The organism is Mucilaginibacter sp. (genome assembly GCF_025362475.1).
In the GTDB taxonomy this organism is placed as follows: Bacteria; Bacteroidota; Bacteroidia; order Sphingobacteriales; family Sphingobacteriaceae; genus Mucilaginibacter.
Genome location: NZ_JANYGH010000031.1, coordinates 1 through 57,671 on the forward strand (window position 1 = coordinate 1; position 57,671 = coordinate 57,671).

52 protein-coding genes (1 of these 52 running past the window's edge) are annotated in these 57,671 nt (G+C 40.3%); 26 read left to right on the top strand and 26 right to left on the bottom strand.

Translation table 11 applies throughout. The features are described from left to right. From Q0R88_RS11380 to Q0R88_RS11410, 7 genes are all read left to right on the top strand, one after another. Nucleotides 1-893, top strand: an 893-nt coding sequence (locus tag Q0R88_RS11380; protein WP_295716162.1) for a galactokinase, incomplete at its 5' end; no start/stop codon positions are given. An 82-nt stretch (nucleotides 894-975) separates the two neighbouring features. After that, a complete protein-coding gene (locus Q0R88_RS11385; RefSeq protein ID WP_295716285.1) occupies nucleotides 976-1,509 on the top strand; it encodes an RNA methyltransferase in 534 nt (177 codons plus the stop codon). Between the two features lie 84 nt (nucleotides 1,510-1,593). Continuing rightward, nucleotides 1,594-2,268: a YdeI/OmpD-associated family protein gene (locus Q0R88_RS11390; protein ID WP_295716164.1), complete on the top strand. Its 675-nt coding sequence runs from the start codon at nucleotides 1,594-1,596 to the stop codon at nucleotides 2,266-2,268. A gap of 137 nt (nucleotides 2,269-2,405) precedes the next feature. Further along, the gene (locus Q0R88_RS11395; RefSeq protein WP_295716166.1) at nucleotides 2,406-2,750 is read left to right on the top strand and encodes a metalloregulator ArsR/SmtB family transcription factor; all 345 of its coding nucleotides are present in this window, start codon (nucleotides 2,406-2,408) and stop codon (nucleotides 2,748-2,750) included. Beyond that, nucleotides 2,747-3,169: an SRPBCC domain-containing protein gene (locus Q0R88_RS11400; RefSeq protein ID WP_295716168.1), complete on the top strand. Its 423-nt coding sequence runs from the start codon at nucleotides 2,747-2,749 to the stop codon at nucleotides 3,167-3,169. The genes Q0R88_RS11395 and Q0R88_RS11400 overlap by 4 nt, the downstream gene beginning before the upstream one ends. Nucleotides 3,170-3,353: 184 nt before the next feature. Beyond that, on the top strand, nucleotides 3,354-3,926 hold the full coding sequence (locus Q0R88_RS11405; protein WP_295716170.1) for a Crp/Fnr family transcriptional regulator: 573 nt from the start codon (nucleotides 3,354-3,356) through the stop codon (nucleotides 3,924-3,926). Nucleotides 3,927-4,007: 81 nt separating this feature from the next. Further along, nucleotides 4,008-4,445 (top strand): carboxymuconolactone decarboxylase family protein, encoded by a 438-nt coding sequence (locus Q0R88_RS11410; RefSeq protein ID WP_295716172.1) that lies wholly within the window; start codon nucleotides 4,008-4,010, stop codon nucleotides 4,443-4,445. A 252-nt stretch (nucleotides 4,446-4,697) separates the two neighbouring features. Here Q0R88_RS11410 and Q0R88_RS11415 read toward each other — a convergent pair whose 3' ends face one another. Beyond that, complete coding sequence (locus Q0R88_RS11415; RefSeq protein ID WP_295716174.1) at nucleotides 4,698-7,268, bottom strand: phosphoenolpyruvate carboxylase; 2,571 nt, start codon at nucleotides 7,266-7,268, stop codon at nucleotides 4,698-4,700. Between the two features lie 297 nt (nucleotides 7,269-7,565). Between Q0R88_RS11415 and Q0R88_RS11420 the strand changes: the two genes are divergently transcribed. From Q0R88_RS11420 to Q0R88_RS11445, 6 genes are all read left to right on the top strand, one after another. Continuing rightward, nucleotides 7,566-9,710 (top strand): FUSC family membrane protein, encoded by a 2,145-nt coding sequence (locus Q0R88_RS11420; protein ID WP_295716176.1) that lies wholly within the window; start codon nucleotides 7,566-7,568, stop codon nucleotides 9,708-9,710. Nucleotides 9,711-9,800: 90 nt separating this feature from the next. After that, entirely contained in the window at nucleotides 9,801-10,751 is a 951-nt protein-coding gene (locus Q0R88_RS11425) for an aldo/keto reductase (protein ID WP_295716178.1), read from the top strand. Between the two features lie 258 nt (nucleotides 10,752-11,009). Continuing rightward, complete coding sequence (locus tag Q0R88_RS11430) at nucleotides 11,010-12,773, top strand: ATP-binding protein (RefSeq protein WP_295716180.1); 1,764 nt, start codon at nucleotides 11,010-11,012, stop codon at nucleotides 12,771-12,773. A gap of 89 nt (nucleotides 12,774-12,862) precedes the next feature. After that, nucleotides 12,863-13,738, top strand: coding sequence for a helix-turn-helix transcriptional regulator (locus Q0R88_RS11435; RefSeq protein ID WP_295716183.1), 876 nt, complete (start codon nucleotides 12,863-12,865; stop codon nucleotides 13,736-13,738). A 14-nt stretch (nucleotides 13,739-13,752) separates the two neighbouring features. Further along, on the top strand, nucleotides 13,753-14,160 hold the full coding sequence (locus tag Q0R88_RS11440) for a DUF983 domain-containing protein (protein ID WP_295716185.1): 408 nt from the start codon (nucleotides 13,753-13,755) through the stop codon (nucleotides 14,158-14,160). A gap of 81 nt (nucleotides 14,161-14,241) precedes the next feature. Then, a complete protein-coding gene (locus tag Q0R88_RS11445; RefSeq protein ID WP_295716187.1) occupies nucleotides 14,242-14,391 on the top strand; it encodes a hypothetical protein in 150 nt (49 codons plus the stop codon). A gap of 107 nt (nucleotides 14,392-14,498) precedes the next feature. On the opposite strand, the gene Q0R88_RS11450 is transcribed toward Q0R88_RS11445, so the two are convergent. Beyond that, the gene (locus Q0R88_RS11450) at nucleotides 14,499-14,834 is read right to left on the bottom strand and encodes a hypothetical protein (RefSeq protein WP_295716189.1); all 336 of its coding nucleotides are present in this window, start codon (nucleotides 14,832-14,834) and stop codon (nucleotides 14,499-14,501) included. A gap of 292 nt (nucleotides 14,835-15,126) precedes the next feature. Then, nucleotides 15,127-16,965, bottom strand: a complete 1,839-nt coding sequence (locus Q0R88_RS11455) for an ABC transporter ATP-binding protein (RefSeq protein ID WP_295716191.1) — start codon at nucleotides 16,963-16,965, stop codon at nucleotides 15,127-15,129. Nucleotides 16,966-17,053: 88 nt separating this feature from the next. Between Q0R88_RS11455 and Q0R88_RS11460 the strand changes: the two genes are divergently transcribed. Further along, a complete protein-coding gene (locus Q0R88_RS11460) occupies nucleotides 17,054-17,848 on the top strand; it encodes an HAD family hydrolase (protein ID WP_295716192.1) in 795 nt (264 codons plus the stop codon). Here Q0R88_RS11460 and accC read toward each other — a convergent pair whose 3' ends face one another. The 8 genes from accC to Q0R88_RS11500 all read right to left on the bottom strand — a co-directional run bounded on the left by accC (nucleotide 17,849) and on the right by Q0R88_RS11500 (nucleotide 26,588). Then, nucleotides 17,849-19,330 (bottom strand): acetyl-CoA carboxylase biotin carboxylase subunit, encoded by a 1,482-nt coding sequence (gene accC, locus Q0R88_RS11465; RefSeq protein WP_295716194.1) that lies wholly within the window; start codon nucleotides 19,328-19,330, stop codon nucleotides 17,849-17,851. It abuts the gene before it with no gap. Nucleotides 19,331-19,426: 96 nt separating this feature from the next. Beyond that, nucleotides 19,427-19,648, bottom strand: coding sequence for a hypothetical protein (locus Q0R88_RS11470; protein ID WP_295716197.1), 222 nt, complete (start codon nucleotides 19,646-19,648; stop codon nucleotides 19,427-19,429). 192 nt (nucleotides 19,649-19,840) lie between these two features. After that, the gene (locus Q0R88_RS11475; RefSeq protein ID WP_295716200.1) at nucleotides 19,841-20,323 is read right to left on the bottom strand and encodes a c-type cytochrome; all 483 of its coding nucleotides are present in this window, start codon (nucleotides 20,321-20,323) and stop codon (nucleotides 19,841-19,843) included. Between the two features lie 166 nt (nucleotides 20,324-20,489). Then, entirely contained in the window at nucleotides 20,490-21,323 is an 834-nt protein-coding gene (locus tag Q0R88_RS11480) for an SDR family oxidoreductase (RefSeq protein WP_295716202.1), read from the bottom strand. A 111-nt stretch (nucleotides 21,324-21,434) separates the two neighbouring features. Beyond that, nucleotides 21,435-22,430: a Hint domain-containing protein gene (locus Q0R88_RS11485; RefSeq protein WP_295716204.1), complete on the bottom strand. Its 996-nt coding sequence runs from the start codon at nucleotides 22,428-22,430 to the stop codon at nucleotides 21,435-21,437. A gap of 234 nt (nucleotides 22,431-22,664) precedes the next feature. After that, a complete protein-coding gene (locus tag Q0R88_RS11490) occupies nucleotides 22,665-23,834 on the bottom strand; it encodes a histidinol-phosphate transaminase (RefSeq protein ID WP_295716206.1) in 1,170 nt (389 codons plus the stop codon). Nucleotides 23,835-24,032: 198 nt separating this feature from the next. Continuing rightward, nucleotides 24,033-25,616 (bottom strand): FAD-dependent oxidoreductase, encoded by a 1,584-nt coding sequence (locus Q0R88_RS11495; protein ID WP_295716208.1) that lies wholly within the window; start codon nucleotides 25,614-25,616, stop codon nucleotides 24,033-24,035. Nucleotides 25,617-25,916: 300 nt separating this feature from the next. Further along, nucleotides 25,917-26,588, bottom strand: a complete 672-nt coding sequence (locus tag Q0R88_RS11500; RefSeq protein WP_295716210.1) for a hypothetical protein — start codon at nucleotides 26,586-26,588, stop codon at nucleotides 25,917-25,919. Between the two features lie 76 nt (nucleotides 26,589-26,664). Between Q0R88_RS11500 and Q0R88_RS11505 the strand changes: the two genes are divergently transcribed. Beyond that, nucleotides 26,665-27,675: a GntG family PLP-dependent aldolase gene (locus Q0R88_RS11505; RefSeq protein WP_295716286.1), complete on the top strand. Its 1,011-nt coding sequence runs from the start codon at nucleotides 26,665-26,667 to the stop codon at nucleotides 27,673-27,675. Nucleotides 27,676-27,792: 117 nt separating this feature from the next. On the opposite strand, the gene Q0R88_RS11510 is transcribed toward Q0R88_RS11505, so the two are convergent. From Q0R88_RS11510 to Q0R88_RS11520, 3 genes are all read right to left on the bottom strand, one after another. Further along, complete coding sequence (locus tag Q0R88_RS11510) at nucleotides 27,793-28,815, bottom strand: aldo/keto reductase (RefSeq protein ID WP_295716211.1); 1,023 nt, start codon at nucleotides 28,813-28,815, stop codon at nucleotides 27,793-27,795. Between the two features lie 38 nt (nucleotides 28,816-28,853). Further along, nucleotides 28,854-30,041, bottom strand: a complete 1,188-nt coding sequence (locus tag Q0R88_RS11515; RefSeq protein WP_295716213.1) for a hypothetical protein — start codon at nucleotides 30,039-30,041, stop codon at nucleotides 28,854-28,856. Between the two features lie 114 nt (nucleotides 30,042-30,155). After that, nucleotides 30,156-31,238, bottom strand: a complete 1,083-nt coding sequence (locus Q0R88_RS11520; protein ID WP_295716215.1) for an acyltransferase — start codon at nucleotides 31,236-31,238, stop codon at nucleotides 30,156-30,158. 283 nt (nucleotides 31,239-31,521) lie between these two features. Between Q0R88_RS11520 and Q0R88_RS11525 the strand changes: the two genes are divergently transcribed. Both Q0R88_RS11525 and Q0R88_RS11530 read left to right on the top strand, forming a co-directional pair. Then, nucleotides 31,522-32,001, top strand: a complete 480-nt coding sequence (locus Q0R88_RS11525; RefSeq protein WP_295716217.1) for an Lrp/AsnC family transcriptional regulator — start codon at nucleotides 31,522-31,524, stop codon at nucleotides 31,999-32,001. Between the two features lie 8 nt (nucleotides 32,002-32,009). After that, on the top strand, nucleotides 32,010-32,972 hold the full coding sequence (locus Q0R88_RS11530) for an EamA family transporter (protein WP_295716219.1): 963 nt from the start codon (nucleotides 32,010-32,012) through the stop codon (nucleotides 32,970-32,972). A gap of 110 nt (nucleotides 32,973-33,082) precedes the next feature. On the opposite strand, the gene Q0R88_RS11535 is transcribed toward Q0R88_RS11530, so the two are convergent. Continuing rightward, complete coding sequence (locus tag Q0R88_RS11535) at nucleotides 33,083-34,090, bottom strand: ABC transporter ATP-binding protein (RefSeq protein WP_295716221.1); 1,008 nt, start codon at nucleotides 34,088-34,090, stop codon at nucleotides 33,083-33,085. Between the two features lie 179 nt (nucleotides 34,091-34,269). Here Q0R88_RS11535 and Q0R88_RS11540 point away from each other — a divergent pair, with 179 nt between their 5' ends. Further along, complete coding sequence (locus Q0R88_RS11540) at nucleotides 34,270-34,479, top strand: hypothetical protein (RefSeq protein ID WP_295716223.1); 210 nt, start codon at nucleotides 34,270-34,272, stop codon at nucleotides 34,477-34,479. 4 nt (nucleotides 34,480-34,483) lie between these two features. Here Q0R88_RS11540 and Q0R88_RS11545 read toward each other — a convergent pair whose 3' ends face one another. The 3 genes from Q0R88_RS11545 to Q0R88_RS11555 all read right to left on the bottom strand — a co-directional run bounded on the left by Q0R88_RS11545 (nucleotide 34,484) and on the right by Q0R88_RS11555 (nucleotide 40,119). Continuing rightward, nucleotides 34,484-35,407: a ChbG/HpnK family deacetylase gene (locus Q0R88_RS11545; protein ID WP_295716225.1), complete on the bottom strand. Its 924-nt coding sequence runs from the start codon at nucleotides 35,405-35,407 to the stop codon at nucleotides 34,484-34,486. Between the two features lie 169 nt (nucleotides 35,408-35,576). Then, nucleotides 35,577-39,239: a CheR family methyltransferase gene (locus tag Q0R88_RS11550; RefSeq protein WP_295716227.1), complete on the bottom strand. Its 3,663-nt coding sequence runs from the start codon at nucleotides 39,237-39,239 to the stop codon at nucleotides 35,577-35,579. Between the two features lie 322 nt (nucleotides 39,240-39,561). Beyond that, a complete protein-coding gene (locus Q0R88_RS11555) occupies nucleotides 39,562-40,119 on the bottom strand; it encodes a sugar O-acetyltransferase (RefSeq protein WP_295716229.1) in 558 nt (185 codons plus the stop codon). 182 nt (nucleotides 40,120-40,301) lie between these two features. On the opposite strand from Q0R88_RS11555, the gene Q0R88_RS11560 reads away from it, so the two are divergent. Continuing rightward, a complete protein-coding gene (locus Q0R88_RS11560; protein ID WP_295716231.1) occupies nucleotides 40,302-40,679 on the top strand; it encodes a DUF2809 domain-containing protein in 378 nt (125 codons plus the stop codon). Between the two features lie 19 nt (nucleotides 40,680-40,698). After that, nucleotides 40,699-41,466: an oxygenase MpaB family protein gene (locus Q0R88_RS11565; RefSeq protein WP_295716233.1), complete on the top strand. Its 768-nt coding sequence runs from the start codon at nucleotides 40,699-40,701 to the stop codon at nucleotides 41,464-41,466. Between the two features lie 53 nt (nucleotides 41,467-41,519). On the opposite strand, the gene Q0R88_RS11570 is transcribed toward Q0R88_RS11565, so the two are convergent. Then, the gene (locus tag Q0R88_RS11570) at nucleotides 41,520-42,455 is read right to left on the bottom strand and encodes a cation diffusion facilitator family transporter (RefSeq protein ID WP_295716235.1); all 936 of its coding nucleotides are present in this window, start codon (nucleotides 42,453-42,455) and stop codon (nucleotides 41,520-41,522) included. A 222-nt stretch (nucleotides 42,456-42,677) separates the two neighbouring features. On the opposite strand from Q0R88_RS11570, the gene Q0R88_RS11575 reads away from it, so the two are divergent. Further along, nucleotides 42,678-43,052 (top strand): hypothetical protein, encoded by a 375-nt coding sequence (locus tag Q0R88_RS11575; RefSeq protein ID WP_295716237.1) that lies wholly within the window; start codon nucleotides 42,678-42,680, stop codon nucleotides 43,050-43,052. A 106-nt stretch (nucleotides 43,053-43,158) separates the two neighbouring features. Here the strand turns inward: Q0R88_RS11575 and Q0R88_RS11580 are convergent, their stop codons facing one another. Then, nucleotides 43,159-43,731, bottom strand: coding sequence for a DUF6252 family protein (locus Q0R88_RS11580; protein ID WP_295716239.1), 573 nt, complete (start codon nucleotides 43,729-43,731; stop codon nucleotides 43,159-43,161). A 192-nt stretch (nucleotides 43,732-43,923) separates the two neighbouring features. On the opposite strand from Q0R88_RS11580, the gene Q0R88_RS11585 reads away from it, so the two are divergent. Both Q0R88_RS11585 and Q0R88_RS11590 read left to right on the top strand, forming a co-directional pair. After that, on the top strand, nucleotides 43,924-44,205 hold the full coding sequence (locus tag Q0R88_RS11585) for a pyrimidine/purine nucleoside phosphorylase (RefSeq protein ID WP_366087156.1): 282 nt from the start codon (nucleotides 43,924-43,926) through the stop codon (nucleotides 44,203-44,205). A gap of 111 nt (nucleotides 44,206-44,316) precedes the next feature. Further along, complete coding sequence (locus tag Q0R88_RS11590) at nucleotides 44,317-44,646, top strand: heavy metal-binding domain-containing protein (protein ID WP_147052092.1); 330 nt, start codon at nucleotides 44,317-44,319, stop codon at nucleotides 44,644-44,646. Nucleotides 44,647-45,001: 355 nt separating this feature from the next. On the opposite strand, the gene Q0R88_RS11595 is transcribed toward Q0R88_RS11590, so the two are convergent. The 5 genes from Q0R88_RS11595 to Q0R88_RS11615 form a co-directional block, all read right to left on the bottom strand. Continuing rightward, entirely contained in the window at nucleotides 45,002-45,496 is a 495-nt protein-coding gene (locus Q0R88_RS11595) for a hypothetical protein (RefSeq protein WP_295716246.1), read from the bottom strand. Nucleotides 45,497-45,652: 156 nt separating this feature from the next. Then, nucleotides 45,653-45,841, bottom strand: coding sequence for a hypothetical protein (locus tag Q0R88_RS11600; RefSeq protein ID WP_295716248.1), 189 nt, complete (start codon nucleotides 45,839-45,841; stop codon nucleotides 45,653-45,655). Nucleotides 45,842-46,210: 369 nt separating this feature from the next. Then, the gene (locus tag Q0R88_RS11605; protein ID WP_295716250.1) at nucleotides 46,211-46,819 is read right to left on the bottom strand and encodes a DUF2807 domain-containing protein; all 609 of its coding nucleotides are present in this window, start codon (nucleotides 46,817-46,819) and stop codon (nucleotides 46,211-46,213) included. A gap of 312 nt (nucleotides 46,820-47,131) precedes the next feature. Beyond that, nucleotides 47,132-49,024 (bottom strand): ATP-dependent DNA helicase RecQ, encoded by a 1,893-nt coding sequence (locus tag Q0R88_RS11610; protein ID WP_295716252.1) that lies wholly within the window; start codon nucleotides 49,022-49,024, stop codon nucleotides 47,132-47,134. A gap of 79 nt (nucleotides 49,025-49,103) precedes the next feature. Next, the gene (locus Q0R88_RS11615) at nucleotides 49,104-50,240 is read right to left on the bottom strand and encodes an alpha/beta hydrolase-fold protein (RefSeq protein ID WP_295716254.1); all 1,137 of its coding nucleotides are present in this window, start codon (nucleotides 50,238-50,240) and stop codon (nucleotides 49,104-49,106) included. A 346-nt stretch (nucleotides 50,241-50,586) separates the two neighbouring features. Here Q0R88_RS11615 and Q0R88_RS11620 point away from each other — a divergent pair, with 346 nt between their 5' ends. From Q0R88_RS11620 to Q0R88_RS11630, 3 genes are all read left to right on the top strand, one after another. Then, nucleotides 50,587-53,592, top strand: coding sequence for a TonB-dependent receptor (locus Q0R88_RS11620; protein ID WP_295716256.1), 3,006 nt, complete (start codon nucleotides 50,587-50,589; stop codon nucleotides 53,590-53,592). 27 nt (nucleotides 53,593-53,619) lie between these two features. Continuing rightward, nucleotides 53,620-55,212 (top strand): RagB/SusD family nutrient uptake outer membrane protein, encoded by a 1,593-nt coding sequence (locus Q0R88_RS11625; protein ID WP_295716257.1) that lies wholly within the window; start codon nucleotides 53,620-53,622, stop codon nucleotides 55,210-55,212. A gap of 67 nt (nucleotides 55,213-55,279) precedes the next feature. After that, complete coding sequence (locus tag Q0R88_RS11630; protein WP_295716258.1) at nucleotides 55,280-56,404, top strand: SusE domain-containing protein; 1,125 nt, start codon at nucleotides 55,280-55,282, stop codon at nucleotides 56,402-56,404. 142 nt (nucleotides 56,405-56,546) lie between these two features. Here the strand turns inward: Q0R88_RS11630 and Q0R88_RS11635 are convergent, their stop codons facing one another. Further along, nucleotides 56,547-57,671: the 3' portion of a citrate synthase gene (locus tag Q0R88_RS11635; RefSeq protein ID WP_295716260.1), read on the bottom strand. It continues 162 nt past the right edge of the window; 1,125 of the gene's 1,287 nt are visible here — the last part of the coding sequence; its start codon lies off the right edge, out of view — the gene reads right to left on this strand; it ends in the stop codon at nucleotides 56,547-56,549.

A 57,671-nucleotide genomic window follows, 5' to 3' on the forward strand; every position in this document is an offset into this window, starting at 1 on the left:
CCTTAGGTGTTATCCATTATTTTGTAAAGGGTGGCAAGCAATTACAAGGTTTGGACATTATGTATTATGGTGATATCCCAATTGGGTCGGGTTTATCTTCTTCGGCATCTATCGAAGTTGTAACCGCTTATGCTTTTAACGAGTTGTTTAAAGGCGGTTTCAGTAAGCTGGAATTGGTGTTGATGGCTAAAAAGGTTGAGAACGAATTTATAGGTTTGAACAGCGGCATTATGGATCAGTTTGCTGTTGCCTTTGGCGAAGAGAACAAGGCCCTGATGTTGGATTGTGATACTTTGGATTATGAGGCCGTTGACAGTAACCTTGGCGACTACCTGCTGGCTATTATCAATACCAATAAACCCCGCAAACTGGCCGAATCAAAATACAATGAACGTGTGGAAGAATGCCAGACGGCTTTAACTGCCCTTCAGCAAGAACTAAACATCAATCACCTGTGCGATATTGATGCCGAAACGCTTCAAAAATACCAACACCTGATAACTGACACAGTTGTACTTAAGCGTGCCAAACACGTTATTGAAGAAAACGACCGTGTAAAACTTGCTGCCAAAGCTTTAGCTAATAATGATTTAGCCAAGTTTGGCAAACTCATGTATGCATCTCACGATTCCCTGCGAGATTTGTACGAAGTAAGCGGTATTGAACTTGATACAGTGGCAGAGTACAGTAAAACAAACCCTGATGTTGCCGGTGCCCGTATGACAGGTGCAGGTTTTGGCGGTTGTGCAATAGCCCTTGTTAAAGGCGATGCCTTTGAAGATTACAGCAAAGGTGTAACAGATTACTACACCAGTAAAATAGGCTATGCACCGTCTGTATACAGCTCTTTAATTGGCAACGGCGTAGGTTTACTAAACGAGGTGGCTATTTAAGCTATTTATCAATACTTTTGCGCCTCGAAGTTTATTAGTTTATTGATAAAGCTAATGAACCAGTAAAAAATAAACTATGGAGATTCGCAAATTAAAGTTAGATGAGCTGAACCGGGCTTCTGTTGAGGAATTTAAGGAACAGGATAAGCTACCGGTTACCGTTGTGTTGGATAATGTGCGCAGCATGCACAATATAGGCTCTATCTTTCGTACCTCTGATGGTTTTGCGGTTGAGCAGGTTTACCTTTGTGGCATCACTGCTCAACCTCCTCATCGTGAAATTGAGAAAACAGCGCTTGGAGCCACCCAATCTGTAAACTGGACCTATTTCGAAACGCCATTACAAGCCGTTGAGCAATTACGGCTTGACGGATACCAGATCATTGCTGTTGAGCAAGCTAAAAACAGTATCATGCTCAATGAATTTAATCCTGATGCTACTAAAAAATATGCACTTGTATTTGGCAACGAAGTAAACGGCGTGAGCGATGAAGTGATGCAAAATATTGATGCGTGTATCGAGATTCCTCAATTTGGTACTAAACACTCATTCAATATTGTGGTTTCGGCTGGCATTGTACTTTGGGATTTCTTTGCGAAGCTGGCTATAAAATAGTCGGGAGTGATTTACTTGCAATGTGTACCCACTTCTCATCTGCCGGGAAGTTAATTTATTTTGTAAATTAGCTACTCCAATGTAATGACCAATAACCCAATGAACGCCCTCGCAAAAAAATTGCAAATAAAACCTGATTCCCGGTGGCTGTTTCAAAATGCACCTGCAAATTACCCGGATAGTTTATCACCTTTACCAGACGGTGCCCAGGTTGTTTTTAATACTGCCGGCGAATTTAACGGGATACAATTATTTGTTAACAGCAGTGCCGAACTGGCATCAGAACTGAAGGTGGTGTTTCCGTTATTAAATAATAATACCATTTTCTGGATCATCTATCCCAAAAAAAGCTCTGGCATAAAAACAGATCTCGAAATGATGGGCAGTTGGGATGAACCAACTAAATATGGATGGGGTCCGGTTGCTGCTGCAGCAATTGATGAAACATGGACGGCTTTGCGTTTCAGGCCTGAGGGACAATCAAAAATTTCTGAAGGGCGAAATGAAAGCATCCGGAATAATGAATACAGTGAGTTTATTGATGTCGATAAAAAAGCAGTAACCCTCCCCGCTAATGTTAAGAGTGCACTTGAGCAACAGCCTGCCGCCCTGTCTTGGTTTCAGCAACTCTCCTATAGCAATAAGAAAGAATATCTACTGTGGATATTAACCGCCAAACAGGAAAAAACGCGTGAAGAACGCTTAGCTAAGATGGTGACCATGTTACTGAATAACAAGAAAAACCCTTCGGATAAATAAGTACCATAACTTTATTCTGACGCAAATAACCCAGGGGCCATTGAAATGACCTGAGGTTATTTTTCATTTCACTATTGCGTAACCAAAAGGTTTCATATAAATTTGTAACCATAAGGTTTCATATAGCCATTATTACCATGCACCGAGACGTTTTTAAAGCCATTGCCGACCCCACCCGAAGGGAAATCATCAACCTGATAGCGCACCAAAGCATGAACCTTAATGCGGTGGCCGATAATTTTGAGATGAGCCGCCCAGCTGTATCCAAGCACATCAAGATTCTTACAGAGTGTGGTTTATTGGTTATTAAGCAGCAGGGCCGCGAACGATTTTGCAAAGCCGATTTAAAACAACTTAAAGAAATAACCGATTGGGCCGAACAGTATAGCCGGTTCTGGACACAAAAACTTGATGCCCTGGATATATTCCTCACCAAAGAACAAAACACTGATAGTATAAATCCTAAAAATGAAAAATTATGAGCACACAACCTTTTGAAATTGAACGCACTTACAACGCACCTGTGAGCAAAGTTTGGGAAGCCATTACCGACAGGGATAAAATGCAGGAATGGTATTTTAACATTGCCGAATTTAAACCGGAAGTTGGCTTCGAGTTTGAGTTCACAGCAGGTGACGATCATGTTAAATATCGCCACCTGTGCAGAGTAACCCAAGTTGTTGAAGGCAGCAAAATTGCCTATACCTGGCGCTATGATGGTCGCGAAGGCGATTCGGAAGTTACATGGGAGTTGTTCCCCGAAGGTGAAGGCACCCGCCTTAAACTCACCCATACAGGCCTGGAAACCTTCCCTCAAACAGATGCCTTCAAAAAAGAAAATTTTGTTGCCGGCTGGACACATATAACAGGCATATCATTGAAGGATTACCTCGAAAAATAATTTGTCAGGATCATAGGAAAGACTTACGAAGTTTTGAAAACTTCGTAAGTCTGGTATTCTGCAACTTTCATCCATAGATATTAAGTAATCTCCGGCTTACAATGTAGCTTTGCGATACAACCTGTGCAGCTTGAGTATAAAACATTCTTGAAAAAAACTCCAACTGCTTTTAAGCACCATCTATATGCACTCCAAACTTACTGATCATATTAAAAAATTCATCGAACTTACCGAAGCCGATGAGCAATTGATCAATTCGGCTGTGGTAGTGAAAACCGTTAAGAAAAAAGCTTTTCTGCTACAACCGGATCATATTTGTAAGGAGCTTTATTTTGTAAGTAATGGCTGTTTACGCCTCTATTTTATCAACAAAAAATTAAACGAGCAGATAACCCAATTTGCGATCGAAAACTGGTGGCTTACTGACTATGTAAGTTTGGATAGCGGTAGCCCATCTTTTTATTATATCCAGGCCATTGAAAATACCGAGGTTATCAGCATAACAAAAAGCAAACTCGAAGAGCTTTTTATAGCAGTCCCTAAATTGGAACGTTATTTCAGAATAGTACAGCAACGGGCATTTGCCGCAGCCCAAACCCGTATTAAATATATTTACAGTATGAGCGATGAAGAAAGATACTGGCATTTTAATAGTTTGTTCCCGGCTTTTATGCAGCGGATACCTCAATACATGCTGGCATCATATCTTGGTTTTACTCCACAATTTATGAGCAAAATAAGGGCGAAAAAAGGTTAGCGCACTTCTGTTTTATTAATCTTGATTCATTTTTTGACGCCTGTTTTGATACTACCTTTGATGTATCAAAACAACATAAAAATGAAAACAAGAGTAAATATCGGTAAAACCGACCCGGAAGCCTACAAAATATTATTAAACCTTGATCAATATATCGCCAAAAGCACTGTAAGTAAAACTCACCGCGAATTGATCAAAATCCGGGCATCTCAAATAAATGGCTGTGCTTTTTGTATAGATATGCATACCAAAGACGCCCGTAAAGCCGGTGAAACCGAACAACGTATTTATGCGCTTAATGCCTGGAGAGAAACACCACTTTTTACCGAAGAAGAGAGAGCAATACTGGCCTTAACAGAAGAGGTTACATTGATACAAAACCATGTTGCTGACGCTACCTATGAAGCCGTAGCCAAAGTTTTACCTGAAGCCTATATTGCACAAGTGATACTGGCCATCATAGCAATTAACGCATGGAACAGGCTTGCTATTTCCACAGGGATGCAACCGGCGTTGTAAATAAATTATCGTCAGTTTTTTTGCAAAAAAACTTTGTCATCCTGAACGTAGTGAAAGATCTATTATTCATCATGCTTCTTCGCCCTGTAAATCTGCAAATAGATCGTTCACTACGTTCAGGATGACAAACCTTTTAAAACATCATTATTGCGGCAGAGTGTTGAATATCCCCCCGCAATATCCTTTTTTTGTTTTTTTTCTACTCGCTTTTTTAAGCCCTCTCCTTTGGAGAGGGCTGGGCGAGGTTTCTGCTTACGCCAAATTTCTACCGGCGTTCACAATACCATAAACCGTACGAATTACCAGCTTATCATAAATATCTACTAACTCACTATCTTTACTGTTGTTTAGGCATTGCAGGGCATAATGCTGAATAATAACCAATGGCAGTACTATCTTTTCGCGAATGGCGATAGAACGGCGCTCAACAGGGTATTCTTCCATTAAAACAGTAGAGCCTGTTAGTTCTAACAGCATTTCACGGGTTAGTTCAAACTCATCTTTCAGCATTTTCCAAAAATCCCCAAATGTTTCATCTTTTTCAAGATAGGCGGTAACCCTGAAATCTGATTTTGACATAGACATCATGCAATTATCCAGCATGGTTTTAAAGAAACCAGATGTTTGATATAGTTCCTGAATTTCGTGCCAGTTACCCCCATCCTTCATCTTTTTAAGCGCTGTACCTACACCGTAAAAACCAGGAATGCTTTGCTTAAGCTGGCTCCATGAGGTTACAAAGCTAATGGCACGCAAATCTTCCAGCTTCAATGGCGCGCCGGCGTTACGTTTGGTTGGGCGGCTACTGATATTAATCCTTGACAATAGTTTAAGCGGACTAAATTTTTCCAGGTACTCTACAAACAAAGGATGAGCACGCAACGCCATAAATAGCTTATAACTTTCATCAGCCATTTCCGATATCAGCGATTTGTGCCTGCTATCCAATAAATCATTACGATTAGGATGCAAGGCCGATATAACTCCCGCATTAACCAATTGCTCCATGTTAAACCTAGCGGTTTCAATTGATCCATATTGCGAACTTACTGTTTGTCCCTGTATGGTGAGCTGAATATGATCATTAGCTATTTCATTACCCATTGAAGCGTAAAAGCGATGTGTTTTACCTCCGCCGCGTGCCGGTGGGCCTCCCCTGCCATCAAAAAACGCAAGGCTTACGCCATACTTACGGGCTATGGTTGTTAGCTCAACTTTAGCTTTATAAATGCTCCAGTTAGCCATCAGGTAACCTCCATCCTTGGTGCTGTCAGAAAAACCGAGCATGATAGTTTGCCTGTTTCCACGCATTTTTAAATGCTGGGCATAATATGGATGAGTATATAGCTGCTCCATGATCTCGCCTGCACGTGTCAGGTCATTCACAGTCTCAAACAGCGGCATAAAGTCAACAGTAAGACTATCTTTTTCCCATCCGCTCCATAAAAATAAATCTATAAGTTGTAAAATATCTGATGCCTGCTGACAATTACTGATGATAAAACGCTGGCAGGCTTTTTCGCCATTGCTCTGCTGAATTTGTTTCATCAGCCTTATCGTATCCAGCGTGTCACGGGTCATGTCATCAGCATCGGCCGGGCATTTGTAATCAACCTCGTTAAAAGTAAGCTTGCTCAGTTTTTCGCCTTCATCAAATTTATTATAACTTTTAACAACGCCTGTTTCTGCCTGTTCAGTCACAAAATCAAAAACGCTGCGCAATACACGGCTATCTTGTCTTATATCCAAAGTGGCAAAATAACAACCGAATAAACGTACCTTTTGCATCAAATCTTCTACCACATCAACAAACAAGCTATCGTGATCTGTAATGATGGTTTGTTTAATGGATTGAAGCAAGCTCAATAACTCCGCCTGCAAATTTTTAGGATCATTTTGCTCGTTGGCATTTTTGTAAATCAGCTTTTCAAGCTTAGCCATAGGTTTTTCAACACCACGGAAAGTAATACGGCGTTTAAGCGTTCTAAAATCACGGTAATAGCACCTAAACAGGCGCTGCCTTAAATAGCTGGCAACAGCTTTGGTAGTTTCGGTAGTTACATTAGGATTTCCGTCCCTGTCGCCACCTGGCCAAAAGCCCATTTCAAGCAGCTGATTGCTGGCATCAATATCAAACTCGTCTTCGAGTTTTGATTGTATACCCGATACGGCATGGTAAAATATATTTTCCAGAAACCACGATAAGCTGATGGCTTCATCAACAGGCGTAGGTGATGTTTTGTTAAAAAATGGTGTTTTGCCCAATTGCTGTAACAACACATCAATAGTATTAATATCGTTAACCTTTACAGCCTCTATAAGGTCGGTCATGATACCCAGCACCGTGCCAGGGTAAAACTGGGTTGGATGCGCGGTAAGCACCAGTCTTAACGAAAAGTCTTTTAACTTTTCGCTGATGTTTTTGCGGGTTTCATCACTTATGGCGGCTTGTTGCAGCAGGCTTTGCAAAGTTCCGGTATCATCAAACTTACCTATTTTATTAAAAGAAGAATCTTCAATAGCATCAAACAACACAACCTGGCGCTCAATGTATTGTATAAAACGAAACATCCTGTTTATCTGCTCGCGGTGATCAATATCCGGAACGTACTTCTTAAAAAAGGTTTCAATAATATCCGTAGGTGATGCGTTCATTACAGCCCCCTTTTCGCAATGTGAGCTAAAAAAAGGCAACAAAATTCCTGTATCCTTTACCTGGTAAAAAGGAAGCGTTTGGAATAAACTGTTATACAACTCAAAACGGGTTACAACTTCATGATTAAAAGTTGTTTCTCTTTGACTGAGTTTTAAAGTTAACGACATAGTACAAATAAGTTGAAGGTTAAAATTGATGGGCAATGGGCAGTGCACAATACCGGGGGTGAATTTAAATATCTAAAATTAAATTTCAGCAAAAAGTGAGTAATTTATAACAGTTATTCGTTATTAATGCCATATTTATTAAAATACGCCCAAAAGATTTAATTTTTGTAAATTTGAAAACCTTTTTTGGCGCAAAAAAAGCGTTAAATGAAATGGAGTCGCTCATTGCTAAAAATTTGCAATGAACCATGTAAACATCATAGCTTTATCTCCGTATAATAAAAACAAAGCAAATTAATGAAACTTAATACCCGGGAGATCAACAGCTTCTTTTATAGTCAGTATTTTTCTGATGGTTTGCGCATCTCTGCGGGAATATTACTGCCATCCCTGGTGTTATTGGAGTTTGGCATGTTTGATCTTGGACTAACATTATCACTGGGTGCCCTTTGTATTTGCGTAATAGATAATCCGGGGCCACTTACACATAAGCGTAACGCTATGGCCATTGGTAATTTGTGCCTGTTTATTGTTGCAGTTACCACGGGCTTTGCGCGGTTAAATGTTTTTACACTGGGTTTGGAAATCACCCTTTTCTCATTTCTGTTCAGCATCTTTATAATTTACGGAAACCGGGCCGCATCTATTGGCACATCCTCTTTACTCATTATGATATTTATGATGGATAAGGCCCTTGCTCCATCAGAAGTGCTTATGTATAGTGGCACTATATTACTGGGCGGGATATGGTATATGTTATTCAGTCTCATATTTTTCGGGATCCGGCCTTACCGTGCGGCACAACAAACCCTTGGCGAAAATGTGGCTGATATAGCTAAATTTTTACGCATAAAAGCTGAGTTTTATAATACGGATAGCAACATAGATGAAAATTACCGTAAACTGGTATCGCAGCAGATACAGGTAAGCCAGCACCAGGATGCTGTGCGCGAGCTATTATTCAAAAGCAGGGTGATGGTACGGGAATCAACCGGAGCAGGCCGCATCCTGGTACTCACGTTTGTTGATCTTGTGGATATGTTTGAGCAAATAATGGCCACCCATTATGATTACAATGAAATCCGCGAAAAATTTGGAGATACAGGTGTTTTGAACGAAATAGCCCGCATTGTACATCATATGGCCGATGAACTTGATGATATTGCCTATATTGTACTTTCCAACACCCGGCACCGCCATGTAATGGATTTCAACATAGAACTGGAGAAGCTAAAGTTAAAGATTGATTCAATTGGTAAAGATCAACAGGAAACCAGCAACCTGGTATTAAAAAAAATCCTGATCAATCTCCGTAACTTAAGCGAAGGCATTAACAATATCTACAATTATTATAACGCCAAAAATGCCTTAAAATCAACCGAAATAAAAGGCGAAATAGAATACTCACAATTTGTAACCCATCAGGATTATGCACCTCACATTTTTTTGGACAATTTAACTTTAGCTTCTGGCGCATTTAAGCATGCACTTAGGGTAGCCCTGGTTTGTTTGGTGGGCTTTATTACTGCCAAAACTATAGCACAGGGACATCACAGCTACTGGGTATTGCTAACTATCATTGTGATTTTAAAACCCGGTTTCAGCCTATCCAAACAACGTAATTACCAAAGGCTGATAGGCACCATTGGCGGCGGACTTATCGGAATACTGATATTAAGCTTTGTACCCAATATCCCTGTTCAGTTTATTTTCCTGATGATCTTTATGGTGGGTGCATATAGTTTTCAACGGCTTAACTATGTGGTAAGTGTAATTTTCACGACACCATATGTGCTCATCCTGTTCAAATTTTTAGGAGTAGGGTTAATCAATGTAGCCCAAGAACGTATATTAGATACTGTCATCGGGTCCTCTATTGCGTTTATTGCCAGTTACCTGATATTTCCAACCTGGGAGTTTGAAATGATAGAGGAAACCCTGCGCGAGGTTGTGGTAGCCAATATCAATTACCTCATTGCCATAGCCGAAAGTATTTCAGACAAAGTTATTGGCACTACGGCCTATAAGCTTGCGCGTAAAGATGTTTACGTAAAATCGGCCAATTTATCAGCTACGTTTGAGCGGATGACATCCGAACCTAAAAGTAAGCAGCGCAATGTAAAGGAAGTACACAAGTTTGTTGTACTTAATCATATCCTGTCATCATACATTACTACCATTGCAGTAGGCCTGATAAAAAATAATCACCGGCAACATCCGGAGGCTTTAAAGCTCATTAAAAAAAACATAGCTGTATTAAACGAAACCAATAAAAAACTCCACGGACAAAGTATTGAGTTTAATATTGGCAAAGCAAACCCAGGGGCTGAACTTGAAAAGCCGGTGCTTACCGCGGACGAAAGTTTATTAAAAGAGCAGCTGGGTTTTATAAATAAGATAAGCTATGATATAGCCAGGGTTACCGATAATATTTTTAAGTAAATTTGTTACCTGATTATTATACCTGCCTGACAAACAATTTACGCTTCGCATACCTTTTATCATCAAATTAGTTTTTTAATAAATTATATTATGGAACAGCGCGAATTAGGCACATCGGGAATAAAAACCGCGCCTTTGGTTTTTGGGGGAAATGTTTTTGGGTGGACAGTTAAGGGTAACGATACGGCTTTATTACTGGATGCATTTTTAGATGCAGGCTTCAATACTGTTGATACAGCCGACGTATACTCTAAATGGTCACCCGGCAATAAAGGAGGCGAATCTGAAACAGAAATTGGAAAGTGGCTTAAACTAAGTGGCAAACGCGATAAAGTGATCATTGCAACCAAAGTTGGCGCCGAACTGGCCCCCGATAAAAAAGGACTAAAAAAAGATTATATAATAAAAGCAGTTGAAGATTCTTTAACGAGGCTGCAAACCAATTACATAGACCTTTATCAGTCCCATTACGATGATGCTACAACGCCGGTTGAAGAAACTCTTAGAGCCTTTGATCAGCTAATAAAAGATGGCAAAGTACGGGCTATAGGAGCGTCTAATTTTTCTGTTGAACGGTTACATGAATCGCTCAAGGTGAGCCGTGAAAAAGGACTGGCCAGCTACCAGAGCCTGCAACCAGAATATAACCTGTTTGATAGAGAAAAATACGAAACTACCCTTGAACCATTTATCAAAGAACAAAGCATAGGTGTTATCAGCTATTTTTCATTGGCCAGTGGGTTTTTAAGTGGCAAATATCGCTCCGCGGCTGATTTAGAAGGTAGTAGTCGTTCTTCTCTGGTAAAAAAATACTTAACCGAAAGAGGGATGCGCATTTTAAAGGCTTTAGATGAAGTATCGGCACAATATAACACCAAACCCGCGGCCGTGGCTTTAGCCTGGTTAATTGCCCGGCCAACAATAACGGCGCCAATTGTGAGCGCCACAACCGTATCTCAGTTAAAAGACCTCGCACAGGCGGCAACCTTACAACTCAGTACAGAAACAATTGACGTGCTAACCAGCGCGAGCGCATATTGATATTTCTTCTTAATACAGTATGTTTTAACCAGGCATGCTGTATTAATTACCCTCCCCCCCGTTCAAAGCTTAACTTTTAATGAGTTAATTACTTAATAATTATCCCCGCCAAATAATTTAATTATTAAACAATTCCATGTTGTTAATTTACCTGTTTAAATATTTAAATTATTTTTCCTCAAAAAATTTCCATTAATTACCCTATCCTTTTAGTTGTTTTTTGCGTAATAGTACTCTATAATTAATTTTTTAACTTAAATGGAAAAGCTAAAACAAATCATCGGTTATGGCGATTCTCGTTTGTCTCTTGAGAATAAACTTTTTAACGCTCTTACTTTATTCATTTGCTTCAATAATGTTATATCGCTTGCAATAAATATTATATTAGGATTTGGCCTGGGTTTAATCCTGGCAAATCTTTTTGTACTTTCATTTTCGGCCTTTGCTTATTACCAAAGCAGGTTTAAAGGCTATAAAGAAAACCTTGTATATGTTTATATAGGCCTGGGTATAGCTTCAATTTTCCCGGGCTGGTTTTATAATGGAGGCATACACGGATCAACTACCCAAATTGGTATTTTTTTAATTGTGCTGATAACTTTACTGGTAAAGCAGCGATACCATTATATATTTATATGTATACTGGCCGGTGTATTTATCAGCTGTTATATGCTCGAAAAGGCACATCCACAATGGATTTCAGCAGCCTCGGATGAGTCATCAAACCAATTTGACCTCATATCATCGGCAGTTATAAACATTGTATTGGTAGGCCTGCTCATTGGATTCATCAAAAAAAGCCATGAAGCCGATAAGCGCGACCTTATTCACAAAAGCGAAGAGTTGCAAACATCACAAGTTGCTCTGCAGGCTTCAAAAGAAGAAGCCGAAGCCGCTACATTTGCCAAATCGAACTTTTTAGCTAATATGAGCCACGAGATACGCACCCCACTCAACGGAATCATCGGCGCCTCTCAATTACTGTCACGATCTGCTTTAATGCCAGATCAGCAGGAACTTCTACAAACCCTGCAGGCAAGCGGTAATCTGCTTATTAATATCATTAGCGATATTCTGGATATATCTAAAATAGAGGCCGATAAATTGATCCTCTCGCCAGTTACCACTAACATCAGGCATTGTGTTAAAACGGTTGTTGATATCAGTCAGCCCGGCATTACCAATCAGCACAAACCCATTGTGCTTAGCTATATAGTTGATGATAACGTAGCTCAATTTGTTAAAGTAGATGAAGGACGTTTACAGCAAATTTTAGTTAACCTGATAGGCAACGCCATCAAATTTACTGATGAAGGAGCGGTTACCGTAACAGTAAAAGGATCCGAAGTAAAAGATGGCCTCCAGGATATCAGCTTCCATATAAAAGACGATGGCATCGGTATCAGCCAGGAATCATTAACACAGTTGTTTAAACCATTTACACAGGTAAACACAACCGCTCTGCGCAAATATGGCGGTACAGGCCTTGGTCTGTCCATTTGTAAAAAACTGGTTGAATTGATGAATGGTAAAATATGGGCCATTAGTAAAGAGGCGCAAGGATCTGTATTTATTTTTAATTTGCCATTACAGGTAACCAATGGAGAGGTAGTTACTGAACCCAAGGCAGAAGATAAAAAAACGTTTCTGTACCGCCCTTTAAGGATTCTTTTGGCCGAGGATAACAAAATGAATCAGCTTATTGCAAGTAAGATATTTAAAAAAGTTGGATACAATATTGATATTGCCGAAAACGGATTGGATGCCATCAGAATGAATGATGACCAGCTATATGACCTTATATTTATGGATATACAGATGCCCGAAATGGATGGGTTACAGGCAACCAGGAACATCCTTAAAAAGCATGGAATGAGCGCTCCGCCGATTATAGCGATGACTGCTAACGTTTTAAGCGAGGATGAAAATGAATGTACCATGGCCGGCATGAAAGATTTTGTGAGTAAACCATTCACATTTGAAAGATTGGAAAATGTTATCCAGAAATGGACTAAAGCTTAAATAGCTAAAAACCAAAAATCAGTAAATAATACCATTCAAAATAACAATAGTACCATTCAAAACCATGGCATTGTTTGTAATTTTGATACATGATACAAAGCATTCCGGTATATGATATTTGCTCGTTATCTGACGTAAGGCAGGATGACTTGCTGGCAAGCCGCTTTGCCCCCTATCTCGACTCGCACAAGAACCTGTTCTTCCCCCATCGTCATTCTTTTTATCACCTTGTACTGTTTACTGATGGTAGCGGATCACATAGCATCGATTTTGAAAATTTTGAAGTAAAACCTCGGCAAATTTATTTTATGATACCAGGGCAGGTACATTCCTGGAATTTTGATGGCCTTACCGACGGTTATATCATTAATTTTTCCGAATCGTTTATCCAGTCATTCGTGTTGCAGCCTGGTTATCTAACCAACTTTTCATTCTTCAGCGGAAGTTTGAAAGACGCGGTTATCGATCTGCCGGAAGATAGCTACGGTGTGGTTAAATCTTTGTTTGAGAATATACTTTCAGAGATCATAAAACCCTCCCTTTCGGGCAGCGATATGGTGAGATTGTTGATGCTCGAGATTTTTATCCATATCAACAGGTTGAATGTACAACAGGATACCACAGGTAAATTAACCTATAATCAAACCCTGCTCAAAAACTATAATAAATTAATTGAGCAGCACTACACTAATATTAAATTACCAAAAGACTACGCCGAATTATTATATATCACCCCAAACCACCTTAACGCGGTTTGTAAAGATTTAGTGGGGCTTTCGGCGGGAGAATTGATCCGTAACCGTACTTTGTTAGAAGCTAAAAGATTGTTAACCAATCCACAGCTCAGCATTAGTGATATAGCGTTTAAACTAAACTTCAGCGACAATTCCTACTTCACCAAGTTTTTTAAAAAAATGGAGAATATTACTCCTGAGGAATTCCGCAAACAGATATTGAAAAATTAATAATTAATATGATCATGGAAAATACTAAAAAATATGAGTTAGCGGCCTGGCCTGCAATAGTACATGCCAAATGTCCACGTTGTCGCCGGGGCGATTTATTCAGCACCAGCATGTATAGCTTTAAGGGGCAGGCAATGCATAAAACCTGTTCACATTGTGGCTTAACCTATGAGCGGGAACCGGGTTATTTTTATGTAGCTATGTTTGTGAGCTATGCCCTAAATGTTGCCGAAATGGTCACCATTGCTGTCGCCATTCATGTTTTAACCGGCAGCAGTAACCCCTGGTTGTATTGTGGTATCATATTAAGCGTTGCTGTATTGTTATCGCCGTTTAATTTTAGGTACTCAAGGGTTGTATTGCTTCATTGGCTTACCCCCGGTTTACATTATCATCCCGAAATGAGTAAGGATAAAATATAAACGCAAACGGTTAAACCATGTTTACTGCTTTCTGTCAAAATTGCAAAGATTCACATTTACCGATCATCAATTTTTTGAACAATGAAAGCTAAATTAAACACCATAAAAAACGACCTGTACAAAGTATTTATATTGGGTAATGCCGATAATATACAATTAGCCAAAGCATACTTTTTATTAGCTATACCGCTTTTAACAGCACTTTTCACTTTGGGCCATTTTAATTATTAATTGCCCCGGCGAACATCTAACTCCTTAAAACAAGACAGCCGTTACACTTCTGTAATGGCTGCTTGCAACTGTTTCCCTAACTAAATTAAACTAACTATCAACTAAACTTATTTGAATTTTTTAAGTGCGCCGAAATAATTAAGGGCTATTTGAACGTTGCTTACATAAGCAAACTTTTGGTAAGCAAAATCCATTGCGTTATCCTCCATTAAACTTGTGTATAAAGGGGAATTAACTTTTGAATCGTTAACTATAAAGGCAAATGCATCACTATTAGTAATCGAGATTGTTGAATCATCTTTCGATTCAACATTATTGGACTCAGGGGCAGGAAATTCATCTATTTGGGATTTACCGGGAGCGTCTGAAGCAAATAAATTGGCACAGGCAACCAATATGAGTGATGTAAAAACAAAAAACAAAAAATGGTAAAATAGCTTCATAGCGGTAGGATATTAAATGTAGACTTAGGTATCAAATAAATGTTATATCAAAGATAAGGTTTGATAAATAAAAAACATATAGTGATTACACTGAAATGCGCACGTATTTTTACGCAATCTTTAAGAAAACAGGCTTTAATTGAGATTATTTATAGAAAAACAGAATGAAGATTAAAGTTATTGTAACATATATATTACAAACAATATTGCTTTCTATAAAATTCAAGAATTGAAAAATCCCTCCCGGTAATAACTTGCCGGCTATCCTCACCTTAAAAAGGTGAAATACAAACTATCTGTATCCTGCTGCCTGCAAATCAAATAACTCGGCATAGCGCCCTCCCTTAAGCAATAGCTCTTCGTGGCTGCCAATTTCTACCAGTTCGCCTTTTTCCAATACAAGAATTCTATCGGCCATGCGTACTGTACTAAAACGGTGTGATATCAATACTGCCGACCGGCCTTTGGTGAGTTCGGCAAAGCGTTCAAAAACATTGAATTCGGCTCGTGCATCCAGTGCCGAAGTTGGTTCATCAAGTATCAGCAATTGAGCATCCCGCATATAGGCACGGGCAAGCGCAACTTTCTGCCATTCGCCCCCTGATAGTTCAACACCATCGGCAAAGCGTTTACCCAATTGCTGATCATAAGCTCCCGGTAGTTTAGCCGCAAGTACATCCGCAAGGCTTTGCCTGGCCGAATTTACTATCAAAGGCCTGTTATCCTTCTCGCTTATTTTACCAACAGCTATATTTTGAGCAAAACTCATCTGATAGCGTAAATAATCCTGGAAAATGATACCTACATTAAGGCGAAGGTCGGCAAGATCATATTCACGCAGATCTATACCATCCAGCAAAATACGGCCTTCTGTAGGGTCATAAAGACGGGATAACAACTTCACCAGGGTAGTTTTCCCTGCCCCGTTCTCTCCTACCAGTGCAAGCTTTTCGCCGGGGTATAAAGTAAAACTTAAATGCCGGTTGGCCCATCTGTCAGAGTTGACGTATCTGAAACCCACATCCTCGAAAGTAAAACCCTGCTGTATGATTTTAGGAAACGGCAATGCATTTGCTGCATGTTTTATTTTAGGTTCGATCTCGAAAAATTCAAAAAAATCGTGCAGGTAAATGGCCCCCTGCGATACAGCAGTAAACCGGGTAAGAATCCCCTCTAACAAAGCACGAAGTTGACGAAATGAACCTGCCAGGAAAGCAAGTTCACCAATAGTTACACTACCCTGAACCGCCCTGATGATGATTACCACGTAAGCTCCGTAATAACCTAAACTACCCAACATGGCAAAAAATGTCCCCCATAACGAGCGTTTTATAGCAAGGCGCTTGTTATCGTTGTAAAATTTGCCAGAGAGTTCTTTAAAGCGATTGATGATAAATCCAGATAGATCAAAGATCTTCACTTCTTTAGCTGTTTCATCACTGGCGCCCAGGTAACGGACATAATCCAACTCGCGGCGTTCGGGCGTTTGGCCACGGGTAAGGGCATAGCTACGATCATTAAAGTATGATTCACCTAAAAAAGCCGGAATAATGGCAATCAATAGCAAAACAATAAGCCATGGATTAAAGGTCATCAACCCCACAGCCAAAAAGCCCATGGTTATAAGATCCTGCACCTGGCTCATAACCTGTGATAGTAATATAGTACGCCCTATGGTTTGCTGGCGAGCGCGTTCCAGCTTATCATAAAATACCGAGTCTTCAAACTGATCCAGATCGAGCGTAGCGGCATGTGCCATGATCTTTACCGAAGTATAATTACTAAACAAGTCGCCAAGTAAGCTATCCATCAATGTAATAGCCCGGCTTAACGCATCGGTTAAAATTGCTAATGCAAACTCCAGCCCTACCAGCTCCCAAAGCTGGCTCATATCCTTAACCTGGTTGTGGCTTATGGTAACCACGTTATCAATAATAAGCTTCCCCACGTAAAGTAATCCCAACGGCATGGCCGAGCGAATGATACGCAGCGGCGTGTTAACCACGGTCATCCAACGGCTGGTTTGCCATACCAGCTTAAAAAAAGCAGGCAAGTTGCGCAACGCGTCAAAACGTTCTTTTAAAGTAACTTTTGTATTTATGGTATTTTTGGGTGGGCGGGCAGTATTCAATATTATATCTTCCTCTGTTTATTGTATATAAACAAATTTACTCAATTGTTTTGCCAATTAAAGATGCTCAAATATTTGTGAGGGATCGATGACAAAAGCACTATTGCGGATCCTGATGTTTTGCGATAATCATCGTGATTTTCAAAACAGATCATGCCTTGCGTATTTTCTTTCTAAATGTAATAATTTACTGTACAATAGCTACTTCAAAAAATATTCCCTTATTTTTGCGGCCATTATGGATACTTCATTAAAAAACAAATTCGATAGTATAATTTTTGACCTCGATGGTACGCTTTGGGATAGCACCGCTAATGTAGCGCTGGCCTGGCAGAACGCCATTGCTAAAGTTGATTACTTAAACGAAGAAATGACAGTTGAACGGGTAAGATCCATTACCGGGATGACCTACGATTCCATTTTTGATAAACTTTTCCCTACCCTTACCATCGATCAACGCAAAGAGGTACAAAAACTTTGTGCAATAAGCGAACTCGAAATCCTGCATACTAAAGGTGGCGAACTTTATCCGCAATTAGAAGAAACCCTTAAATATCTTGGTACAAAATACAAGCTTTACATTGTTAGTAATTGCCAAAACGGTTATATTGAAGTGTTTTTGGATTTGAATAACATGCACCCTTATTTTTTAGCGCACCAGTGCTTTGGCACCAAAGGCAACCCTAAAGCAGACAACATAAAAGATATCGTAAATGATCATGAGCTTAAAGCCGCTGTTTATGTAGGCGATACCATGGGCGATTATAATGCAGCCACACAAGCGGGTGTACCTTTCATTTTTGCCAGCTATGGTTTCGGTGTAGTGCCTGATGGCATGGCAGCCACAGCTGATAGCTTTAGCAGCCTTGTTGAATTGTTGTAATTAATGTTTACTTCTATTTTTCAACCAGTTACTTGTTTCAGCGCCGGCAACCGATGATATTTTAACTTTTTTCTGACTAAACAATAATTCCATTAATACCGCAGCAATCCGGGCCTCTTCTTTATTCCCGGTTTGCAATACTTCGGGGGCGAAATATTTTTGCACAAAATGGGTATCAAAATTACCGGTAATAAAGGCTTCGTGCTGCATAACAAACCTACCAAAGCCTAATGTGGTTGTAATGCCCGTGATCTGATACTCATCAATGGCCCTTACCATCCGCTCTATGGCTTCCGTACGATCTTTACCATAGGTAATAAGCTTAGCTATCATCGGATCATAATAAATAGGAATCTCCATCCCCTGTTCAAAACCATCATCAACCCGTACACCAGCACCCTTTGGGGTGATATATGTTTGCAGGGTACCAATATCCGGCAGGAAATTATTAGCCGGGTCTTCGGCATATACCCTAAGTTCAATGGCATGACCACGAATCTGCAAATCTTCCTGTTTAAAGCTGATAGATAAACCCCTGGCAATATTGATCTGCTCTTTCACAAGATCGATACCGGTTATTAATTCAGTAACGGGATGCTCCACCTGCAAACGGGTGTTCATCTCCAGAAAATAAAAATTGAGGTCGGCATCCATGATAAATTCTACCGTACCTGCACCCGTATAATTTACAGAACGTGCAACATCAACTGCACATTTGCCCATTTTTTCCCTTATTTGCGGGGTGAGCACTTTTGAAGGAGCTTCTTCTATTACCTTCTGATGGCGGCGTTGTACTGAGCAATCCCGCTCAAACAGGTGTACAATATTACCATGTGTATCGCCCAAAACCTGGATCTCGATATGCCGGGGAGATGAAACGTAACGTTCAATGAAAACGGATCCATCACCAAAGGCGGATGTAGCTTCAGACACGGCCATCTGCATTTGCTCTTCAAAATCATTCGGCCCCTCAACTATACGCATACCCTTCCCGCCACCACCGGCAGCAGCCTTTATCAGGATGGGGAAACCTACTTCAACTGCACGCTTTTTTGCCTCGGCAACATCAGTGATAGCTTCCTCGGTACCGGGAACCATCGGTATGTTATATTTTAATGCAGCAGCTTTTGCCGATAGCTTATTGCCCATTACCTCCATCGCTTCGGGCGACGGACCGATCAAAATAAGGCCGGCATCCCGTACCTGCCTGGCAAATGCCGCATTCTCGCTCAAAAAACCATAACCAGGATGAATACCCTCCGCCCCTGTTTTAATACAGGCTGCGATAATTTTTTCGCCAACGAGGTAGGATTGATTTGAGGGGGAGGCACCAATATGCACTGCTTCGTCTGCGTAACGTACATGTAGCGCGTCACGGTCAGCATCTGAATAAACTGCAACAGTTTTAATCCCCATCTCACGCGCAGAACGCATGACCCTTAAAGCTATTTCGCCACGGTTGGCTACCAGTATCTTTTGCATAAACAAATGTAATTTATTTACCGGTTAGCAGGCAGGAATTAATTATGGAACCAGGATTAAAATAAACCAGCGCTTACAGTACTTGTAAGTCTACGTTTACTTGCCGGTTTTATCAAATCTGTATGATTTACGGTTACAACGATAGCAAACGTAGCGTTTAATGGGTAACCAAAACAAAAATGTTTTAACAAACGGGCCGCGTTTAATGCGTGAAATACTTGCTTTGCAACTGCGGCAACGTAATTCTTTTTGAGCAGCTAAAGGCCTTATGGGCGTAATGTTATCAACGCCAGGCTTGCTATTTAATTCAGCAGTCATATTATAGCTAATTTATTATGGGGTATTAAAATCCATTAAAGTTAAATATTAATCATGAATTTACTGTGAACATTTTGTTAGCAAATATAAAAAGGGTATTTCCCACTTATTTTAGTACTTTTTTCCACTATATCACAAACAAAAACGCCTCTAACTTTTAGGTTAAAGGCGTTTTAAATAGCGGTATTACAATTATTCCTTTTTATCAGGGGCAGGCGCTCCTGCAGGAGGAGGGCCAGGCTGACCAGGTGCACCAGGAGGCGGACCACCCGGGCCACGACCACCAGTAGGCACGGTAACTTCCGGATGAGCACTACCGCGGTGGCAACTATTACAGTTAACACCAGCCTTTAGCACCATGCCCAATGAATCTTTTTTAGCATGAAAATACTTACTGTTAATTTTGTTCATCATTTTGAACATATCGCGGGCCATATTTTTTTCGGGCTTGGCATCGCTTACCCAATCCATCTTTTTAGCTGCCTCATCACGCACATGGCAAAAGTTACAATGTACGCCTAATGAATGTTCCCATTCATCCATTACTGCATGAAGCTGATCTTTTGTAATATTTTTCGGCAACACTTTCAGGTTTTTAAAACCTTCGTCTTCTGCCGCTTTTGGTGTCATAGATGTCATAGCACCTAATATCACAACTGAGATTAACCCCAGCATGACCAATATTTTTTTGTTTACCAGCATAATTGTCATATTTAAGTCATCCAATGTAGATATTAACTTTGAATGTTGCAACCCTTATATCAAAGAATTACCGGTAATTTTTTTGATACATGTTTAAATTCACAAATAGCTTATCATTTAACCTGCCATCATATCGATTCTATTTTGAAATGAGTTTTTCGCTTATGGCCCAAAGCTTATCACGGGCTGCAGTATCAGTTGCTATAGCAGATGTTTTAGCGATCTTTTTCTTTTTAAAATAACCTCCGTTGTATTTATCAAGGCGTGGAGCGGTGGCTAAAAATATAGAAGTTTCGGCGCCTTGTTCTGCAGTTATCATGAACGGGCGAAGCAACATCGTTGTGAGTTTGCCAAATCCTTTAAACCTAAGCCAAAAATCGGTACTTACCACACCGGGATGCAGTGAAAAGGCGAGAATACCCATGTTGGCAAATTTTGAAGCCAATGACTGTGTAAAATAAATATTAAATAACTTATTCATGCCATATGCTTTCCAGGCATTATAGGATTGCTCCCATTGCAGGTCATCAAATTGCGGGTTGCCCCTTTTGTGCGCCTCAGAGCTTACGTTGATTATACGTGCCTGGCCCTTCTGCAGCAAGGGCATCAAACTGGTGGTGAGCAAAAAATGACCTAAATGGTTGGAGGTAAAGGTCATTTCAAATCTATCTTTACTCAACTCCCGCTCAGCAAAAATCCCGCCGGCATTATTGATGAGTATGTTAATAGCAAACAGCTTTCCTGATAATTCAGCTACAGCATCGCGAACGCTTTGCAAATCGGCCAAATCACATTTAATAACATTGATCTCTTTATTGCCGGTCTGCTCTACTAATTCCTGTTTAACCCGATCGCCTTTTTGGATGTTACGCACCAACAGGTAAAGTGCATGTCCCTGTCTTGCTAATGAAAGTGCTGTCTCTTTTCCGATGCCTGATGTGGCTCCGGTTATTACCGTTGTTTTTAATGCCATTCCACTCAGCTCCCTAAAGGGGGAACTTTGATTGGCAAGATAGAGGTTTTTCTCTATAACCTGATTTTAAAAAGCCCCTCTCCTTCGGGGAGTGGGGCTTGGGGTGAGGCTTTACTTTTGCATCACCATAACACCGTTCATCAACAGGGTGCTTCCACCATCAGCTACAATGTTGTATACTTTTTGTATACCGCCACCTTGCTCTGTTTTTTGCAGCACCGTAAAGGCTTCATATTTTCCGGTTTGCTCATTAAGGCAAAGTACCTCCTGCCCTTCTGTAATCTCGCCCATTTTATGATTACCCTGCCTGGCGAGCATTGGGTGATTTGGCGTAGCCTGCAATACTTTTGAATTAAGGCTTATTAGTTGCCCTGCATTTGTATTTTTCACATCTGCGGATACCAACACCAAACGGGTTAAAGCATAGTTTTTAGCATCATGAATGGTTAATTCCCTTACCTTAACTGCCGAACTTTTATTAGTTACGGGATCAACGGTGATAACCTCATCGCCACTTTTGATGGCTTTCAACATCTTTTTACCGCCATTGGCCATTGTTACCATTTCATCCCCTGGGAAACAAATATCATTACCATAAGTAGCTGCTTCTTCTTTCATATCCTTACCACCATTGAGTAATTTATATTGCTGAAAGCTCATTTCTTTTGATAATATGTAGGACAGCTTCAGGATGAAATTGGTTTCAACCTTGTTGATGTTATCAATATCTAAAAAATACTTTTCCCAAACTTTACCATCGGCTGTAAAATCAGGAACCAGGGCTCTGTATAGTTTACCTTTTTCGTTGGTATAAAACACCATTAAACCTATTTCCTGCATACCCTCTTTGGCTACAAGTTTGTACAGGTCAACGCGTTTTTTTAATCCGTCAGATCCGGTAATAAAATAAGGCTTACGGTTCTCATACCTGTCAAGCACGTAAGTATTCTCAAATTTAACGTACGTATCCTTATCCAGATCCCCAATGGTAAATGATTGTGCCTTGTTGTACTCATCCATAGTAAGCGGACGAGGATTGACTGCAGTTTGCGCCTTACCTAAGTAAATTGAACCTGCCAAAAGAAGTGTTAGTGTTAGTTTACGCATATATTTAAAAAGAGGCAAGAATCAAGAGTCAAGAGTCAAGAATCAAGAGTATTTTCCTTGCTGGGCTCTTTTGGGCCGATTCTGCAGTTGATGTTCGCTATATAATAATTTATACTTATCAAGATTCCCCCGAACATGAAATGAAGCGCGGGAGCGGCAAATAATTAAAGATGAAGAAATTAGAATCAACAATTTTTCTGTCTTGATTCTTGACTCTAATCTCTTGATTCTATTTTACGATAGTTGTTTAAACGCGTCGGCAAATGCTTCCATTTCGTCCATACGCCCGATGCTTACACGGCACCATTCCTTATTGTTAAATTGCCAGCTACGTACACCTACGCCACGTTTCATCATTTCGCTTACAAACTTTTTGCTATCCATTTTAAGCGGGAACATCACAAAATTGGCAGATGACGGAATATATTCATACCCTTCCTTTTTAAGTACCGAATATAAATACTCTTTTGAAGCCAACGTTTTTTGTAATGCCTCTTTTAAAAAGGCTTCTTCACGATAAGCCACTATGGCCCCGGCAATTGTTGTAGCCGACAGCGAGAACCCTGTACTGTAAATAGACAATGCTTTGATGGTTTCTGGTTGTGCTATTACATAGCCGCAACGCAAACCGGCAAAACCGTATAATTTAGAGAACGTACGGGCTACAATAACGTTATGCCCTGCTTTTACAGCGTTTATCATGGTGCTGGCCTGAGGATCGGGCAGGTAATCAATATAAGCTTCATCAACAAATACGGTCACCTTTTTAGATACGCGTTCGCAAAATGCTTTTAATTTGGCGGTATCTAATATTGTTGCTGTAGGGTTATTAGGATTACATATATAAATAAGGCCGGTGTTAGCGTCAATTTTTGCTTCCATAGCATCCAGGTCCAGCTTATAATCAACGGTTAAGGGAACTTTTACCCACTTACCATCAAACTGCTGCGCATGCGATGGCAGATCTTCATATGAAGGATCGCCGGTAATAATGCTTTTTCCGCCTTTGCTATATAAAAGGGCGGCCGCAAGTAATAAAGGCGAGGAACCCGATTCCATTAAAATATTATTCTCGGAAATACCTTCATAGGTGGCTATTTTATTGTAAAGGGTTCCCATAGAAAACATGGGGTACTGATAACTCAGGTCAAGGGCCTCCTGGATAGCCTTTTTTGCCGCCGGCGATGGACCAAAGGGATTTTCATTAGCCAATAAACGTGCTTTTAACACCGGCCCCCCATTAAGGATAGCAGCCTGATCGGTAACGCGGTTAGCTAAAGGAGCAATTTTTTTAAGTACCGGCATAGCAGCCAGCTTACTGATGGTACCCGAAAAGAAGGCCAGTCCTCCGGCCATAAGTGCGCTGGATTTTATCCAGGTTCTGCGGTTAAGTGAGTTTGCCATGGTGGTTTTTTTTAAATTTAGAATCAAGAAATTAGTGTCAGCAGCCAAGACAAATAAAAAGCTGATCTTGCCTCACGTGCAACTGTCTCTTGTTTCCTATATTTTGTATATGAGTTCTTTATTTTGCAATATCGTTTGTCAAAAATCCCTCACCCTCTCCTTCTTAACTCTTGACTCTTAATTCTTGACTCACCCTGCCTATTTCTGTACAGGATATTTTGCACTTCCTTCGGTAACCCTTGCATGTAAAGCAGCTACCGTGCTCCTGGCCGATTCAAATGCACCGGCCATCCAGGCATTTAAATAGGTTAAATGTTCACCGGCAAAATAAACTTGCTTATCGGGCTTTAGCAACGCCGGGTATTGCGTTTTGCGGGTATCGGTATTATACACAGCCCATCCGCCTAAATTATACTTGGTTTTGTGCCAGCTTACCGAAAACGCGCCCTCAAATTCCTTATCATACTGTGGATGGATAAGCCTGCCTTTTTCCAATGCAAACCGTTGGCGATTTGCATAATCTAAGTTACCTATCTTTTGGGCTTTTTCATTAAAATTATAATAACCTATCAAGATACCCTTTTTTCCTAAATAATCATATGATGGATAAAAAATCTGGGTTAAATCATTGTTGGTGTGGGTAATACCCCCATAAATATGTTCATCCTCTTCCCAAAACCTCCGTTTAAACTGCAACCCTATTTTCCCGGTTTGTATATATCCAATATAATCAATGGCACGGCTCACATCACTTGAAAAATTATTGCTGATATTGCTCAATACCGGAAGTGGCAAAGTACAAATACACATATCGCCGGTAAGCTGATGCTCGCCAAGCGCATCCTTATAAGTTACTTTAACGCCCTCGGCAAGATTATTTATCGCCGTAACCTCGGCGCCCATTTTAACAAATGGCGTTACTTTTTTCTCCAATGCCTTTGCTATCTGATCCATCCCGCCAACGGCCTGGAACATGGTCATCTGCAGTTCATAGGTATACTCGGCAACATTATAAAAATCAGGATCCATCAGGCCCGAATGTATTATATCTGCCAGTTTATGCGGATCGGCAATTTTACCTGGCCTGTCTCCGGCGCCCGGCGATTCGGTATAACCCCGCCTTGCAGATGCTTTGTACAATTTATCCACATCAAGGCCGCCCTCTGCCTGCAGGTATTCTATGATCTTTTCGCCATCCTCTTTGGTAAGGTTACTATCAAGGCTGCCATGGTCTATACTTTTGGCAAGCATTTCGGTCATATACCCCCTGATGTCGTTATGAACTTCCCTTACCATTACTTTTTTGTTTGATAGCGCCCCTTTACCTTCGGCAAAGTAATAAGCGCCCTCGTTTACGTTGTTGTAAACCTGGATTGGTACGCCCAACTCCTTACAGTAATGCAGCGTAAGCTCATGGTGATGAGGTATACGTGACGGACCAGCATTAAAATACAAACCATCATCAAACTTCGCGGTAGCAGCAGGCTTATCAATCTCCTGGTTAGTGCTGCCGTTACGAATACTCCAGCAACGGCCGCCTGTGCGTTGGCGGGCCTCCAGGATGGTACATTGATAGCCTAATTTATTTAACTCGTAAGCGCAGGTCATCCCGGCCAAACCTGCTCCTAATATGATAATATGTTTGCCTTTACCATTGCCCTCCAAATTAAAGGCATGTGCGGGCGCCGGCCGTAATAAACCTAAAGCCATCATTGCGGGGTAAGCACCACCAGCCAGCATAGCTCCTTTACCAAGAAAATCTCTGCGTGTAATAGTTTTCAATAAGCGCTATTTTATGTTTTACAATAATGTAATCCTTAAAGATAGTTTATTAAATGATTTTATAAAAGATAAGCCATATTTTTTTAAATATGACAATATCTACAGGATTTGTATGGATTTACGAATAACCTTTTTTAATTTCCAAAAAGCCCTTTTACCAAAACAGCCCGGTTATCCTGTGCGGTAACCGGGCTGTTTATATTATATACTAAAATCCCAAACTTCAGACTGAATCATCAACCGGGTATAGTTTTCAATGTTGTTTCGAATTTTCGCCCCGCTGATTTAGGCTTATTTGTTTTATTGAGCCGGCTGCTTTTGATGCGATGCCGATACCTTATTAAAGTAATCAAGCAGCTTATCCATATTTTTAAGGTTGAATTTGTGCTCTTTGATGCTATCAACCACCTGCTCTTCATCGCCCATAACCTCAATCATAATATCCTCAAAATTTGCATCGGTAATGCGTTGCATACCAGCGGTGCTTTCGCCAAAATAGTAAACAGCTTTGGAGCTTTTTCCGCGACCGCCGCCGCCACCACCGCCAAGAGAAACACCCAGGCCACCGCCAAAGCCACCACCGTAGCCGCCACTGCCATAACCAGCTGATATTCCCGGCGAAAAGTGCACGCCACCACCGCCGCCCGAACCGGCTTTTGCCATGTACAATTTCATTGGCTCATCCAACACCACCTGCACAAAATCGGTCTCCTCCAAATTCCAGGCTTCATTGCGCGGCGCATGGGCCACCACAAAGCTATCTTTCCCGGCTACAAACGACCGCACATCACTTGCACTAAGTTTGTACGGGTTTGTTTTTTCGTCGTCCTTAAACTCAATAAAACCCTCGTCTTTTATAGGGCTCTTCCCTCCGGGATATAACCTTATAAAGCCGATTGTACGATTGCCTTTAACATCGGTAAAATTACCAGGCTGCCATTTTTGCGATTTTGCTGATACAAAGCACAGCATAAAAAATAAAATGATTAAAATTGAGCGCATAACAAGTATAAAATACAAAGAACGCATTTTTTAGATATTTAATATGATGACTGTTGATTTACGCAGCGATACCGTAACAAAACCTACGCCCGGCATGCTGGAAGCCATGTGGAGCGCTAAAGTTGGCGATGATGTTTTTGGCGAGGATGAAACTATAAATGAACTTGAACAAAAGGCGGCAGCCATGTTTGGTATGGAAGCGGGCCTGTTTTGCCCGTCGGGAACCATGACCAACCAAATTGCCATTAAGTGCTTTACCCACCCTTTGGACGAGCTGATTGCCGACCAAACCGCGCACGTTTACCGTTATGAAGGCGGTGGCATTGCCTTTAACTCCGGAGTATCAACCCGCCTGTTAAATGGTTACCGGGGTATCATCACCCCTGAAATGATAGAGCCGGAGATAAATGCCGAAAATATACATTACCCGCATACCAGCCTGGTAGTGCTTGAAAACACAGTTAACAAAGGTGGTGGCAGCTGCTACACACTAAATGATATTAAACCCATTGCCGAACTATGCCAGGCCAAAGGCCTAAAACTGCATCTGGATGGTGCACGCATATTTAATGCGCTTACCCATACCGGCGACAAGGCTGTTGACTATGGCAAATATTTTAATGGTATTTCGGTTTGTTTATCAAAAGGCCTTGGCGCGCCCGTTGGCTCTGTTTTACTGGCTGATGCGGCTACCATAAAATATGCCCGACGCATACGTAAGGTATTGGGCGGTGGCATGAGACAGGCAGGTTTCCTGGCCGCTGCAGGCATTTATGCTTTAGACCATCATGTAGAGCGCCTGAAGATAGATCATGCCCATGCGCGCATCCTGGGTGATGAGCTGAGCAACCTATCATGGGTAAGCAATGTGATACCTGTAGAAACTAATATTGTATTATTTGATACTATAGAACCAGCAAGCACCATATTGGCTAAACTTGCAGCCCAGGGCATTAAAGCCAGCGATACCGACAAACATCGCATCCGCTTTGTTACACACCTGGATGTACATGCCGAGCAGGTAGAATACCTGGTGGGGGTGTTGAAGGGGATGTAAAATCACCAAATTTGTCATCCTGAGGCACGAAGGATCTATTCGCGAACTTTGCACATCTACTATATGTCGGCGGATAGATTCTTCGCTATCGCTCAGAATGACAAACGGATTTTTTAATTATTTAGGCACCCTATCGGCTGATTGCCTTTCAACCATCCAGCCGGGGTATTCCTTTGGCAGGGCACTTACCTCGTCGATGCGTTTGAGTTCATCGGCAGAAAGTTCAACTTCTATTGATTTTAAATTATCATGGAGCTGATCGATATTTTTTGCGCCTATAATAGTGCTGGTGATTCCTTTTTGCAAGCGAACCCATGCCAGCGCGATCTGCGCGGCAGACACATTTTTCTGTTTACCAATTTCGCTGATCACATCCACAATATCATAAGCCTTATCCTTATTTATCGGCGGAAAATCAAAGGTATCTCTTCTCGATCCTTCTGATTTTTGGTTATCGCGGGTGTATTTACCCGAAATAAAACCACCGGCCAGCGGGCTCCAGGGCATTACAGCCAGGTTTTGGTCTTCTGCAACGGGCAATAATTCCCTTTCAATATCGCGACCAGCCAACGAGTAAAAATATTGCAGCCCAACAAATTTATTCCAGCCATTCTTTTCGGCTATACCAGCGGCTTTCATTACCATCCAGGCAGGCCAGTTACAGCAGGCTATATAACGCACCTTGCCACTTAGCACAATATCGTTTAACGACCGCATGATCTCTTCCACAGGAGTTTTAAGATCGACACCGTGAACATACAGCACATCTATATGATTTAACTGCAACCGTTTTAAGCTGTCATCAACAGAATTAAAAATATGGTACCGTGAAAGGCCTGTATTGTTTGGCCCCTCGCCCATCCGGCCGCGCACCTTGGTAGCAATGATCAATTCCTCGCGGTTAAGGCCCAGATCAATAATAGATTGGCCCAACAATGTTTCAGATTCGCCAAAAGAATACACGTTGGCGGTATCAATAAAGTTAATACCCGAGTCGACAACTGTTTTCATCAGCTCGTTAACTCCTTCCTGCTTTATTTGCCCTATAGCCTCCCAGTACCCCTTGCCACCAAAGGTCATGGTGCCAAAGCTAATTTCAGAAACCAGCAAGCCGGTATTTCCTAAAAAATTGTATTTCATAAGTTTGATGTTTGTTTAATGTGAAATTAGGGAATAGTCTATGAATTTGCCCTGTATTTTAAACTCATTAATTGATTAGGCTTCAGGTACAGGCAGTCATTTTTGAAATCAAGTATGATATTAAATCGCTTTAAAAGATCATTGCCCAAATAATTAATCTCTAAACCTGTGGGGTTTAAACTACCTACCATGAGCGTGGGGATATTGGTAAGCCTAAAATCATCGATCTTCAGCAGCGGCGAAAGCACTATTTTAGTTTCATATTTTACACCTCTTGGATCGCTCAATACCGATAACTTTATCAATCTTAAATCTTTTGGAAAGTTTTGTTTAGCTGCCCAGGTATTATCTAAAATAATTGCCTGATCTGACCCTGTATCCATTGAAAAATTGCCGGTGTATTTCTTACCTTCTATTTCAAAGGTTCCCTTAATGCAGGCGAAAGAGTGAATAAATTCCATTTTCGACCTGGTATACCCTTTCAAAGTCTTTGGCAATTCGGAATGGATTATCAAAAGGTGATGATCATAATCTATCTCCACTATTTTACCTTCAAATAAATCCCAGCCAAATCGGCCGTCCATGTCATGAGCCGTTGTTGTAGTTGGCAGGATTTCCGGGGCATTCCAAACAGTATTCCCCATTTGCAATTTAACTACCTTGTTTAAGTTATTATAATCTGGCTTGGTTTTACCGGCTAAGGCATCGGGCTGGTTTGATAACAACTTTGTTTTTTTAAGTATAGCATCCCTCGTAAAATGAAAACCGAAAGAACTAACATCAAAGTGCAGGTTTAAGGTATCTGTATTGTTTATAACGGCTTTTACCGCTATAGCATTAAATGAAGTAAGTGTAAATGGGATGGTATCATCTTTAGCAACAATTTTTCGGAGTTTATCCTCCGGAGGTATCGCGCTTACAATTTGCGTATAGCAGGAGTCTTTGCCATTTAGCAATACAATAAAGTTAAATTTTGTACCTGGTTTTACTTTTACCCTTATAGAATCTATATCTGTATAAAAAGTAACCCACTTTGTTTTCCGGGTTCTATCCGCAGTGAAAATATCTGGTTTAGTTTTTGGCGAGAGAGTCCAGGCATTTTTATCTAAATAGCCCCCATCGTTGATAGTTACATTTTTAGATGTTGCTTTAATAACAGGCAACTTTGATTGTGCAAAAACTGATTGAACCAGCAAAAATGATATTAAAAGGTTAAGGTATTTCATTTGTTTCGTTGTTAAAGCAATCGCCAATCTCGCCCTTACGTTCGATTCCCGATTTTAAACTAATATCCTGTAAAAAGTTTAAGAAGTGAATAACAACAGTCAATAATAATCTATTTATGTTCTCTGCTTCCTTTTATCGCTCAAATATTTCCGGATAGGCATATCATAAATTACCATTGCTAAATACGATATCCCAACCAAAATAAAAACTCCCGCTATAACGATGAAAACAAGCTGGGTAGTGCCGGGTTTATGGCTGGTGTAATAATTTCCAAAAATCCATATACCAGCATAATGAATCATATATAGGGGGTACGATATCTTACCGGAGAATACACAAAACTTTTTTACGCCTTCGGTAAGTGTGGCCCCGGCTCCCAACGCAACAAGCAATGGAAAATAGATCAGTACAACCATCAACTCTGCCAGCCAGTTCCATTTAAAATGTGGCATTATAAAGGCAAATACCAACAATACAGACAGGGCTAAAAAGCCCAGCTTTGTTTTAATGATCCAGTTGGACCGGTAAACAAGCAACCCCGCCATAAATGAAAAAGCGATACGGGCACCACCATCCCAAAAACTACTGCCGTCCCAACCACCCAATAATGCACCTGCCCTATAGCCAACAAAGCAAAGCGCTGCCGCGGATAATATCGTCAACAAAAGCAAGTATCGACGGCTGATTTTGTAAAGGACAAAAGCATAAAAAATATTAGCTACATACTCCCAGAATAATGACCACGAAGGCGCATTAAAACTGAACAAATTAAAATAACGCTCAGGCATCGCCGGGTAGGGAATAAGTAAAATCGAGCTCAAAAATATCAGCATCAATTTGCCGGCTCCGTATAATTCGGGATGACCACCAAATGGATCGAACAGAAAACCCAATAAACCCAATACCGAACCTAAAATAACCAGGGGATGTAGCCTGATTATCCTCGATTTAAAAAACTCCAGTACACCCATTTTACCAATGCGATCGTCATAAGCGTACCCAATAACAAAGCCGGATAAACAGAAAAAAAAGTCGACAGCCAAAAAACCATGCCCTATAAAATTTTCGCTGCTATTTGGATAAATAAACTCTGTAAAATGAAAAACTACAACAGACAAAGCCGCTATGCCTCTTAATCCGTCGAGAATATCAAAATGTTGTTTAGTTTTTAAAATGTTAGGGTTTAGTGCTGTCATGTTTGTTGATTCTGTTTTATCAGGTTAAAAACTGATAAAACAATTATTGTTGGGGCTATTTATGTGCAACGCGCAAGATGTAGAATAATAACAATTCTGCCAAATTTTTTAAACAGTTATGAATCCTCTAATGCCAGTTTAAGCTGGTAATACATACAACTCATACTCCCCATTTCGGATATCAAAACATTTGTTCAAACACCAATATAAGACTTTTGTCGAATTAAATTCATTTAATTAAATTTATTTTGAATTTAATTCACAAATTAACTAATATTACCGTATGATTAACGAACCAGAAATAGTTTTAGATAAAACCGATCTGCATATTTTACGTCTGATGCAGGAAAATGCCCGCATATCAAATGCCGACATGGCCCGCGAACTGGGCATGGCGCCATCAGGTATATTGGAGAGGGTAAAAAAACTGGAACAGAAAAACGTTATCCAGCAATATACTACCCGTATTAATCCCGTGGCATTGCAGCAAAAAATGCTGGCCTTTATATTTATGAAAGCTGCTGAAGGACCAGGATCGGACCATACAACCCGCGAACTGGCTAAAATACCCGAAGTACAAGAGGTACACCATATCGCCGGCGACGATTGCTACCTGGTAAAGATCCGTACGTATGATTCAGCCTCGCTGATGCTGTTAATGCGTACTTACTTTAGTAAAATACCTAACATTTTAAGCACCCGTACCACCATAGTGCTCGAAACGGTTAAAGAACAACAACAATTAGTTATACCCGAAAAATAAATACCGCCATGACCTCAACTACACAAAAAACTGCGTCTCCCCTGTTGGTTATCATAGCTTTCGCTATTGTTTACCTGGTTTGGGGCTCAACCTATTTTTTTATAAAAATGGCTATTGATGGTTTCCCGCCACTATTACTTGGTGCACTCCGCTTTTTTATAGCCGGCATTTTACTGCTGATATGGTGTGCCGTTAAAGGCGAACAGATTTTTGTGAAGCGTAACATGATCCATGCTGCAGTAAGTGGTTTTTTAATGCTGGTAGTAGGTAATGGCGCAGTAATATGGGCCGAGCAAACACTGCCAAGCGCCATGGTAGCCATCATGGTATCATCTCCTCCTATATGGTTTGTATTGTTGGATAAACCTAACTGGGGTTCCAACTTTAAAAGTAAAAGCACCCTTATTGGGCTGGCAATAGGTTTTACAGGGGTAATATTATTATTTAGCGAACAGATAGAAAGCATGGTTGGGCCATCAACCGGGCCATCAAAACTACCGGGAATGTTATTGCTGCTGGTGGGTACATTAGGCTGGGCATCGGGCTCATTATACTCCAAACACAATAACACAAAGGGATCTGTATCTGTTAACGCCGCATGGCAAATGCTGGCCGCTGGTATTGTTTTTATCCCATCAAGCTTTTTTCATCACGAGGTGCAAACGCTTAACTGGAACGCAATTCCGGCTCATAGCTGGTATGCATTACTATACTTAATAGTTTTTGGATCGATAGCCGCATTTAGCGCTTATGTATGGCTTTTACAGGTTCGCCCGGCTACACAGGTAGGTACCTACGCTTACGTTAACCCGGTTATAGCGGTTATACTGGGGGTACTTTTCGCCCATGAGGGTGTTACCCTGTTACAGGTAGGCGGCCTGGTAATTATATTGGGTAGCGTGTTGCTTATAAATTTGAGTAAATACAGGAAAGAAAGGTTAGTGAAAGAGGGACAATTAGTAACTGATTAAATTAACCTGATGCCATTAAATACACCTGTTATTACGATAACAGGTGTAAAAATCCTTTTCGTCACCTATCTTGATTCTTAACTATTGATTCTTGACTCTGATTTTCTGCCTCAACTCTCCCACTTACCAAACTCAAAATATTTGCTGATTTTGATGCCTACCTTACTGCCAGTTTTATATTTACCCCTGTTGTAATTCATTACGCGTAACGTAACGCCGGCGTGCTCCACAATCAATTCTTCGTAAAAACCTTTAAACAGCACCATTTTCACCACCCACTTTTTACCCAACAGCGTTATTTTTATATGCTCAGCATATATTACTACTACGCCGCGCCTGCTTTTTATGCCGCAAACTTTGGCCTGGGTAGAAGTAAGCTTGCTGCCACTGGCCAGTATTTGCGATGTGTACAATAATTGGGGCGAATGATATAACTCATCCGGCGGACCATTTTCAACTATCTCGCCCTCTTTAATTACAATAAGCTCATCGGCCATGGATAGAATCTCGGCCGGGTCATGTGATACCAGCACTACGGTTGTTTTCCACTCTCTTACAATTTGCCTTATGTCGTGCTGTAAAGCTTCACGGTAAAAAGCATCTACCTGGTTAAAGGGTTCATCAAGTAATAAAACCTCGGGCCTGCTTATTAATGCTTTTGCTATAGTTACCCTTTGTTTTTCGCCACCGCTCAGTTTGCCAAAAGGATAATCTTTAAGGGGGTAAATATTGAGCATGTTAAGGGCCTCGGTAACCCTTTTTATTTCGTGGCTCAGGTCCTCCTCGGGCAGTCCGTCACGAACTGTGTTCCAGACAGATGATCGCGGATCCATATCAATACCGTTCTGGGTTACCAAACGCATTACTTTGTGGGCGTGCTGTATGCCATGCTCGCGGCTAAGTACCTGTTCTTCCTTAAAAAAAACCTCGCCATGGTCGGGTTGCAGCATGCCAAATAACAAATTAAGCAGGGTTGTTTTACCGCTGCCGCTTTCGCCTACTATAGCAGTAATCTTGCCCTTAGGCACAAATATGGTTATATTGTTAACGCCGGATGACTTATCGCCGAAGAAATTTTTGGTAACGGAAATGGTTTCCAGTATCAGATCATCTTGCATTCCTATGAATTATTTTAGTAATTAAGCTGGCTACTTATCAGCCCCCCAAATGAGGTACCTAAGCTATAAAAAGTTTAGTCGCCAAAAAAGCCCGATGGTATTATTTAGTGAACAGGCAAACAATTTCATCTTATACTTATTGTTATTGCAATAATAAACGTATCCAAAATCATCACCCCATGAATAAAAGCATTGGCATAGTACTCATTGTTATAGGCGCAATAATGCTTATGTGGACTGGCTTTACCTACACAAAAAAAGAAAAGATTATTGATGCGGGCCCTATCCAGTTATCTGCCGACAGGCAAAAAACTGTAAACTGGCCACCTTATTTGGGCGGGATATTCATTATTGGCGGCGTGGCTATAGTTATACTTTCAAAAAAATAACGCATTACTTGGTGTTTGATGCTTTAAGTATACTAATATCTTTTGTTGCCAATAATTGCCTGTAATTAATCATCCGGAACTTTTTTCCTTCCATACTCCTGAACTCTGGCGATAGCAACATATTCAGTTCGGTTTGGCGGTGCAGGCTGGTTAAGGGTTTGCCATCTTTGGCGTTCATCATATTGCTGTTCATATCTACCAAAGCATCCATTTCGGGGCTGGGCGTAGCGGTATGGATCACAACCAGGTTTGGCCTTTCGGGGTTCAATTTATTGCTCACATAATCCAGGAAAATTTTCTTTTTGGTGGCGATGGGTTCGCCCCACATTTCCATATAGGTTTCACCAAAATAGGTAACACTGCTTAATGTTGATATTGCTAAATTGTATTTATGGGCCAATTTTTCTGTAAGCGCGCGTAGCTCGGGGGTTGACAATGCGATCCCCATGTGCGGATCTATGTAGCTTATTTTCAATCCAGAGGCTAAGGCCCTTTCAATCTGCGCCGATAATTCAGTTTCAACCTCATCCAGTTTATAACCACTTTTTGCAAACGCCGATGTGGAATGCGGAAAGTAGCCTACTTCATCAACCAAACTGGGTACAGCAGTGCGGCCGGTAACCGGTCCCCAGCGGTAATTTTTCCATTCGGATGTGAGTGTTAAATGCACTCCTACGCTTACGTTGGGGTATTTTTTCAATATCTCCACCGCCTCCTGGTACCATGGGCAGGCAAACTGAAGAGACACAGAAAATGGCAAACCTGTTTTGGCCACCTTTTCGGCAGCCATGTTTACAGAATGGTTCATCCCTATATCATCAAGCCTGATCAATAATTGGGGTAATTTATTGGCTTTTTGAGCCATTAAAGGGTTTACGTGTGTAAGTATTATCAGCAGGAATAAGTAAAAGGCAGATTTGGTTTTCATACAAGCAGCACGTTTATTATTTTGGTAATGAATAAGTAAATCTAATTTTGAATATCAATTTTGGTATTTATCTTTTGAGTTTTGCTCTATTTAAACTTTCCCATTCTAAATCCATCCCTTCAAGACTATTAACAACAGGTCATTATAAGTTTCAACTATTTACATGGATTTAATTAGGGATAACAAACCAAAAAGTTGATCCTTTGCCTACTTCACTGTCCACATAAATATGGCCGCGGTGTTGTTTAATGATCTCGGCAGAAATAAACAGCCCTAACCCTAAACCGGCATACCTTTGAGATATTTCATCAACACGATAAAACCTATCAAATAATAAAGGTATTTTTTCAGCTCGTATACCAATGCCAAAATCTGTAATGGCAATTTTAATACCCTCTGCTGTTTTTTCGGCTTTGATAATCACTTTATCCCTATCGGGAGAATACTTAATAGCGTTAGAAATCAAATTAATAACAACTTGTTCCAAACGATTCCTATCAGCTCTGATTTTGATATTGGGATCACCCTCAAAAATAATCTGGTGCTTTGTTGAACCTGTTTGTAATTCTTCCTTGCACTCATCCAACAATTCGCCAAGGTTAAAATTCGTTTTCTTCAATTCCAATTTGCCCGCCTGAATCTGGGTGACATCCAGTAGATCCTTAATCAATTCGGTGAGTTTATCAATCTGCTTATTGGCTTTTTGTACAAAAGCGTGTAAGGATTTCATTTCCTCATTTTTGATGGTCGTGCGCTCAATAATTTGAAGTATCGCTTTAAGACTGGTCACCGGAGTTTTTAATTCATGACTGGCAATGCTTATAAATTCATCTTTTTTATTTAATAATTCCAGTGTGGCTTCATCAATCAGTTTTTGGCCGGTAATATCCAACAAAGTACCAATGAAACGAATAGCGATTCCCTCGTCGTTAAAATATGCCCTGCCTTTTGCCTTAAGCCATTTTATTTTTTGTTGTATTGCGATAGTCCTGAACTCAATATCAAACGCTTCGCAATGCTGATCACTGAGGGTATCCTTAATGCTATCCTCCACGCGGATCAAATCCTCGGGATGTACCTTTTCAAAAAACGAAGCAATATCAACTCTGCTTGTTGGTAATAAACCAAATATTTCTTTGCAACGCTTATCCCAAATCAATTCTTTTGTTTGCGGATGATAGTCCCAGGTACCCAGACCTGCAGAATCAACCGCAAACTTTAACCGTTCTTTGCTTTCGTTTAACAAGCGTTCAACTTCGACCAAACCTTGTTCTATTTTTCTTTTATCAGTAATATCTTCAATTGCAAGTAAAATGAGCTGTTCGCCATTAACATTATCAATTTGCCGGGCATTAAGGCACATGAAACGTTTTCCTATCGTAGGAAATACTTGCTCAACCTCAAAATCTTCCAGTTCCTTTTTTTCGGGAAGTATATTTTCAAGTAACTCTCTAAGTTCGGGTATATCCCATTGATGATTCCCGAGTTCATATAGGTAATATCCTTCTGTTTGTTTTTCAGTGAATCTGAATTTTTGATAAAATCCACTTGTAGCACGTTTAATACGTAGATCGCTATCTAAAATAAGCAATGGATCACGAATGGTTTTTACAATCCCTTCAGTATACATACGCGCATTGTTCAACTGATCATTCCTATCCAATAACTCCTTATTTACAATCATTATCTCCTCATTGGTGCTTTGCAATTCCTCTTTTGAGGTTTCCAGCTCCTCGTTCAGGCTTTGTAACTCTTCGCTCCCGGATAGCAACTCTTCATTGGCGCTTTGTAGTTCCTCATTAGCAGTTTCCTGCTCCTCTGTAATGGCGCGCATATCGGCACGTGCCTGTATCAGTTCTTTCTCCAGTTGTTCAATACGCAAATCGCTTTCGTCGTAAGTTACACTGGCACGGCCGGGATTCACCTCATCCGGCACATGTTGTATTCCCGTTGATGAAGCATTTTGAAAAACTATTAGATAATAAGGTTCAAAAGTATCTTTAAGCGGAATGGCCTGTAGATTTACAAAATGTTGTAAGTTGTTAACTTTAAAAAACACCGCGAATTTATGGGCTGGCAGGGCTGTTTTTTTTGCCACATGTAAAATATTTCGCAATTCAAATGACAGGCCTTCACGTGCCATTTTTAGCAGGTTAAAGCTGGGCTTACCCATAGGCGGCACAAGCCATGTTTCGGTAGGCCCCCTAAATTGTATAATGTCAAATTTGTCATTTATCAAAACAGAAGCCGGCATAAAGCTTACCAGCATGGTTTCGTCGGCTACCTTAAAAACATCTTTATCGGTGCTTTCCTTTTGTACACTTTTATCTATCTCTCTAAAACTTTGTTCCCGGCCGGGCGAGTTTACCGCCATAAACCTACCTATTGGCCCCTTCCGGGTGTAAATTTTCTCGGCACTGTTGGCAACCTTAAAAATATCAGTATTGGTACCAATGGTTTCTGATTTACCCAGCATCAGGTATCCATTTTCGTTTAAAGCATAATGAAAGGTAGATAAAGCCCTTTTTTGCAAAACAGGTTCCAGGTAAATCATCACATTACGGCAACTTACCAAATCAATCTTTGAAAACGGCGGATCTTTAAGCAGGTTATGGTTAGCAAATACACACATATCCCTGATGGTTTTACTTACCTGGTAGGTTCCATCCTGCTTCACAAAAAATTGTTGCAGCCTGGATAAAGAAACACCCTCTAACTCAGCTTGCCGGTAAATACCTGTACGGGCTTTTGCAATAGCGGTTTCAGAAATATCAGTGGCAAATATCTGAATTTTCATGGCGGCGGCTTTATCCCCAAGCTGCTCCTGTAAACAAATGGCCATTGAATAGGCTTCTTCGCCTGTGGCGCATCCGGCAATCCAGATTCTTATAGAATCACCACCTGTTTTTTTGCTAAGCAATGCAGGCAGTATATCACTGCACAAAACCTCAAAGCTTTGAGTATCCCTAAAGAAATGAGTAACCGAGATGAGCATATCGTTATATAAAGCATCCTGCTCATTCTTGTTTTCGCGAAGGAAACTAAGGTAATTAGATGGCTGCTCCAGTTTGTTTAATGCCATTCGCCTTATTATACGGCGTTTTAAGGTACTTTGCTTGTAATAAGTAAAATCTACCCCTCGCCTAACACGCAACACGGTAAGTATTTGCTTAAATGTTTCGTTATCCTGCTCGGGAATTGTATCAGCAATTTCCAAACCGGAGTAATCTGTATGAAAAGGATGATTCATGGATATCAGCTGCTCGGCAATTTTCTGTGGTGGTAACACAAAATCAACAACACCGGCTTTAATCGCACTTTTTGGCATGCTATCAAACTCGGCAGAGCCTTCATCCTGCGCAAAGGTTAGGCCACCATATGATTTAATGACCTGCAAACCAAGGGTGCCATCGGTTAAAGCACCTGACAATATAATACCCACAGCATAACTTTGATGTATCATGCCTAACGAAGAAAAGAAGAGATCAATCGTATTACTTTTTACATGCTTTTTTTCTATCGGAGTCAACTTAAGCACGCCATCTATTGCTGTTACTACTTTATTTGAAGGAATAATATAAAGGTGATCTTGTTCCAGGTGAACATTATCAGTGATTTGCTGAACAGGGAATGGCGTTACTTTTTGTAATATCTCTGGTAAAATGCTGTCATGGTCTGGGCTAAGATGCTGAATAAACACATAGGCCATGCCAGATTTAGCCGGCAAAGCTTTTAAAAAAGCTTTTACAGCATCTAAACCGCCGGCTGATGCACCAATACCAACAACCGGAAATTGCACTGATTGAATATTTTCTTTAATTACTTTTCCCATTAAAATAGATGGCTTAACCAGCTTGATAAAGCTGCAAAAATTCAGGAATTATCCACAGGGGGGATTTTCACAACTTTACCTGTAAAAATACATTTTTAGCATCGTAGTGAAAAATAATTAAATTACCATATTGCTTTTTATTATTAGTTAAACAGGTAAGTAAAATATCTATTTATCAGTATGCTGAGCACCGCAGCTATATGCCCTTTACCGGCCAACCAAAAGATAATATAAAACCATCGGGATTGGTAAAGGCGAGGGCTTTGCATCCATATTAAATAATATGGCCCTTATCACTAATAATCCGATTATAACCACTCATCTACAATTCCTTTATTACTTTACAGGGGTTCCCTACTGCCACCACATTTGCCGGGATATCTTTTTTTACCACGCTGCCTGCACCAATGGTGGTATTATCGCCAATGGTAACACCCGGGCATACAATTACACCGCCGCCCAGCCATACATTATTGCCGATGGTTATCGGAGCTGCATATTCGGGGCCTTTTATACGCTCGGCGGCTATTACGGGATGATAGGCTGTGTAAAGCTGCACATTGGGGGCCATAAAAACATTGTCGCCCAGCGTTACACGGGCGCAATCCAATATGATGCAATTAAAATTCAGGAAAAGGTTATCTCCGGCAAAAATATTAAAGCCATAATCGCAGTAAAAGGGCGATTGAATATCAATTGCATTTTTGAAGCCTCCCAACAGTTCCTTTAAAATAGCCCGTTTGGTATCTTTATCATCATAACTGGCTGCGTTATATTGGGTAAACAACTTGCGTGCCTTTGAGCGACCGGCAACCAGTTCAGCATCGCCGGCATCATAAAGCTCGCCAGCCACCATTTTTTCAAGTTCTGTTTTTTGCATACATAGGTTTATATGGATTAAATATATGATTTATAGATGAACTACATAGACGCCGCGAATTTTACAATGCAAAATCCATTCACTCCATCCTATTTTAATTTACATTAATTACATTATGGAGCATTTGCAAATTGAGAATATCTTTATTTACTTTGTATTACAAAGTTCTTTTTCTTTTATAAATGATGTTTAATAAAACTTACTTCGGATTTACTTTATTCCTACTAACAATAGAAATACTGATAGGAAAATACCTGCATGATAATATCATCAGGCCGTATGGCGGCGATTTTTTAGTAGTGATACTCGTCTACTGTTTTGTTAAATCTTTTTTAAATAAAACTGCCCTATCTACAGCATTCGGAGTACTGCTGTTTGCCTACGCTGTTGAAATATCACAATACTTTCATATAATCAGTTGGATGGGTTTAATACACTCTAAAATGGCGGCACTGTTATTGGGTACTTCCTTTTCGTGGACAGACATATTGTGCTACACATTGGGTATAGGATTGGTTTTTACCGTTGAAAAAACACGGGCAACAATTACATACCGCTAAATTATTAAACAATAAAAACATGCCATATTTTGTAGGCGAAGATTCAATAGTGCGGAAAATATGGGGAAAGGCTGATACCATTCTTTTTATTTTTGCAGGTGCTGCTGCAGAGTTTGCCTTAAATAAGGCCGTCGACTGGCTTTATTTTACCGGTCGCCTCCCTGCCGATCCGCTTGGGCGGCTATTCTCTACAGTTGCTTATTCCAGGCAGATCATCTTTTCTGAAGAGCAGGCAGCCTTACAATCTATTGATAAGATCAACAGCATCCATAAAGGAGTGGAAACCAGCCGCGGGGCACAAATACCTGATTGGGCCTACCGCGATGTATTGTTTTTACTCATTGATCTCTCCATTCGCTCCTATGAATTACTGGAACGTAAACTTACAGAAGCCGAAAAGGCAGAAACTTTTGATGTTTTTAATCGGGTAGGCCTGCGCATGCAGCTTGCAGGCTTACCTGCCAACTATGCCGCATACTTGCTCATGCGCCATGAGCACCTGCAGCAAAACCTCGTAAGCGGCGAATTAACGCTTGATATGTATCGGCAATATAAAAAACACCTCGGCCATGCGCGTTACCTGGTATTAAAACAGGCGCAGTTATTGGTTGTGCCTCCGTTGGTACGCAAACACCTGTCGTTAGGTAAAATACCATGGTTGCTGGCTGTTATCTGGACTTATAAATTTTTAAGGCTGATTAAAATAGAAACCTTTTTACGCAATGCCCTGCTGCCCGCAGCTTACAAGGCGCAGATCATTGGTATGGATAGCCCGTTTATTAAATAAACACGGGATATATCACTTTACCATTCATCGTTCAAAAGCTAATTTAAAAGCGCCTAAATATACGTTTGCACGTCAGGGTCTACCTTTTCCATATAAATTTCGGGCTGGATGATCACAAAATGCACCAGGTTATACTCATCCTTTACTATATTTCTGACGCGGGAGATTGCCTCATTAATACCTGCTGTATCCAAATTTTTTTTGAAAGCTATTATGAGCATCAACACAATTTCGCTTGGTGACTGATAGGTTGACAGGATATGCATTAGTTTTAATACATCCTGGTCTTGCTCTACAATTTCGGTAATCCTTTTTTTAGTAGTGGAGCCTATCCCCTCACCCATAAGCAGGCTACGGCTTTCGCGGGCTAATATTAACGATACGCAAATGAGTAATATCCCTACCAGCAGCGATGCCAGGCCATCCATGTAATTAATGTGATAGGTATGGCCAAGGTACATGCAAATAGCCACAATAAATAAACCTATCACGGCGGCGCTATCCTCAAACAAAACCAAAAATGTTGATGGATCTTTACTTTTGGTGATTGCCTGCCACCAGGTATTGTCTCCCCTTAACTTATCGAACTCCTTCGCAGCTATCACTAACGATGAGCCTTCAAATATCACAGATATCCCCAACACAATATAGTTCCACTTCGGAATGCCGAGAACATCCGGGTGAATGATATGATAGATGCCCTGGAACATGGATACTCCACCACCCAGGCCAAATATCAATATGGAAACAATGAACGAATAAAAATAGAGTTCCTTCCCGTATCCAAACGGGTGGGTGGCATCAGGCTTTTTCCGGCTTTGCCTCAGCCCGAAAAGCAATAATACCTGGTTGGCAGTATCAACAACCGAGTGTACGCCTTCGGCTATCATTGCAGCGCTGTTACTAAAAAATCCCGCTATAAATTTTGTTAAAGCAATAAGCAAATTTGCCGCCAGCGCGCTATGGATAGATTTGTTTGATGATGCCATACCCATCTAAATGCTTTTACGCTATATATTGTTTGCCTAATGAGTTTTATGATTAATCATTGGTAAAAAAGCTAACCAGCAACAGAAACTTCACCCACTTATTTTATGCTCCGCACTGATTTATAATAAGATAGGCTACCTCCCTTTTTATTAATCGAAACAATTTTGGCCATCAAACATTATATTATAAGTTAATTTTTATACAACTTAAAGAAAATTACCATGAAAAATTTAAAGATAATAGCAGCTGCAATGACGTTATCATTTGTAGGCTCGGTAGTATTTGCCGCCAATCATAATGCAGGTAGTGATTCCAAAAACAACCATCTAACCATCAAAAAAACAATTATGGTTACTGATACAATACCTGGAAAAAAGAAGAAAAATCCAAAAATGCCGCCACCTTCTCCAACACCGGTGCCTACGCCAACGGATCCTACTACACCAACTCCGGTTCCAACACCTGTGCCAAATCCAAATCCATCGCCAACACCGGTGCCAAGCCCTAACCCGTCGCCCACTCCAACACCTGTGCCAAGTCCAACGCCAAATCCAAGCCCCTCACCTACGCCCGTGCCAACCCGTCCTGGTTTATAATTGTTTTTTTATAAAACTTCTATAAAAAGTAAAGCCCTTCTGTTTTATTAACAGAAGGGCTTTATCGTTTAAAAACGACCACTATATTTTTTATCCTGAGAAATTTCTATTGATTATTATTGCCGAATGTGTAAGGCAGATTATCGAAAGTACCTACCAATATCTGTGATATTTCTATAGATACATAATTGCCATCGCTGTCATAATTAACCTTTTTGGCAGTAAACGAATAGGTTCCTGTAATTACTTTTTTTACAGTATCTATTGCTGTTATGGTAGCCGAGCCTGAACCAGGCTCCACAGTGCCCGTTTGCACAAATACATAATTGCCAGAGGAGTTTTTCTGTTGCGTGTAATAGGCCATATTTACTTTACTGGTTCCATCTACTTTATAAGTAGCTAATGGAAAACTATTAGTATTGGTACTATTTGGTACATTTAAACTAAAAACAACCCGTTTTGCAAGCGCAGTACCCGTTACAGAAAAGGTTTTTATTTTTGTAGCATCATCAAAAGAGATACGGGCCGATACCGTATCAGGGTACCATTCAACACCATTAATATTTGCAGCCAGGATTTTATCAGATGTGGTAGAAGCAGAAGTAACAACGTCTTTTTTACAGCTTTGAAAATAGGTAGCCGATATAAGTAACAGAACAATAAGTTGAATTTTCCTCATATATGAATTTTATGCAAAACATTCGCTTTGCAGATTTTATGCAAATAACGCTCTTTGCAGATTAATAATTACAACCAAAGTTAATTTTTTCACATATTTTAACATTCGGCAATTTTAAGCCTGTTAATTTTGAGCTAACATTTATAAAATAAATGGTTTTATTTAAGCATATTAGTAGCTTAAATTATGAGTATGATCAACGTAAACGAATATTTTGAAGGGGCTGTAAAATCATTGGCCTACAACAGTGCCGAAGGCCGCAGTACCATTGGGGTAATTGAAAAAGGCGAGTATGAATTTGGCACATCCAGCCATGAAACCATGACCGTTATTGAAGGACAACTGGAAGCTTTATTACCGGGCGAACAGGATTGGCAAACCTACACCGGCGGACAATCATTTGAAGTTGAGGCCAATACCTCATTCAAAGTAAAAACCCATGTGCAGAGCTCCTATCTTTGTAAATACAGGTAAGCATCACCAATGTCCTGTAATTTTTTTGCTATAGTTTTATTGAGCGTAAGTACTTAACGTAACATTGAATGGTATAAATGCTCTAACCAATCATTGATAAACTAAAAAAAAATGGATACTTCACTTATAACAACCAGTACCGGTTTGGATGGTTATCGCGTAGTTAAACATTTAGGTGTTGTTCGCGGTATTACAGTACGCAGCCGTAGCGCATTAGGCAATATTGCCGGTGGTTTTCAATCGCTTTTTGGGGGCCGGCTGTCAATTTACGTTGAACTTTGCGAAAATGCGCGCGAAGAAGCTTACCAGCTTTTAATACAACATGCGCAGGCTATTGGTGCAAATGCCATTATTAATATGCGTTATGATGCCAATGAAGTGATGCAGGGTATTACCGAGGTGTTGGCTTATGGCACCGCCGTTGTTGTTGAAAAAGTTTAAGTTTAAAAGTATAATGAAAAAGGAAATGGTAAAATTGCCATTCCCGGAAATCTGCTTATAAAAAAACTACCCGACTGTTTGGCCGGGTAGTTTTAATTGAAAATATATTAAACCCTTGTATTAATTAAAATAAGACAAGGGAATAGTTTTCCATAGGCCATGCGCCAGGTGCCCTATTAATAATTCGTAAACCAGGTACACCGGCCAAATGAGGTAATGAACAAGCAATAAAATTATTGAATGATTATAATGCCAACTAATCATGAGGGTGTATAGGCCTAATACAAGATATAGAATACTGGAGTCACGGGTTTTCATATTTTTTTGCTACTTATTTTTTATCTAATCTAAACAATTAGTTACAATTTTTCATGCTGTACAGCACGCTAAATTCGGCCGCGCCGTTGGTTTGCTGCCGACCTGTTTTAGTATCGTATTTATAAGGCTTTTGGGCAAGGGCATTTCCTCTTAACTGAAATTCAACGTTCATGGTATCCTTAACACCTTCCTGGTTAAATGTCCAAACAGCTTTAATAATGTTGCCGTTAAGGGTACCTGTCAACAGGCCTTTTTTCGAGTCCTTTTCTTTGGGGAGCCATCTCATTTCACCATTTACCTTGTCGCCATTTATCAACATACTTACTTTTGTGGTGTCCTGGTTTTTTGTACCATCCGTATGAAAAAAGCAGTATTGCATATTAATATCAGGAGCGTTTGCAACATTGGCTAACTGGGAATCTTTTTGTGAGGGTTTAATACCAGAGGTATCGGCGCTACCAGAATTGCTACCGCCTCCGGCGCAGGATGCCATAAAAGCTACTACCAGCAGCAAGCATAAATTGATCTTCATAGTTTTTTAATTACTCGTGTTTTTTATGTACGACAATTAAAATTCAAAAAGGTTCAAAAGGTAGATGAGGTATTTATTTGAGGGAGAAACTTACAATGATTTATGTAGTGTAAACGTTCATATTGTTACACTACATAATATTGTAAATAAAGAAGTTTATACTTTCTTTTCGGGAGGAGTAGATACTATTTCGCCAAATTCATTAACGTAAGCCATCATGCTTTCCAGGTCACTTCCGCCACCATTTTGCTGACGCTCCTGCTTGCGTTGCTCTTTATCCTCTTTCTTTTTCTGACGATTTTTTTCGAGTTGTTTTTTCATGAATGTTGCCTGCGATTTAGCCATGTTTATTAAAATTTAGTTGAACAATGAGCTTTTCCCTGGTTACAACCTGTATCAATCTGATCAACGGAACTAAAGTTCGGTATCTTGAATTACATGAAAAGGATATCATCAATTTAATTTCCGGGCAGCAACGGTATCAGCGGGGATAAAAATGAACCCTGATCAATAAGAATTGATTAGTGGGTGGCTATAAGGAAATAGCTATAAATTTCCGTTTGTTTTGCAAATATACGAAAATTTTACACATTAAAATTGCGGGTTGTATTTGTAGTGCCATTTTAACACGGTCCAACGCTTCCCCCAAAGCAAAAGCAGCCACCCGTTTGGGTGGCTGCTTAATATTTTATGGCAGATTGTTTTTGAGTAGCGTTATATGCCTGCATAGTCGTCAGATTTTGCTTTATCGCCGATTAATTTTTCTGTAGCGTGATCGGCAATCAGGTAGGTTCTGTTTACGGTTGAAGATATGTTGTGTACCAGGTTATATTCTTTTACGGTACCGCTGATATCAGCTTTTGCGCGATCATTCATAGTAACACGGGCGCTGTAGGTATCCAGTTTTAAATCGGCAGATGCATTGTTATATAATTTCACGTCGAGCTCAATGGCAGATAGGTTTCCGAATGATTTTATTTCAGCGTTATCATAAGCTGTGATTGATGAAAGTTCTTCTGCAGTAACCCAAACTACCAGTTTTTCGGTTTTGTACGATGAGATCCTTAAAACACCTTTTTGTGATTGAACCAAGGCGCTTTCGGCATAGTACTGATTGTAAACTTTTACCTGGTCGGCAGCACCGGTTGAAATGTATAACTGCACATTTCCATAAACCTCTATTTTATTGATGCTGCTGATGTCTGTTAAAACAACACCTTTAGTAGTATTTTTAGTAGTATTATCTACTGCTGCGTAAGTTGAATTTGTGAAGCCAAGTACGGTAACTATTACTGCTAAGATGGCGATTAAGTTAGTTTTCATGATATTAATATTTTGATTGTCAGATGATTGTTTATTTATATTTTTAAATACACCTATATGACGATCTCCATTAAAAAACGTTACAGCAGTATAACCTGTAATAGTTGTATGCAGGTTTTTTGTCGGTAAGTGGTAGATTTTATCCGGTGAAATAACGATAAATTTTTCGGGGGATTTCGGCTCCGGGGCGGGTTGTTGGCCGCGGAGCCGCAGACAGGGGTTTACAACCTGCTGTGCGAATTAAAAAAGAGATGAAAGATCAATATTACTTACAACCAAGCCCGAACCTCGCATCCCGCAACACGAGCCAGATTACATATAATACTTCTCGCCGTCTGTTTTAATTTTGCCGGCATCAAGCAGTAGCCTGATAGCTTCCATCTTCTCTTTTTCGGTGCCGATATTGATAGTGGTTACAAGTGTGCCAATATCCGGGGTTGATACGCTTAATAGCTGCACAATCTCGTTTGTAATGTTATCAAATATTTCATCGGCGTTTTTGTGGCGTTTTTCGTCCAGGCAAACATCGCAGATACCGCATTTGCGGGCATTAACCTCATCAAAGTAAGCCAGTAACATTTGGCTCCGGCATTTTTGATGAATGGCGTACGCAAAAACCGCCTCCATTTTTTGGCGATAGGTTTCCTTGCGCTCCTCAATGTAGTTTTTGTTGATAAACAGGCGGGCGGCCTGTTGCCTGGCCTTTAAATAGGTAATCTGCGGCTTATCTGTTTGTTGCAGGTAACTTATTAAACCAAACTGCTGTAATTGCAACAAACCGTCAACAACCTGCTGAACGCTCAGGTTTGTGCGCCGGGCAAGGTCAAATTCTTTAATCCTTACGTAATCCTCAAATGATCCACCGTAGGAGCGCAGCAGCGTTTTAATAAACGGATCCCAACCGGCATTCTGAATCTGGAAATTATATAATACCTCGTTCACCACCTCAAACCTGAAACGCGATGGCAGAAACACACTCTCATTGAATGATAGGTATTCATCCTTCTCCAAAAATTTAAGTGCATTTAAAGTTTTAATGGGGTCAAGCTTAAACCGGCTACAAAAATCGCCCAGGTCAAGATCAAAACTTAGCCCCTCGCCTGCCTCGTAAGCAAGCTGGTAATAATTAGCCAGGCTATGGTATACCTGCTTAATTTCATCAACCGAAGGAAAATTAAGCAGGAACATTTTTTCCTGTCGTAACCTATCGGCATGGGTATACAGCAATACGCCATAAGCTTTTTGCTCATCGCGGCCCCCCCTACCTGCCTCCTGGTAATAAGCCTCCAAACTTTCGGGCATATCTTTATGAATCACAAAGCGCACATCAGGTTTATCAATCCCCATCCCAAACGCATTGGTAGCAACAATTACCCGGATGCGGTTACTTTTCCAGCTTTCCTGCCGCTCGGCTCTTATATCCATTGGTAAACCGGCGTGGTAATAATCGGCTTTGATACCGTTTTCGTTGTAAAATTTTGCTATGTCGGCGGCATCCTTGCGGCTGCGTACATACACAATACCGCTGCCTTTAACACCTTTGGCTATATCCAGCATACGGCGCAATTTATTCTCGGCATTTTGCACCACATAGCTAATGTTTTTGCGTTCAAAACTTTGCTGATAAACAACCTGGTCTTTAAACAGTAATTTATCCTGTATATCCCGCTTAACATCAACTGTTGCTGTAGCCGTTAGTGCCAGCACAGGCACATCGGGATGAAGTTCGCGCAAATCGGCGATGTGCAGGTATGACGGCCTAAAATCATATCCCCATTGCGATATACAATGTGCCTCATCAATGGCAATCAGGTTTACCTTCATATACTTGATACGCTCGCGTACCAGTTCGGAAAGTAGCCGCTCGGGCGAGAGGTACAAAAATTTAACCGTGCCATAGATGCAGTTATCCAGGGCCAGATCAATCTCGCGCAATCCCATGCCCGATACAATGGCCACAGCATTGATACCTTTGCCTTTCAGGGTTTCTACCTGATCTTTCATGAGGGCTATAAGTGGCGAAACCACAATACATATCCCCTCTTTTGCCAGCGCAGGCACCTGGAAACAAACAGATTTGCCACCACCGGTAGGTAATAAAGCCAAGGTATCACGACCTAATAAAACAGATTTGATGATCTCGGCCTGCATCGGCCTGAAATGATCATGGTTCCAGTACTGCTTTAATATTTCCTCTATGGTCATGTATTGGGGTAAGCCCCAAATTTAGTGAGAAAGCGGCAGGAATCAAGCGACAAGAAATAAGAGTATAAAAATGCGCCTATTACTTAAACAGCCATTTATAAAAATCCGAAAAATCGCCATTCCATTGTTTCTCATTATGGCTGGCACCTTTAATAATTACTACCGGGGCGTTTTGGGGCTTAACACCTTTTTCTTGTACAATCGCAGCCATTTTTTTCATATCAGCAACCATATCTTCACTCTCGGCATCGCCGCATACAAAGTAAAAGCGGGCTTTATTCCCTATCTGGTTTTGTTTTGCCAGCTCATAAATTTCTGGCGCTATCCAAAACGCGGGCGAAAATATACCGGCATTACCAAATACATCAGGATATTTAATGGTAGCATACATAGATATCAGCCCCCCCATGGAGCTGCCTGCAATGGTAGTGTATTTTGCACCGGCTTTAGTTTTATAATTCATATCAATGTATGGCTTTAGGGTTTTAACCAAAAATTCAATGTAATCGGCACCCACACCCTTGCCGTATTTTGAATCATAGGGATCATATTCGGTAATGCGGTAATCACCACCGTGATCAATACCTACTACTATACATTCTTTTTGAGGCAATACTTTATCAAGCAGTTCATCAATTCCCCATTCGCCATAACCGCTATAGTAGTCATCAAACAGATTTTGCCCATCGTGCATATAAATTACAGGGAATTTCTTTTTGGATGAGGCATAATCTTTGGGCAGATAAATCCATACACGGCGTTGCCTGCCCAGTTGCGGTATTTCAAAATTATCGCTTATAATATGTACCTGTGCTGTAGCTGTATGTTGCTTTGCTGCAGTTGCAAAATTATCCTGCCACGCGGCAACATCTAAAGTTATCAAAGTATCATTTGCAACACTAAGCGTTCGGTTATCAATGCCTTTACCAGCGGTGCTGCATTCAACTGTACCCCAGCTGCCACGGGTTATTTTGTAATTGTAAATGCCTTTGGGCATAACTTTCAAAAGCTGGTAGCTGCCATCCGCATTAGGTTTCATTTGCCAGGCACTATCTGCCGGGTTCCAGTTGTTAAAATTACCGGCCAAAAACAGATGCTCAGATGCACTTTTTAAAGAGGCTATTTTGCCCGTTTTAAAGGCAGTTTTTACCTGTCCAAAAAGTAAAAAACTTTGACTTAAAATCCAAAACGCGCAGAAAAATATTTTTTTTCTCATTATTAATTGTTTCATTGACAAGTAATTTCCGGGAACGTTCCCGGAAATTGGTTACATATTAGGAAAATTACGCAATGTGTAATTTTGACACTTAGTTTCGTGCAAATCTTTGTAAATCTGCAAATTTCCCACAAAAAAGACATTAAACCCTTAAAAAAAATAACTTTCCTGAGGTTGCCCTAAAGTTAACTATACCTTAATTTATTCCTTCAAAATTATCTTTTACATAAAATTTGCATTTATTATTTCTAAATGTAAATTAGTCACGTGCTATTACAGCAAAATTATCAGACCAATTAAGTACTGGCTAAATAAGCCTTTTTTATTCACACAAACCAAAAAGTAAATGAGAAAAAATTACTCAAAAAAGTACGTTCTCCTTTGTGCCTTTCTAATGATGTCAGTGATGGCATTTGCTCAAACCGGAAGCATCAAAGGCAAGGTATTAGACGAAACCAATGCGCCCCTACCCGGCGCTTCAGTTACCATTGATGGCACAACCCTTGGTGGAAGTACCGATGCAAATGGTAGTTTTACCATAACCGGTGTTAAGACCGGGAACGTTACCGTAACCGCTAAATTTTTAGGTTACATCCCTTTAAAGAAAACCGTTACGGTAAATACAACTGTTACGGTAGTTGATTTCAGCCTTCAGCCTGAAAGTAAAAGCCTGAATGAAGTTGTTGTTATAGGTTACGGTACTCAAAAAAAGAAGGATCTTTCAGGATCTATCGCAAACGTTACTTCAAAGGATTTTCAAAAGGGAGTTATCACAACTCCTGAACAATTAATTGCGGGTAAGGTTGCGGGTGTTTCTGTTATTTCAAACAGTGGTGCGCCAGGCGCAGGAAGCCAGATCCGTATTCGCGGCGGTGCTTCTCTATCTGCAAGTAATGACCCACTTATTGTTATTGATGGAGTGCCTATCAGTAATAGCAGCATTTCTGGAGCTGCAAACCCATTAAGTTTAATCAACCCAAATGATATAGAATCATTTTCTATATTAAAAGATGCATCTGCTGCCGCAATATATGGTAACAGGGCTTCAAATGGTGTAATTTTAATTACCACCAAAAAAGGAAGCAGCGGTAAACCAACTGTTGATTTTAGCACACAGTTCTCTGTATCTAAATTAGTTAAAGAGGCGAGCGTACTTAGTGCAGATCAGCTTCGTGATTATGTAAAAGCAAACGGATCAGCTGCCCAGCAAGCCCAGTTAGGTACAGCAAATACTGACTGGCAGAAACAGATCTATCAAACTGCCGTATCAACAGACAACAATATCAGCGTTTCGGGTGCTACTAAAGTTTTACCTTACCGCGTTTCTTTTGGTTACCTAAATCAGGATGGTATATTAAAAACAAGCTCATTAGAGCGTTTAACAGGCGCTATAAACCTTAATCCAACCCTGTTCACCAATCATTTAAAAATAAATTTAAACTTAAAAGGGGCGCAGGTTAAACAAAGGTTTGCAAACGAAGGCGCTGTTGGCTCCTCTGTAAGTTTTGACCCTACACAACCCGTTTACTCTGGCAGCAAACGTTTTGGCGGCTATTATGAGTGGCTTGATTCAAAGTCAACTTCTGGTTTAAGATCATTAGCTGGTTTAAACCCACTGGGTTTGCTTGAGCAACAAGACAACAGAAGTAAGGTTTACAGAAGCATAGGTAACTTACAACTTGATTACAAATTCCATTTTTTACCTGAATTACACGCCAACGTTAACTTTGGCTATGATATTTCAAAGGGTGATGGACATACCATTATCCCTGATAGCGCAGCTAACGGTTATAACCGCTTTAAAGATCCACAAGGAAAGTTTCATGGCGGTACCAATAACGTTTACAAACAAACGCAATCAAATAAAATTTTTGAAGGCTATTTAAGCTACGCAAAAGATTTTAAAAATATAGCAAGCCATATTGATGCAGTAGCCGGTTATTCTTACCAGGATTTCGAGACTACTAATTACAACTATAATGATTACACCTACGACAAAACTGTTGTAACCCCTCCTACTTATCCTTTTGATAAACCGGAAAATAGATTAATATCAGTTTACGGACGTTTGAATTATGTTTTTGAAGACAAGTATATTTTAACTGGTACTGTACGCCGTGATGGATCATCAAGGTTTAATCCAGATCAAAAGTTCGGTACGTTCCCTTCGGGAGCATTTGCCTGGAAAATTAAAGAAGAATCATTCCTAAAAAGCTCATCGGTAATTTCTGATTTAAAGTTGCGGGTTGGATATGGAGTTACAGGCCAGCAGGAAGGTATTGGCAACTATGATTACATTTCTTATTATAACTTAAGTAATAGCACCGCGCAATACCAGTTTGACAACACATTTTATAGCTTGTACCGCCCCGGAGGATATTATTACAACAGAACTTGGGAACAAACCGCAGCTACAAATATTGGTTTAGATTTCGGCTTTATAGATAACAGGATAACCGGTAGTGTTGATTACTTTAACCGTAAAACAACGCATTTGTTAAACAAAATTTCGCAGCCGGCCGGTACCAACTTCACCAATGAGATTGTAGCAAATATTGGTGATGCAAAAACCAGTGGTGTTGAGTTTAATATAAGCTCGGACATCATCAGGAGCAAAGATGTAACCTGGAATGTTAATTTTAATGCTACCTATAATACAAACAAAATAACCAAGCTTACCATTTCAAATGATCCGAATTACGCAGGTAGCCCAACCGGCGGCATTTCTGGCGGAACAGGTAACAACATACAGATCCAGTCGGTAGGTTATGCAAGAAATTCATTTTATGTATACCAACAGGTGTACGGAACAAATGGCAAACCTCTGGATGGCGTTTTTGTTGACCGTAATAATGATGGCGTAATAAACACGCAAGATCTTTATCATTATAAAAGCCCGGATCCTAAAGGGTACTTTGGTTTAACATCAAACGTTAACTATAAAAAATGGTCTGCTGGTTTTGTTGCCAGGGCAAGCGTAGGTAACTATGCCTATAATAACGTATTCTCGGGCTCGGGCACAAAAATAAGCGTTCTTAACCCGATAGGAATTATAAACAATGCATCAACAAATTTATTGGAGAGCGGCTTAAGCGGCAGCAATGATAAAAATGTGCTATCAGACTATTACATTCAAAATGCCTCATTTATCAGAATGGACAATGCGAACATAGGCTACAACTTTGGTAAAATATTTGGCAGCAGAGGTAACCTTAGGGTAAGTGCAAATGTTCAGAATGTGTTTATTATAACAAAATATAAAGGGTTAGATCCTGAAGTAAGCAATGGAATTGATAACAACTTCTATCCAAGACCGCGTACTTACGTTTTAGGTTTAAATCTATCGCTGTAATTATTTGATTATTATAAAAAAATTAGCATGAAAAAAAATTCATTTAAAATATTATTAGTTGCCGGATTGATATCAGGTAGCTTGGTATCATGTACCAAAAAACTCGACCTGCTCCCAACTAACGATGTAACATCAGCGCAGGTTTACAGCACCGCCACCGGTTATAAACAAGCTTTTGCAAAAGTTTACGGAAGTTTTGCCCTAACCGGAAATAAAGGACCGGCAGGCGATGACAACACCAAGGATATCCAGGGATTAGACGAAGGTACTTCTGATTATTTCCGTTTATTATGGTGTGCCCAGGAATTATCTACTGATGAAGCTGTTATAGGCTGGGGAGACGTTGGTCTTCCCGATTTCCATAACATGAGCTGGTCATCAAGTAATGTATTTTTAAAAGGCTTGTACTATCGTTCCATGTACCAGATCACACTGGCCAACGATTTCATCCGTCAGTCTTCTGATGCAAATTTAAGCAGCAGGGGAATTGCAGGTGCTGATGCTGATAACATTAGAAGATTTAAGGCTGAAGCCCGCTTTTTAAGAGCTTACCAATATGCTACATTGATGGATATGTTTGGTAACCCTCCATTTGTAACAGAAACAGATGCATTAGGCTCAACATTACCTAAACAAATTTTGCGCAAGGATCTTTTTACTTATGTTGAAAGCGAATTGAAAGCAATTGATGCAGGTTTAGCTGACCCTAAAACAAACGAGTATGGCCGTGCAGATAAGGCAGCAGCATGGGCCTTATTGGCAAGAATATATCTGAATGCCAAAGTATATACCGGTACAGACAGAAACACAGATGCTATTACCTACTCTAAAAAGGTAATTGGCGCCGGCTATTCTTTAATTAGCGACTACACCAAATTAATGCGTGCCGACAATAATTTGAACCGCAGAGAATTTATCCTAACCATTAACTATGATGGATTGCATACACAAAGCTATGGTGGTGCAACCTTTATGACTCATGCACCTGTAGGTGGTTCAATGCCTGCATCTGAATTTGGTATCAGCGGTGGCTGGGGAGGTGCACGTACTACTAAAGCTTTGGTTAACCTGTTTCCGGGTGGTGCTTCAAGTGCAGATAAACGCGCGCAATTTTATACACCTGGTCAAAATTTAGATATCACCGACATAGGCACCTTTACCGATGGTTATGGAATAACCAAATTTAAAGATGTTAAAATTGACGGCGGCGCGCCTCAAAGTTTGGATTTTGCTGATATGGATATTCCTATTTTCCGCTTACCGGAAATGTACCTTACTTATGCCGAGGCGGTTTTACGTGGTGGCTCGGGTGGCGATGCTGTTACAGCTTTAGGTTATGTAAATGCATTACGCACACGTGCCTACGGTAATGCCAGCGGAAATTTAACAAGTATAACAGTTGATAACATCCTTGACGAAAGAGGAAGAGAGTTGTATTGGGAAGGTTTCCGCCGTACAGATTTGATCCGTTATGGAAAATTTGTTGAAGACACCTATTTATGGCCGTTTAAAGGTGGCGCTAAAAATGGTAAATCCGTTGAAGCATTCCGCACCATATTCCCATTACCAAGCAGCGATGTTGCAGCCAATACTAACTTAAAACAAAACACAGGATATTAAAAAACGTTCCGGGTATCTTTTAATGAAGATACCCGGTTAACCGTTCCATAAAATATAAGAAGAGATTATGAAAAAATCATTTACAAAATTCCTGGCTTTCGGCAGTATTGCGCTGTTGATGCTGGCATCCTGCAAAAAGGATGAAAGTAATAAAGTTGTAGCATCACCGTCAACAGCAAAAGGCACACTGACAGCAAGTACAACTACGCCGACGCTTAGCAAAGCACACCTTACAGATAATGCCATCACCTTCACCTTTAAAGCGCCAAGCTTTGGCTTTAGTTCTGCAATAAGCAATTCGATACAAGTAAGTGGTACCGCTGCTTTCGTAGATACGTTGACTAAAGAGACTACCTTAAGCAGCAAAGATGTTTCAAAAACATTTACTGTTATGGATTTTAACAACTTGTTGCTGGCCGCAAAATTACCTGGGGGCGTTGCAACAACTGTTCATGTGCGTTTAAAAACACAGTTCACTGGTTCGGTAGTTGCTCCTACATATTCAAACGATATTACGTTAACTACTACACCGTTTAATTTAACTTCATTTTTGTATACCGTTGGCGCATTCCAGGGATGGGATATCAACCACCAGGATAGCTTAATATCTGCTACAAGCAACGGCATTTATGTTGGTATAATTAATTTTACTGCTGGTAATAACCAATTCCTGGTAGTACCCGGTAAAAAAAGCTACGACAATAAATACGCCACTGCTGATCCTCAAAACACCACCAGCAGCAATGTGGCTGTAGGCGGAGCCAATAATTTCTACGCTCCTGCGGCGGCTGGTTTTTATACAGTTACGCTTAACCTTAATACTAACAAAATTTCATTTGATCCATTCATAGCGTATTATAGTGTTATTGGCGATGGAGCAAACGGATGGGATGCAGGTAATGATGTGGATATGAAAGCTGCCAATGATGGTACCGGATTATGGAGCGTTACGCTTCCATTAAAATCTACAGGTACAATCAAAATTAGAAAGGGACATGCCTGGACAACTAGTTATGGAATTCCTAAAACAGGCGCTGATGGAAAAACACTAACAACTTCAGACGATGACAATATACCAGTACCTGTTTCAGGAACTTACAAAATAACATTCATACCTCATCTTAACACTGCTGTCACACCAGTAGCGGACGACGACAAAACAGCTATTTATACCTTGGTTAAACAACCATAAAAAAACTTATAAAGTTGACTGATTGATTTGAATGCCCGCCTGGTGAAGACCAGCGGGCTTTTTCGGTTATTGGCCATAAAAAAAGCGATGGAGTTAATTCCATCGCTTTTTACTTTATCTTTTATCCTTGGTCAAAAGGAATTTATCTATCCTTAATGTCCTTGTATTCTCTATCAGTGTCGCCGGTATAAATCTGGCGTGGGCGACCGATAGGCTCTTTGTTCTCTTTCATTTCTTTCCATTGTGCAATCCAGCCCGGTAAACGGCCAAGTGCAAACAATACGGTAAACATTTCTGTAGGGAAACCCAAGGCACGGTAAATAATACCCGAGTAAAAATCAACGTTTGGATAAAGTTTCCGCTCAACAAAATAAGGGTCTTTCAGCGCTACCTCTTCCAGTTTTTTGGCTATCTCCAGTACTTCATCATTGATACCTAATTTCTCTAATATATCATCGCAGGCCTTTTTGATGATCTTGGCCCTTGGATCAAAATTCTTGTATACGCGGTGACCAAAACCCATCAAACGGAACGGATCGTTTTTATCCTTGGCTTTGGCAATCCATTTATCGGTATCACCACCATCATTTTTAATTTTCTCCAGCATCTCAATAACGGCCTGGTTTGCACCGCCATGCAGCGGGCCCCAAAGTGCTGAAATACCGGCAGAGATTGATGCATATAAATTTGCATCAGATGAACCCACAATACGCACGGTTGATGTAGAGCAGTTTTGTTCATGATCGGCATGGAGTATCAGTAATTTGTTCATTACATCAACTACTACCCTATCAACCTTATAATCTTCTGTACGTTCAGCAAACGTCATGTACAGGAAGTTGGTTACATAATCATATTTATTTTGCGGATAAACAACCGGATGGCCTAATGATTTTTTATAGATCCATGAAACCACGGTGCTCATTTTGGCAAGTAGTTTTTTTATCTCCAGGTTTACTTCCTCTGTTGATAAACCCTGCTTTAGAGATTCGGGGTTAAAAGCAGCTAACGCGCCAATCAATGATGAAAGCTGACCCATTGGATGTGATTTTGACGGAAAACCATCAAAAAACTTCTTCATATCCTCGTGAACCAACGTATGGCGGCTTATTTCATATTGAAACTCATCTAACTCTTTTTCGGTTGGTAAACTGCCATAAATTAATAAATAGGCTACTTCAATAAAGCTGGCATTCTCGGCCAGTTGCTCAATTGAATAACCACGATATTTAAGTATGCCCTTCTCTCCATCCAGAAAAGTGATGGC

What these genes read in the sequence shown, in the direction of transcription:
- Q0R88_RS11390 (WP_295716164.1), top strand. Translation starts at nt 1,594, where the DNA reads ATGACCAATAACCCAATGAACGCCCTCGCAAAAAAATTGCAAATAAAA.
- Q0R88_RS11395 (WP_295716166.1), top strand. Translation starts at nt 2,406, where the DNA reads ATGCACCGAGACGTTTTTAAAGCCATTGCCGACCCCACCCGAAGGGAA.
- Q0R88_RS11400 (WP_295716168.1), top strand. Translation starts at nt 2,747, where the DNA reads ATGAGCACACAACCTTTTGAAATTGAACGCACTTACAACGCACCTGTG.
- Q0R88_RS11405 (WP_295716170.1), top strand. Translation starts at nt 3,354, where the DNA reads ATGCACTCCAAACTTACTGATCATATTAAAAAATTCATCGAACTTACC.
- Q0R88_RS11410 (WP_295716172.1), top strand. Translation starts at nt 4,008, where the DNA reads ATGAAAACAAGAGTAAATATCGGTAAAACCGACCCGGAAGCCTACAAA.
- Q0R88_RS11415 (WP_295716174.1), bottom strand. Translation starts at nt 7,268, where the DNA reads ATGTCGTTAACTTTAAAACTCAGTCAAAGAGAAACAACTTTTAATCAT.
- Q0R88_RS11420 (WP_295716176.1), top strand. Translation starts at nt 7,566, where the DNA reads ATGAAACTTAATACCCGGGAGATCAACAGCTTCTTTTATAGTCAGTAT.
- Q0R88_RS11425 (WP_295716178.1), top strand. Translation starts at nt 9,801, where the DNA reads ATGGAACAGCGCGAATTAGGCACATCGGGAATAAAAACCGCGCCTTTG.
- Q0R88_RS11430 (WP_295716180.1), top strand. Translation starts at nt 11,010, where the DNA reads ATGGAAAAGCTAAAACAAATCATCGGTTATGGCGATTCTCGTTTGTCT.
- Q0R88_RS11435 (WP_295716183.1), top strand. Translation starts at nt 12,863, where the DNA reads ATGATACAAAGCATTCCGGTATATGATATTTGCTCGTTATCTGACGTA.
- Q0R88_RS11440 (WP_295716185.1), top strand. Translation starts at nt 13,753, where the DNA reads ATGGAAAATACTAAAAAATATGAGTTAGCGGCCTGGCCTGCAATAGTA.
- Q0R88_RS11445 (WP_295716187.1), top strand. Translation starts at nt 14,242, where the DNA reads ATGAAAGCTAAATTAAACACCATAAAAAACGACCTGTACAAAGTATTT.
- Q0R88_RS11450 (WP_295716189.1), bottom strand. Translation starts at nt 14,834, where the DNA reads ATGAAGCTATTTTACCATTTTTTGTTTTTTGTTTTTACATCACTCATA.
- Q0R88_RS11460 (WP_295716192.1), top strand. Translation starts at nt 17,054, where the DNA reads ATGACAAAAGCACTATTGCGGATCCTGATGTTTTGCGATAATCATCGT.
- accC (WP_295716194.1), bottom strand. Translation starts at nt 19,330, where the DNA reads ATGCAAAAGATACTGGTAGCCAACCGTGGCGAAATAGCTTTAAGGGTC.
- Q0R88_RS11470 (WP_295716197.1), bottom strand. Translation starts at nt 19,648, where the DNA reads ATGACTGCTGAATTAAATAGCAAGCCTGGCGTTGATAACATTACGCCC.
- Q0R88_RS11475 (WP_295716200.1), bottom strand. Translation starts at nt 20,323, where the DNA reads ATGCTGGGGTTAATCTCAGTTGTGATATTAGGTGCTATGACATCTATG.
- Q0R88_RS11480 (WP_295716202.1), bottom strand. Translation starts at nt 21,323, where the DNA reads ATGGCATTAAAAACAACGGTAATAACCGGAGCCACATCAGGCATCGGA.
- Q0R88_RS11485 (WP_295716204.1), bottom strand. Translation starts at nt 22,430, where the DNA reads ATGCGTAAACTAACACTAACACTTCTTTTGGCAGGTTCAATTTACTTA.
- Q0R88_RS11490 (WP_295716206.1), bottom strand. Translation starts at nt 23,834, where the DNA reads ATGGCAAACTCACTTAACCGCAGAACCTGGATAAAATCCAGCGCACTT.
- Q0R88_RS11500 (WP_295716210.1), bottom strand. Translation starts at nt 26,588, where the DNA reads ATGCTGTGCTTTGTATCAGCAAAATCGCAAAAATGGCAGCCTGGTAAT.
- Q0R88_RS11505 (WP_295716286.1), top strand. Translation starts at nt 26,665, where the DNA reads ATGACTGTTGATTTACGCAGCGATACCGTAACAAAACCTACGCCCGGC.
- Q0R88_RS11510 (WP_295716211.1), bottom strand. Translation starts at nt 28,815, where the DNA reads ATGAAATACAATTTTTTAGGAAATACCGGCTTGCTGGTTTCTGAAATT.
- Q0R88_RS11515 (WP_295716213.1), bottom strand. Translation starts at nt 30,041, where the DNA reads ATGAAATACCTTAACCTTTTAATATCATTTTTGCTGGTTCAATCAGTT.
- Q0R88_RS11520 (WP_295716215.1), bottom strand. Translation starts at nt 31,238, where the DNA reads ATGACAGCACTAAACCCTAACATTTTAAAAACTAAACAACATTTTGAT.
- Q0R88_RS11525 (WP_295716217.1), top strand. Translation starts at nt 31,522, where the DNA reads ATGATTAACGAACCAGAAATAGTTTTAGATAAAACCGATCTGCATATT.
- Q0R88_RS11530 (WP_295716219.1), top strand. Translation starts at nt 32,010, where the DNA reads ATGACCTCAACTACACAAAAAACTGCGTCTCCCCTGTTGGTTATCATA.
- Q0R88_RS11535 (WP_295716221.1), bottom strand. Translation starts at nt 34,090, where the DNA reads ATGCAAGATGATCTGATACTGGAAACCATTTCCGTTACCAAAAATTTC.
- Q0R88_RS11540 (WP_295716223.1), top strand. Translation starts at nt 34,270, where the DNA reads ATGAATAAAAGCATTGGCATAGTACTCATTGTTATAGGCGCAATAATG.
- Q0R88_RS11545 (WP_295716225.1), bottom strand. Translation starts at nt 35,407, where the DNA reads ATGAAAACCAAATCTGCCTTTTACTTATTCCTGCTGATAATACTTACA.
- Q0R88_RS11550 (WP_295716227.1), bottom strand. Translation starts at nt 39,239, where the DNA reads ATGGGAAAAGTAATTAAAGAAAATATTCAATCAGTGCAATTTCCGGTT.
- Q0R88_RS11555 (WP_295716229.1), bottom strand. Translation starts at nt 40,119, where the DNA reads ATGCAAAAAACAGAACTTGAAAAAATGGTGGCTGGCGAGCTTTATGAT.
- Q0R88_RS11560 (WP_295716231.1), top strand. Translation starts at nt 40,302, where the DNA reads ATGATGTTTAATAAAACTTACTTCGGATTTACTTTATTCCTACTAACA.
- Q0R88_RS11565 (WP_295716233.1), top strand. Translation starts at nt 40,699, where the DNA reads ATGCCATATTTTGTAGGCGAAGATTCAATAGTGCGGAAAATATGGGGA.
- Q0R88_RS11570 (WP_295716235.1), bottom strand. Translation starts at nt 42,455, where the DNA reads ATGGCATCATCAAACAAATCTATCCATAGCGCGCTGGCGGCAAATTTG.
- Q0R88_RS11575 (WP_295716237.1), top strand. Translation starts at nt 42,678, where the DNA reads ATGAAAAATTTAAAGATAATAGCAGCTGCAATGACGTTATCATTTGTA.
- Q0R88_RS11580 (WP_295716239.1), bottom strand. Translation starts at nt 43,731, where the DNA reads ATGAGGAAAATTCAACTTATTGTTCTGTTACTTATATCGGCTACCTAT.
- Q0R88_RS11585 (WP_366087156.1), top strand. Translation starts at nt 43,924, where the DNA reads ATGATCAACGTAAACGAATATTTTGAAGGGGCTGTAAAATCATTGGCC.
- Q0R88_RS11590 (WP_147052092.1), top strand. Translation starts at nt 44,317, where the DNA reads ATGGATACTTCACTTATAACAACCAGTACCGGTTTGGATGGTTATCGC.
- Q0R88_RS11595 (WP_295716246.1), bottom strand. Translation starts at nt 45,496, where the DNA reads ATGAAGATCAATTTATGCTTGCTGCTGGTAGTAGCTTTTATGGCATCC.
- Q0R88_RS11600 (WP_295716248.1), bottom strand. Translation starts at nt 45,841, where the DNA reads ATGGCTAAATCGCAGGCAACATTCATGAAAAAACAACTCGAAAAAAAT.
- Q0R88_RS11605 (WP_295716250.1), bottom strand. Translation starts at nt 46,819, where the DNA reads ATGAAAACTAACTTAATCGCCATCTTAGCAGTAATAGTTACCGTACTT.
- Q0R88_RS11610 (WP_295716252.1), bottom strand. Translation starts at nt 49,024, where the DNA reads ATGACCATAGAGGAAATATTAAAGCAGTACTGGAACCATGATCATTTC.
- Q0R88_RS11615 (WP_295716254.1), bottom strand. Translation starts at nt 50,240, where the DNA reads ATGAGAAAAAAAATATTTTTCTGCGCGTTTTGGATTTTAAGTCAAAGT.
- Q0R88_RS11620 (WP_295716256.1), top strand. Translation starts at nt 50,587, where the DNA reads ATGAGAAAAAATTACTCAAAAAAGTACGTTCTCCTTTGTGCCTTTCTA.
- Q0R88_RS11625 (WP_295716257.1), top strand. Translation starts at nt 53,620, where the DNA reads ATGAAAAAAAATTCATTTAAAATATTATTAGTTGCCGGATTGATATCA.
- Q0R88_RS11630 (WP_295716258.1), top strand. Translation starts at nt 55,280, where the DNA reads ATGAAAAAATCATTTACAAAATTCCTGGCTTTCGGCAGTATTGCGCTG.